Annotated in this window: 47 protein-coding genes (1 of these 47 running past the window's edge); 22 read left to right on the top strand and 25 right to left on the bottom strand. The window is 63.1% G+C overall.

Annotation, left to right across the window (positions count from 1 at the left end):
* The 5 genes from CH305_RS05330 to CH305_RS05310 form a co-directional block, all read right to left on the bottom strand.
* Positions 1–1,148: the 5' portion of a glycosyltransferase family 4 protein gene (locus tag CH305_RS05330; protein ID WP_143545251.1), read on the bottom strand. The gene continues 100 nt to the left of window position 1, outside the view; 1,148 of the gene's 1,248 nt are visible here — the first part of the coding sequence; its start codon is at positions 1,146–1,148; the stop codon falls past the left edge of the window.
* Positions 1,145–2,515: an O-antigen ligase family protein gene (locus CH305_RS05325; protein WP_094703034.1), complete on the bottom strand. Its 1,371-nt coding sequence runs from the start codon at positions 2,513–2,515 to the stop codon at positions 1,145–1,147. Before CH305_RS05325 ends, CH305_RS05330 begins: the two co-directional genes overlap by 4 nt.
* A 42-nt stretch (positions 2,516–2,557) precedes the next feature.
* A complete protein-coding gene (locus CH305_RS05320; protein WP_094608608.1) occupies positions 2,558–3,958 on the bottom strand; it encodes a polysaccharide biosynthesis tyrosine autokinase in 1,401 nt (466 codons plus the stop codon).
* A 214-nt stretch (positions 3,959–4,172) separates the two neighbouring features.
* Positions 4,173–5,036: a TylF/MycF/NovP-related O-methyltransferase gene (locus CH305_RS05315; RefSeq protein WP_094703033.1), complete on the bottom strand. Its 864-nt coding sequence runs from the start codon at positions 5,034–5,036 to the stop codon at positions 4,173–4,175.
* Positions 5,037–5,088: 52 nt separating this feature from the next.
* A complete protein-coding gene (locus tag CH305_RS05310) occupies positions 5,089–7,239 on the bottom strand; it encodes an acyltransferase family protein (protein ID WP_094703032.1) in 2,151 nt (716 codons plus the stop codon).
* A gap of 324 nt (positions 7,240–7,563) precedes the next feature.
* Between CH305_RS05310 and CH305_RS05305 the strand changes: the two genes are divergently transcribed.
* Entirely contained in the window at positions 7,564–8,268 is a 705-nt protein-coding gene (locus CH305_RS05305; protein ID WP_037173046.1) for a DapH/DapD/GlmU-related protein, read from the top strand.
* Complete coding sequence (locus CH305_RS05300; protein WP_094703031.1) at positions 8,265–9,206, top strand: glycosyltransferase family 2 protein; 942 nt, start codon at positions 8,265–8,267, stop codon at positions 9,204–9,206. Before CH305_RS05305 ends, CH305_RS05300 begins: the two co-directional genes overlap by 4 nt.
* Here CH305_RS05300 and CH305_RS05295 read toward each other — a convergent pair.
* On the bottom strand, positions 9,155–10,291 hold the full coding sequence (locus CH305_RS05295) for a glycosyltransferase (protein WP_094703030.1): 1,137 nt from the start codon (positions 10,289–10,291) through the stop codon (positions 9,155–9,157). The genes CH305_RS05300 and CH305_RS05295 overlap by 52 nt on opposite strands.
* Before the next feature lie 826 nt (positions 10,292–11,117).
* Here CH305_RS05295 and CH305_RS05290 point away from each other — a divergent pair.
* On the top strand, positions 11,118–12,737 hold the full coding sequence (locus tag CH305_RS05290; protein ID WP_094703029.1) for a polysaccharide biosynthesis tyrosine autokinase: 1,620 nt from the start codon (positions 11,118–11,120) through the stop codon (positions 12,735–12,737).
* Between the two features lie 17 nt (positions 12,738–12,754).
* On the opposite strand, the gene CH305_RS05285 is transcribed toward CH305_RS05290, so the two are convergent.
* Complete coding sequence (locus CH305_RS05285; RefSeq protein ID WP_094703028.1) at positions 12,755–12,946, bottom strand: hypothetical protein; 192 nt, start codon at positions 12,944–12,946, stop codon at positions 12,755–12,757.
* A 626-nt stretch (positions 12,947–13,572) separates the two neighbouring features.
* On the bottom strand, positions 13,573–15,348 hold the full coding sequence (locus CH305_RS05275; RefSeq protein ID WP_094703026.1) for a DUF4012 domain-containing protein: 1,776 nt from the start codon (positions 15,346–15,348) through the stop codon (positions 13,573–13,575).
* A gap of 205 nt (positions 15,349–15,553) precedes the next feature.
* Between CH305_RS05275 and CH305_RS05270 the strand changes: the two genes are divergently transcribed.
* Genes CH305_RS05270 through CH305_RS05260 form a run of 3 tightly spaced genes read left to right on the top strand, consistent with a single transcriptional unit; the run spans position 15,554 to position 26,994 of the window.
* Complete coding sequence (locus CH305_RS05270; protein ID WP_094703025.1) at positions 15,554–25,432, top strand: non-ribosomal peptide synthetase; 9,879 nt, start codon at positions 15,554–15,556, stop codon at positions 25,430–25,432.
* Positions 25,432–26,310 carry a cyclopropane mycolic acid synthase family methyltransferase gene (locus tag CH305_RS05265; RefSeq protein WP_094703024.1) on the top strand — a complete coding sequence of 293 codons (879 nt, stop codon included), beginning with the start codon at positions 25,432–25,434 and terminating at the stop codon, positions 26,308–26,310. Before CH305_RS05270 ends, CH305_RS05265 begins: the two co-directional genes overlap by 1 nt.
* A gap of 15 nt (positions 26,311–26,325) precedes the next feature.
* The gene (locus CH305_RS05260; protein WP_094703023.1) at positions 26,326–26,994 is read left to right on the top strand and encodes a hypothetical protein; all 669 of its coding nucleotides are present in this window, start codon (positions 26,326–26,328) and stop codon (positions 26,992–26,994) included.
* Position 26,995: 1 nt separating this feature from the next.
* On the opposite strand, the gene CH305_RS05255 is transcribed toward CH305_RS05260, so the two are convergent.
* Positions 26,996–27,295 carry a WXG100 family type VII secretion target gene (locus CH305_RS05255; RefSeq protein ID WP_179278195.1) on the bottom strand — a complete coding sequence of 100 codons (300 nt, stop codon included), beginning with the start codon at positions 27,293–27,295 and terminating at the stop codon, positions 26,996–26,998.
* Positions 27,296–27,383: 88 nt separating this feature from the next.
* Between CH305_RS05255 and CH305_RS05250 the strand changes: the two genes are divergently transcribed.
* The 3 genes from CH305_RS05250 (at position 27,384) to CH305_RS05240 (ending at position 34,142) form a co-directional block, all read left to right on the top strand.
* Complete coding sequence (locus CH305_RS05250; RefSeq protein WP_143545249.1) at positions 27,384–29,108, top strand: alpha/beta hydrolase; 1,725 nt, start codon at positions 27,384–27,386, stop codon at positions 29,106–29,108.
* A 65-nt stretch (positions 29,109–29,173) separates the two neighbouring features.
* Positions 29,174–29,677, top strand: a complete 504-nt coding sequence (locus tag CH305_RS05245; protein WP_179278194.1) for an LppA family lipoprotein — start codon at positions 29,174–29,176, stop codon at positions 29,675–29,677.
* Positions 29,678–29,786: 109 nt separating this feature from the next.
* On the top strand, positions 29,787–34,142 hold the full coding sequence (locus tag CH305_RS05240) for an Ig-like domain-containing protein (protein WP_094703019.1): 4,356 nt from the start codon (positions 29,787–29,789) through the stop codon (positions 34,140–34,142).
* Between the two features lie 217 nt (positions 34,143–34,359).
* Here the strand turns inward: CH305_RS05240 and CH305_RS05235 are convergent, their stop codons facing one another.
* Genes CH305_RS05235 through CH305_RS05210 form a run of 6 tightly spaced genes read right to left on the bottom strand, consistent with a single transcriptional unit; the run spans position 34,360 to position 37,949 of the window.
* Entirely contained in the window at positions 34,360–34,812 is a 453-nt protein-coding gene (locus tag CH305_RS05235) for a hypothetical protein (RefSeq protein WP_094703018.1), read from the bottom strand.
* Complete coding sequence (locus tag CH305_RS05230) at positions 34,764–35,381, bottom strand: hypothetical protein (RefSeq protein WP_143545248.1); 618 nt, start codon at positions 35,379–35,381, stop codon at positions 34,764–34,766. Before CH305_RS05230 ends, CH305_RS05235 begins: the two co-directional genes overlap by 49 nt.
* 48 nt (positions 35,382–35,429) lie before the next feature.
* Entirely contained in the window at positions 35,430–35,870 is a 441-nt protein-coding gene (locus tag CH305_RS05225) for a preprotein translocase (RefSeq protein WP_094703016.1), read from the bottom strand.
* A complete protein-coding gene (gene tatC / locus CH305_RS05220; RefSeq protein WP_256983551.1) occupies positions 35,858–36,691 on the bottom strand; it encodes a twin-arginine translocase subunit TatC in 834 nt (277 codons plus the stop codon). Before tatC ends, CH305_RS05225 begins: the two co-directional genes overlap by 13 nt.
* Positions 36,688–36,903 (bottom strand): twin-arginine translocase TatA/TatE family subunit, encoded by a 216-nt coding sequence (locus CH305_RS05215; protein WP_094703015.1) that lies wholly within the window; start codon positions 36,901–36,903, stop codon positions 36,688–36,690. Before CH305_RS05215 ends, tatC begins: the two co-directional genes overlap by 4 nt.
* Positions 36,904–36,935: 32 nt before the next feature.
* Positions 36,936–37,949, bottom strand: a complete 1,014-nt coding sequence (locus CH305_RS05210; protein WP_094703014.1) for a 3,4-dioxygenase subunit beta — start codon at positions 37,947–37,949, stop codon at positions 36,936–36,938.
* 176 nt (positions 37,950–38,125) lie between these two features.
* Here CH305_RS05210 and CH305_RS05205 point away from each other — a divergent pair, with 176 nt between their 5' ends.
* From CH305_RS05205 to CH305_RS05190, 4 genes are all read left to right on the top strand, one after another.
* On the top strand, positions 38,126–39,154 hold the full coding sequence (locus CH305_RS05205; protein WP_094703013.1) for an ABC transporter substrate-binding protein: 1,029 nt from the start codon (positions 38,126–38,128) through the stop codon (positions 39,152–39,154).
* 133 nt (positions 39,155–39,287) lie between these two features.
* Complete coding sequence (locus tag CH305_RS05200) at positions 39,288–40,310, top strand: GAF domain-containing protein (RefSeq protein ID WP_143545247.1); 1,023 nt, start codon at positions 39,288–39,290, stop codon at positions 40,308–40,310.
* Positions 40,311–40,501: 191 nt separating this feature from the next.
* Positions 40,502–40,948: a hypothetical protein gene (locus tag CH305_RS05195; protein ID WP_094703011.1), complete on the top strand. Its 447-nt coding sequence runs from the start codon at positions 40,502–40,504 to the stop codon at positions 40,946–40,948.
* On the top strand, positions 40,948–41,208 hold the full coding sequence (locus CH305_RS05190) for a hypothetical protein (protein WP_094703010.1): 261 nt from the start codon (positions 40,948–40,950) through the stop codon (positions 41,206–41,208). Before CH305_RS05195 ends, CH305_RS05190 begins: the two co-directional genes overlap by 1 nt.
* A 54-nt stretch (positions 41,209–41,262) precedes the next feature.
* Here CH305_RS05190 and CH305_RS29410 read toward each other — a convergent pair whose 3' ends face one another.
* Positions 41,263–41,397 (bottom strand): hypothetical protein, encoded by a 135-nt coding sequence (locus CH305_RS29410; RefSeq protein WP_256983550.1) that lies wholly within the window; start codon positions 41,395–41,397, stop codon positions 41,263–41,265.
* Positions 41,398–41,419: 22 nt separating this feature from the next.
* On the opposite strand from CH305_RS29410, the gene CH305_RS05185 reads away from it, so the two are divergent.
* Positions 41,420–42,085 (top strand): serine protease, encoded by a 666-nt coding sequence (locus tag CH305_RS05185; protein ID WP_179278192.1) that lies wholly within the window; start codon positions 41,420–41,422, stop codon positions 42,083–42,085.
* Between the two features lie 138 nt (positions 42,086–42,223).
* On the opposite strand, the gene CH305_RS05180 is transcribed toward CH305_RS05185, so the two are convergent.
* Entirely contained in the window at positions 42,224–43,105 is an 882-nt protein-coding gene (locus CH305_RS05180; protein WP_256983549.1) for a GGDEF domain-containing protein, read from the bottom strand.
* Positions 43,106–43,220: 115 nt separating this feature from the next.
* On the opposite strand from CH305_RS05180, the gene CH305_RS05175 reads away from it, so the two are divergent.
* From CH305_RS05175 to CH305_RS05165, 3 genes are all read left to right on the top strand, one after another.
* Positions 43,221–44,039: a phosphatase PAP2 family protein gene (locus CH305_RS05175; RefSeq protein WP_143545245.1), complete on the top strand. Its 819-nt coding sequence runs from the start codon at positions 43,221–43,223 to the stop codon at positions 44,037–44,039.
* 34 nt (positions 44,040–44,073) lie between these two features.
* A complete protein-coding gene (locus CH305_RS05170; protein ID WP_256983548.1) occupies positions 44,074–45,264 on the top strand; it encodes an MFS transporter in 1,191 nt (396 codons plus the stop codon).
* 102 nt (positions 45,265–45,366) lie between these two features.
* Positions 45,367–45,798 carry a hypothetical protein gene (locus CH305_RS05165; RefSeq protein WP_143545244.1) on the top strand — a complete coding sequence of 144 codons (432 nt, stop codon included), beginning with the start codon at positions 45,367–45,369 and terminating at the stop codon, positions 45,796–45,798.
* A gap of 137 nt (positions 45,799–45,935) precedes the next feature.
* Here the strand turns inward: CH305_RS05165 and CH305_RS05160 are convergent, their stop codons facing one another.
* The gene (locus CH305_RS05160; protein WP_094703005.1) at positions 45,936–46,799 is read right to left on the bottom strand and encodes a LysR family transcriptional regulator; all 864 of its coding nucleotides are present in this window, start codon (positions 46,797–46,799) and stop codon (positions 45,936–45,938) included.
* 5 nt (positions 46,800–46,804) lie between these two features.
* Between CH305_RS05160 and CH305_RS05155 the strand changes: the two genes are divergently transcribed.
* Positions 46,805–47,470, top strand: a complete 666-nt coding sequence (locus CH305_RS05155; RefSeq protein ID WP_094703004.1) for a hypothetical protein — start codon at positions 46,805–46,807, stop codon at positions 47,468–47,470.
* A gap of 127 nt (positions 47,471–47,597) precedes the next feature.
* Complete coding sequence (locus CH305_RS05150) at positions 47,598–47,915, top strand: hypothetical protein (RefSeq protein WP_143545243.1); 318 nt, start codon at positions 47,598–47,600, stop codon at positions 47,913–47,915.
* A 76-nt stretch (positions 47,916–47,991) separates the two neighbouring features.
* Here the strand turns inward: CH305_RS05150 and CH305_RS05145 are convergent, their stop codons facing one another.
* Both CH305_RS05145 and CH305_RS05140 read right to left on the bottom strand, forming a co-directional pair.
* Entirely contained in the window at positions 47,992–49,242 is a 1,251-nt protein-coding gene (locus tag CH305_RS05145) for a hypothetical protein (protein ID WP_256983546.1), read from the bottom strand.
* 81 nt (positions 49,243–49,323) lie between these two features.
* On the bottom strand, positions 49,324–50,070 hold the full coding sequence (locus CH305_RS05140; protein WP_094703001.1) for an ABC transporter permease: 747 nt from the start codon (positions 50,068–50,070) through the stop codon (positions 49,324–49,326).
* A 227-nt stretch (positions 50,071–50,297) separates the two neighbouring features.
* Between CH305_RS05140 and CH305_RS05135 the strand changes: the two genes are divergently transcribed.
* Entirely contained in the window at positions 50,298–51,266 is a 969-nt protein-coding gene (locus CH305_RS05135) for a diiron oxygenase (protein WP_094703000.1), read from the top strand.
* Positions 51,267–51,278: 12 nt separating this feature from the next.
* Here CH305_RS05135 and CH305_RS05130 read toward each other — a convergent pair whose 3' ends face one another.
* Positions 51,279–52,466, bottom strand: a complete 1,188-nt coding sequence (locus CH305_RS05130; protein WP_094702999.1) for a Fic family protein — start codon at positions 52,464–52,466, stop codon at positions 51,279–51,281.
* Between the two features lie 106 nt (positions 52,467–52,572).
* A complete protein-coding gene (locus CH305_RS05125; protein ID WP_094702998.1) occupies positions 52,573–53,304 on the bottom strand; it encodes a TetR/AcrR family transcriptional regulator in 732 nt (243 codons plus the stop codon).
* Between the two features lie 67 nt (positions 53,305–53,371).
* Between CH305_RS05125 and CH305_RS05120 the strand changes: the two genes are divergently transcribed.
* Complete coding sequence (locus CH305_RS05120) at positions 53,372–54,067, top strand: DsbA family protein (RefSeq protein ID WP_094703181.1); 696 nt, start codon at positions 53,372–53,374, stop codon at positions 54,065–54,067.
* Between the two features lie 22 nt (positions 54,068–54,089).
* On the opposite strand, the gene CH305_RS05115 is transcribed toward CH305_RS05120, so the two are convergent.
* Genes CH305_RS05115 through CH305_RS05105 form a run of 3 tightly spaced genes read right to left on the bottom strand, consistent with a single transcriptional unit; the run spans position 54,090 to position 56,226 of the window.
* Positions 54,090–54,635, bottom strand: a complete 546-nt coding sequence (locus CH305_RS05115) for a copper resistance CopC family protein (RefSeq protein ID WP_256983545.1) — start codon at positions 54,633–54,635, stop codon at positions 54,090–54,092.
* Positions 54,636–54,649: 14 nt separating this feature from the next.
* Entirely contained in the window at positions 54,650–55,006 is a 357-nt protein-coding gene (locus CH305_RS05110; protein ID WP_032376110.1) for a metalloregulator ArsR/SmtB family transcription factor, read from the bottom strand.
* Between the two features lie 14 nt (positions 55,007–55,020).
* Positions 55,021–56,226, bottom strand: coding sequence for an MFS transporter (locus CH305_RS05105; RefSeq protein ID WP_094702997.1), 1,206 nt, complete (start codon positions 56,224–56,226; stop codon positions 55,021–55,023).
* Positions 56,227–56,347: 121 nt separating this feature from the next.
* Between CH305_RS05105 and CH305_RS05100 the strand changes: the two genes are divergently transcribed.
* Positions 56,348–57,574 (top strand): GGDEF domain-containing protein, encoded by a 1,227-nt coding sequence (locus CH305_RS05100; RefSeq protein ID WP_179278189.1) that lies wholly within the window; start codon positions 56,348–56,350, stop codon positions 57,572–57,574.
* Positions 57,575–57,671: the final 97 nt, after the last annotated feature.

Genomic DNA, 57,671 nt, shown 5'->3' with positions numbered 1-57,671 from the left:
GTCGTGCTGATGCGCTTCATGGTCGACGCGCGAACGATGGCTTCCGCCATCATGTCCCGGGTGGTGGCCGAATCGGCCGGAAGCACTACCCCGGATGTACGGGAATCCTCGAGCACAGAACTTGCTCCGGTCCGCTCGAAACACACCACCGGTAGCCCACAGGCCGCCGCTTCGCCCACGACGCCGCTCGCGCCTTCCCGTCCTGAGGGATGCATCAACACATCCGACTGGACCATCATGTCCAATACCGCTGCGCGGTCGAGCGATCCATGAAAGGTCACTCGATCCTGCACGGCAAGCGTCTTTGCGCGTCGATGCAGATACGCCCCGTGGCTCGTGCTGTCGAAGCCCACGATATGGAGGTGGGCATGCTGCAACCTGCTCGACGCCAACGCCTCGATCGCCAACTCCTGGCGCTTGCGAGTGATGAGATGCCCGACGACCAGGACTACGATGCCGTCGTGCTCGGTCCGAACAGGCCGAGTAGTCGGGAGATCGACGACGACGTTGGGGAACCGTCGGCATCGGGTATCTGTTTGTGCGACAGTCGCTTCCATCGCTCCGTTTTGTGCAAGTACCAAGTTGCATCGACGAGCGATATGTTTTGCCGGGATCGAGGCCAGCTGATCGCGCGCCGTCTGCAGAAACCATTGCCTACGTGAGGCAGGTGAGGTGGGGGAGATGGCGAACACCTCGGCGACGCCGCCCGCGCCGATCGGGCCCCAGACCTTGTAGGTGCTCGGCGACATCCTGGTGATCGGCGTCGACAGAATCTCCGAGGCAAATGTGACGTGGTGTGCATAGACAACCGAGTACGTTCGATCGATCTCGCGGATGTGTTTGACGGCCAATCGAACCCACAGTTCGTGTTCGATACGGGTGAACCGTGGATAGTGCCATCGAAAGAACGGCGGAGCCAGGGGGATCTCGACGGTGACGATCTCGAGGTGCTGCTCGAGCTCGGCGGGGATCCGCCCGGAACACGCCTGGGCCGAACGACGCATCGTCATCAAGATTACCGTCGCGTCTACCGTTCGAGCATGCTCGAGTGTGGCGATGAGGAACTGCCAGCCGATACCGGGTTCGCTGGGCATATCCGGGTGAACAGTGAAGGAGGACAGCACTATCGCGTGTCTACGGTCGTTCACGCGATCACCGACACTCGGTGCCGTCGGCGTTGCCGAGGACGGCTGGGCCCGCGGCCGTCGGTCCCGCTCGGCGGGGAGCTCGACTCCTTTCGTCGCGCCGTAACCGTAAGGGCCATGAACACCCACGGAAACGCGAACCAGATCACGTTGGTCACCGACGTGCAGATGGCCAGTGCCACGAACAGGGGGAGGGCATGCTTCTTCTGCCGCACACCGAGAATCAGGCTCACCGCGAGCACGACGAAAAAGGCGAACCCGAAGAACCCGACATCGTAGATCAGCGTCAACCACATCGAACTCAGATATGCGGCACCGACGTTGGTGGGGTCGACCGGATTGAACTGTGAGAACGAGTTGAACCCGGTCCCGATCGCTGCGCTCCAGTCACGGGTGGCGATCTGGTCGATTGCCGTGTTCCACAGTTGCAGTCGATATGCCCCGGTGCCGCTTTCGGTATCGATGACGTGGACCACCCGCCACAGGAACGTGTCCGTGTCGCCCACGCGGTAGTAGACGTCGTGTAGATACGCGAGCCCGACCGTGAAAGCCAGCAATGAGCTGACGATGGTCACCGGGTAGGTTCTCGCACTTCTGCCCATCACACAGACGGCGATGATTGCGAGCGCGATCCACGCCGCGCGCGTGGAGGTGAGGACGAGTGCGACGGGGATGGGAGCGGCCAGCAGCAGCACCCGCGGGGTCACAACGGTTCGGTCGTCTGCGAAAAAGTAGATGACACCGATCCACCCGGCACACAGGCACCCCATGATGTTGTACTCGAAGGCGAGGCCGTCGACCCGGGTACTCGGGTCGATGAGGAAGCTCAGCACACTGAAAGCCGAGATCGTCGACAGGATTGCGGTACCCGAGCGCACCACAAATCCGTGGTCGAGTGCCACCTGCGTCATGGGCACCACCACGATCAGTGCCGTGATCAACTGCACCGCCATGCGCAGGCTTGCTGCGGTGTCGGGCGCGAACAACACACTGGAGGTGAGTCCCACGGCCACTACCCCTACCGAGCCGATGATCAAGCCCACTGCGAATGGAGATCGAGTTCTGGCCCCGGGTTCGCGATCCGCGTAGGCATGAAGCGCGACGAGGAACAACGGCGTTGCGAGGTATTCGGGTCGGAGGGTGAAACCGCCGACCGTGACCTGCAGGCCGTTGGCGCACAGCGCAAAAAAGTAGATGCTCCAAGCCCACCGGATACTTCGGATCGACAGTATCGCCGCGACGGCTGCCGCTGTCACGCAGACCGCAACGATGGCCACCAACGGCGCAGCCAACGCGACGAACACCGCCGCGGCGGCGAACGCGATCAGTCCGCACAATTCTGTCGTGGACGCACTGGGTCTACCACTCATCAATCGACCACCGATATGCGGACGCACGTCCCACGAATCCGATCAGTGCCGGTTGGTGCTGATGGTCGGTGGTGTTGGAACTCGGGCCGGGGTACGGCCCGACTCGAAGTCGTATCCGTAGCGGTACTCGGACTTCTTCGACGTCGGCACCACCGACATGACGACCCCGAGAAGTGGCGCGCCGATCGTCTCCAGATTGGCCGCGGCCCTACTCACCTCGTCGCGTCGAGTGAAACCGTAGCGAGTGACCAGGATCGTGCCGTCACACTGGGTGGCCAGTGTTGCGGCATCGGTGACCGGTAGCACCGGAGGGGAATCGACCACTACGTAATCGAATGCGCGCCTGAGCTCATGCAGGAGTGATTGCGCAGCAGCGCTTCCGAGCAGCTCGCTCGGGTTGGGTGGTGCGGGCCCCGCGCCCAGCGCCCACAGATTGTTGAATGTTGTGGTCTGAATGACCTCGTCCACCGTGGCCTCGTGCGCGAGGACCGAGCTGACTCCCACCGATCCGACGATGTCGAGATACTCCGAGATTCGTGGCCTTCGCAGATCGGCGTCCACCAGAACCACCCTGTTGCCCACCTCGGCCAGAGACAGTGCCAGATTGACGGCGGTGACCGATTTGCCCTCTCCAGCAATGGAACTAGTGATCAAGAGTAGGCGTGGGGGGTTGTCGACGGCGAGAAACTTCAGATTCATGCGTAGTTCCCGGTACGCCTCGGCAACGGGGGCAGTGGACCGGCCGAAATCGATGGCTGCGGTGTCGCGCACTTTCTTGGCGTACGGGATGGTGCCCACCAACACGCTGTCGGTCAGCTCCTGTAGTTCACCGACTTTCTTCACAGTGTTGTCGAGCCTGTCCCGAACGAGAGCTCCGGCGATGCCGACCAACAGCCCGATCGTCATGCCCAGAATCACGTTGCGCAGCTTCTTCGGTGTCACCGGTGCCGTAGGGGTCTCGGCGGCTTCGGCTACGGCTACGGACGCGGACGCAGTCCCACCGTCGGCTGGTGTCTCCAACTCGCTGACGAGTGCGGGGAATTGCTCTCCGAGTGCGTTGGCGATGTCGCGGGCCCGCAGCGGGGATGTATCGAGCACCGACGCGTCCAGCAGTACCGAATTGGGTGTGGACGTTGCCTCGATCTGCGCACTGAGTGCGTCCGCGCCGATGGGCAGGGATAACTGATCGACAACCCGCTGCGCCAGTGTGCGTCCGGTAAGAAGTTCGGCGTAGGAGACGACGCGCTGCTGCGAGGCCAGATTGCTCTGATAGACGTCACTGGCGGTGATAGCGGTGGTCGAGACGAAGAAGCGAGTGGTGGCCTGATAGGCAGGTGTGGACAGAAGCGAGAACAGCACGGCCGCAGTGGTTCCGACGATCGTCGTCGCCACGATGATCAGCCATCGAGCCTTGAGCGCAGCCGCATACTCGCGAATCAACACGCGGCTACCTCCTCGGCAGGGTGGATCTGTGCGGCATCACCGGTCGTTCGAATGTCATCGTCCATCAATCTACTGGCAGGGGATGGAATTGGGGGAGTATCCACTCGACCGAAGCCGTTACGCTCGCTAGCGACGAAAGCTACTGAGGCGAAACATTCTTCGTAACGGTTTGTCGAATCGAAACCTACCGCCGATAGGTGTTGAGCGGTGCGAATTAGATCGGTGCCCGACGCCAGAATGCTCCGGAACCGTCGATGTCGACAATTTCCTCGTCGATGGAATGGGCCAGTCGATAATCGCGCACCGCCTGCCCCGCTTGCGAGGAGTGGCTGCCGTAATCGTCGATGATGCAGAACCCCCCGGGGGAGAGTTTGGGGTACAGCGATTCCAGAGCCTGAATGGTCGATTCGTACATGTCGCCGTCCAGTCGCATCAGCGCCAGCGACTCGATGGGGGCGGTGGGAAGTGTGTCCTTGAACCACCCCACGAGGAACTGCACTCTGTCGTCCAGGAGGCCGTAACGCTCGAAGTTGTGCTGCACTGTCCGCGTTCCTACCGCGAGACCGCCGAGCTCGTGATTTCTGTCCCCCGCGTCCGCCGGAAATCTGGTGGGATCAGGTTGCGGCAGACCCTCGAACGAGTCTGCGACCCAGACTGTTCTGATTTCGTCACCCCAGGCAACGAGGTTCGCCTTCATGAAGATCGATGCCCCGCCCCGCCAGACCCCGGTTTCGATGAGATCGCCGGGGACGCTCTCGGACACGACGGTGGCGATACATTCTTCGATGTTGGTCATTCGAGCCAGGCCTATCATCGACTCGGCTCGCGACGGCCAGTCCAAGCCGACGGCGCGATGGTGCTCGTCGTATGGCTTCTTTATCGCTATCTCGATGTCGAACTTCGCCGCGGCTGCGGCGAATCTACTGGCCAGGCGTTTGGTGAGTGAGGGATTGCCCTGCCACCGGACTCCACCCAACACCGAGTCGTTGTCCTCGGCGAGGGCACCGGTCAGCGACCGTTTGACGATGTTCAGATACAACCGTCGAACCTCGTTCGAGTTTGTCTGATCGCTGATCATCGGCACACACTAGCAACGAAAGAGACGGTGCGCCTTGTGATGTGCTTGCCTCTCATGCCGGCAGCAGAGCTTGTCTGACGCGCGGTATCAAGTATTCGCCGTATTGCCGGGTGATATGCCCGGTATCCCAACTGATAACGATGCCTGACACGAACAATGGGCAGTTGTTGCGATAGCAAAACCATGACCGAGTATCGACGAACCTAGCGCCGGTCTGCTGGGCAGCCGCCTCGTCGGCACTGCGCTTGGCCAGCCAATTCTCCGAGACGGTGCTGATGCAGTTGGACGGCACCGCCAACCGTCCTGCGCACTCGGTAGCAGCTTTGACGAGTGGATTCGGGGTGAGGATGACGACGGCGGCCCCGCTGGGCGCAATCCGGTCGATGATCTCCGTTCGGGCAGTAGTCCAGGCTTGCTCGGAGCCCTCGTTGCCTACCATTGCCTGGATTCCATACTCCATGTCGATCATCACCACCATGCTGGGCTGGGCGGTATTGATCTGATCGACCATCTCGTCCCGGCTCGAATTGCATCGATCCGTCGACTCCTGATCCACCCCGATGGTCACGTCGGAGGCGATGAACGGGCAGTTGTTCAGGCCCATACCGTGCACCCGGAAACCGTTGGGCACCAATGCTCCGACGATGGAAGGTAACCACGAAGCGGAGAACGAATCACCGACGACGATTGCCGACTGCGGCGCATCCGCGGCTCCGAAATTGCAGGTGTCGAGGCTGAGCTCCGGCGGGTCCAGGCACCCGGCTTCCGGTGTCATCTCGATGGGTTTGCCGCTCTCGACATCGTCCAACGGCGGGCTCGTCGCCGGAAAGGCTTTGGCAGCGAGCGATTCTCGGATGGCTGTCTCGAGTGGATCCTGAGTTTGCCCGACGGACGCCGCGGCGAGCACGGGCTCAGGGCCGTCGTCGCGTAGAACGACAGACGGCTGATTGAATAGTGCGACCAGGAGAAAGACCATCACCACACCCATGGCACCGACGAGGACCCGCTGCCCATCGTTGCTGTCGCTCGCAGGTGCCCGGTGTCCACGCCGTCGGGAACGGGGCGCAAGAAAATTCGAGTCAAGCACGGCCTTCTCGACCAGGTGGTACGACGCGATGGACAACACTACGGTGCCCGCGACGACGGATACGTAGTACGTGAGCCCGACGTTCATGACGGTCAGGAGCAGCACAACCAGCGGCCAGTGCCACAGATACAGCGAATAGGATATGGCACCGATGTATACGACGGGTCGCAGCCGAAGGGGCCTTGTCACGGCGAGGCCGGTAGACCCGATTCCTGCGGCGATCACCAGGCAGGTCGCGATCACCGGAACAGCACCGTAGGGGGCCGGGATGGTGTACGTGACCTCGAAGGTGAATTGGGCGTAGAAGATTCCGATGAGACCGGCAACGGCCATGACAGACCTCAGCCAGACGGGTATGCGATGAAAAAGGGGAGCCGTGGCGGCCAGCAGCGCCCCGGCGGCCAACTGCCAGATCCGGCTGAAAGTGGAGAAGTACGCGGCTGTCGGACTCGCTACACTCTCGTCGATGGCCCAGAGGAACGACACGGCGATGGCGATGATGGCGAATCCGGCCACGAAAGGCCTCAACGGCAGGTTCTTTCGCCACCGGGTGGCGATGAATAGCAGCGCCACCATCAGTAGCGGCCACACCACGTAGAACTGTTCTTCTACGGCAAGGGACCAGTAATGCTGCAGGGGTGAATGCGGCAGCGCCGTCTGAAAGTAGTCGGTGCCGACAGAGATGAGATGCCAGTTCATCGCGAACGCTGCCGACCACCAGGTATCGACGACGATGGACTCGAACCGGCTGGTCAGCACCAGGACGTACGACGCAGTGAGGGTGGCACCCATGACCAACAGTGCCAACGGCAGGATGCGACGGGCCCGTCGACGATAGAAGTCTGCGATGGACACCCGCCCGTAGCGCAGACCTTCTCGCAGCAGCAGACTGGTGATGAGGAACCCCGAGATGACGAAGAACATGTCGACACCGACGTATCCACCCTCGGGCCAACGGAAGACGTGGTGCGTGATGGCCAGTGTTACCGCGATCATCCGCAAACCCTGGATGTCGAGCAGGAATCCGAAATCGTTGGACTTTCCGGGTGCAGCGGCAACTTTCGGTGGTGTCACAGTGGCCGACGTGGAGTCGGCTCTCCTCTCGAGCAGAGTCATCTACGATCCCCGATGTGATTGCGCGATACCGGAATACCCGGCCGATGTCGCGAATGATAGTCCCAATCGGTGCGCATTTTCGCGGTAAGAAATCGATCCATTTCGACGAATTGACGAATACTCGTCTCATTGCCTTTTCGGTGGTCGGGTGAATGCTCCCGTATCCATCCCGGTGATTGTTTGGGGGCTCATTCTTGGCGGTCGAGAACGGTTTCCATTGCGGTGCAGTATTGTTCGCCACGCGTAACGCCCATCGATCGGGATGCCGATCGATGGGCGGGGCGCTACCGTGAGCGCATCTGTTGCGACTCGAGGGAGTGCGTCATGCTGCACACGTTGATCGACAGGATCTATTGGCGACTGCGTCACCGGCATATGCCCGACGACATTCCAGCCGGAACATTGATGAGCTTCATCCTCGATCGAGTGGCGCAAGCTCTACGAGGCCAGATTCTGGGGTTGCCGTACGTAAAAGGGCCCGCGGTGCACTTCCGTGGTCGCGGTGTCAAGGTACGTAACGCGGCCAAGCTTCACGTCGGTACCGGCGTCGTGTTCGGCGACGGAGTTGCGATCGACGCGCACTCAGCACACGGCATCACGATCGGAGATCGCACCACGGTTGGCCGCGGATCGTCGATCAACGGATCCGGAGTGATCTCGGAGCCCGGCGTGGGCGTGGTGATCGGTGAAGGCGTGGCTGTGGGAATGTACAACGTGATCTGGGGGCAGGGCGGCATCACCATCGGGGACAACGCGATGATCGGGCCCCACGTATCGATCTTCAGCGAAGACCACGAGTTTGCCGATATGTCCGTGCCGATGAACCGTCAGGGATTCATCCGTAGCCCCACGGTGATCGGCGCGGACACCTGGATCGGCGCAGGCTCCGTCGTCACCCGGGGAGTGACCATCGGTGAGGGGGCAATCGTTGGCTCCGGGTCTGTGGTCACGAAAGATGTGGCTCCGTACACGATCGTGGGAGGGGTGCCGGCCAAGCTGATCAAGGCGAGGGAGCACACTGCCGGATGAGTCGGCCGGATGTCTCCGTTCTGATCGTCACCTACAACAGTTCGCACGTTATCGGTGATTGCCTGTCGGCGTTGGGTTCGGACCACGAGGTCATCGTCTACGACAACGCCTCGTCCGACGAGACCGTGACTCTGATCGAAGAGACTTTTCCGCATTGTTCAGTGACCGCCGGGGACCGGAACCTAGGCTTTGCGGGTGGAGTGAACAAAGCCGCCGCGCAGGCCACCGGCCGAAACATCATGCTGCTCAACCCCGATGCCGTCATCTCGGCCGCAGACGTCCGGATCCTCGCCGAGACCGTTGCATCCACGCATGGCGGAATCGTTGCTCCGCTCATTCGTACCGACGATGTGCGAGTGGCCGCGGCCGGCCGGATGCCCACCGCGTGGGCGATGGCCTCGCACTACTTCGGGCTCTCCAGGCTTGCCCGTGGCAGACGCGGATTGCAGGGCCACTACCTGCTGCCGTCCGACATCGGTGACGATCTCGTGGCCGTCGACTGGGTCACCGGTGCCTGTCTGATGGTCGACGCCGAGACCTGGCGTCGAGTCGGCGGACTGAGTGAACGCTGGTTCATGTACGCCGAGGACATCGAGTTCTGTTGGCGGGTAGGCCGCAGTGGTGGCGCGGTACTGATTCAGCCTCGAGCCCAGGCACGACACCTGGTGGGCAGCAGCAACAGCAACACCACGACCGAGACCAACTCCGCCTGGGTGCTCAACCTCTACGAGTTCTACCGCGCCGACCTGGCCCGGTCAGGACTGCAGCGGTTGTGGTGGGGCCTGGTGGTGGGTACCGGTCTCGCGTTTCGGGCACTGGTGTTCCAGGTGCAATCTCTGCGAAATCCCGCTGGTGGATATCGTCGTTCGGCCCGTGAATTCGCACATCACTCCCGCGCGATCTTCGGTTCGCTGACTACTTCGTCCGATGGCAGATGACTGCGTAACGCGCTGTCGTAATCGGCGCAGACCCGCTCCCACGTGTAGAGGTCGTGAGCGCGTTGGGTCGAGATGTTGCTGAACTTCTGCTGTAGTTCGGAGTCGTTGAGCAAGGTTTCGATACCGGCGGCGATGCTGTGCGGCGTCGGTTCGACGAAAAGTGCTCCTTCGCCGAGAACTTCGCGGTTGTAGACGGTGTCTCGAGCCACCACCGGTGCTCCGCAGGCCATGGCCTGCACCAGGGCAGGATTGGTGCCGCCCACACTGTGGCCGTGAAAATATGCACCGGCGTTCTCCCACAGTGAGTACAAGATGTCATCGTCGCTGAGATGCCCGTACCACCGCACGTTGGGCTTCTCCGCCGCGAGCGCGGCCACGCGGTTGTCGAATTCGCCGCCGTATCCGGATGAACCGACGATGACCACATTCCAACGGTCGCTGAGCTTCTCGGCCGCATCGAGAAAGGCAGTGATCGTGTTCTCGGGTACGAATCGCGCGACCATCAGCACATACTTACGTCGACCGAGCCCCTCGGGTGGGTCATCTCCGGTTCGAGGGTCACCACCGTACGGAATGAACACCCCCGTTCGGCCGGAGAGTTCCTCCCATCGAGCGCCCAATTCGCGGGAGTCGTAGATCAGAGTAGTCGCATGCTGCGCAGTCGCGCGGCCGCCGATGGCGAAGATCGTTTTCGCGATCCGCCCCCATTTCTCGCGTTCCCACTCGATACCGTCGACGTTGACCAACGTAGGAATGTTGCGGAGACGAAGGAACGGTAACCAGAAGCCGTTCGCAACGTTCATCACGAGTGCCACATCGGGTTTCGTTACCATTGCGTGAAGCGAGGACGTGGCACCGTAGGTGAGTGTGCTCGCGGATTTGCTGTCGAAACCGGGTGTGACGACCGACCGCACCCGCGGATCCATGTCTGTTGGATTGGAGCTCAGCGCAGCATGCCTGCCGTAGACCACCACGTTCCACCCGTGATCTGCCAGGTAGGGCGCGAGATGTCGAACCAGAGTCTCGAAACCACCGTAGAAACTCGGATATCCACGCGTTCCGATAATTGCAACCGTACGAGACATGAGTGGCCCCCACCGGAAAGTGATGCGCTGTGCGCTCGTCGACCTCCGTGCACGATCGATAAATGCGTTGTCGAACGCGATGTTATACAACAACTACCCTGTTGGCCCAGTAAGTAAATTATGTGAATAGTTCGGAGCACAAACGGTTTTCGGAAAAAGTCAGGACTTCATGAAATCGGACGTCGATGCAGGCTTGGGTCAGTAATATGCGCATAGACTCCGGGCAAGTCCCTGAATGCGAGGCTTCAGCAAATGGGTCGGTTTGTTACGGTCTCCGGTAAGTTTCGTGAAGTACCGATGCAGGGATGGCGCGAAGAGCGTGGGGTTCGCGACGAGTGAGCGTTTTGTGCCGAGGGCCAAGGCGTCGGCCGCGCCGATCGGCCCAGATCTGCGACTCACGCCGCGAGTGGTTCCGGAGTCGGGCTGCTGATCGGCACCGCACGGGCGTGTTGACCTCATCGTTCTGTCGTACCGCTGACCGGGTCGCTGTTCACGGTCGACCAAGTGCTCGAGGCGGACGGGTGTCGAGGATCACTTTAAGTGACGCGATGGGTGTGTTCTTGTCTATCGTCGCTGCACAGGCAAGCGTGATCGTAATGGGGAAACGGAGCCGAACAGCAAAGTTCGCGCGCGTGAATTGGGCTCGATTGCCCCGGTGATACGTCACAACGGGGAATTAGCTTAGTTGTGAACGCATATCGAACGAATGAATTGACGCGCGTCAACCCCGAGCTCATCCGGTGCACGGAAAGCAGCCAGCTATGTAACGATTGAGCCACGCAGTGACACGTTGCGAGCTGTACGAAACGAACGAGGAGCGCGAAGCATGGAGATACAGGATTATCTGAGAATCCTGAAGGCGCGATGGATCATCATCGCCGTCACCGTGGTCGTAGCGATCCTTGGGGCCCTGGGCGCGTCCTTGCTGACGACTCCGCTCTACGAGTCCAGCGCACGGATGTTCGTCTCCACGTCCGGTGGAACATCGGTTAACGAGGCATATCAGGGCAACCTGTTCTCTCAGCAACGTGTCGCTTCCTACTCCGAGTTGGTCACCAGCGAAGCGTTAGCCGCTCGAGTCCTCGACGTTCTCCCGCTCGGACTGACGCCGTCGCAGTTGGCTGCGAAGGTGAAGGCGTCGTCGACTCCCGATACCGTGCTGTTCGATATCACCGTCACCGATGCGTCGCCGGCGATTGCGCGCGACATTGCCAATGCAATGGCAACTGAGCTGACCAACCAGGTGCGCGAGCTCGAAACCCCTGAGGATGGGGGAACCCCGTCGGCCGGGGTGAAGACCTTCCAGCAGGCCGATGCGTCGTCGACGCCGGTCAGCCCCAAGACCAAGCGCAACCTCGCCTTGGGTGCCGCGGTGGGCCTGCTCCTCGGCATCGCACTGGCGGTGCTGCGTGACCGTCTGGACAACACGATCAAGAATCGTCGTGAGATCGAGTCGATCTCCGGCAAGGCACTGGTCGGCACCATCCCGTTCGACAAGGAACGCAAGGCGCATCCGGCCGTCGATTTCCAAGACCTCACCCAATCGGCCAGCGCCGAGGCATTCCGTGAGCTCCGCACCAACCTGCAATTCCTCGAAGTCGATCATCCGCCGCGCGTCATCGTTGTCACCAGTGCAATCCCGAGCGAGGGTAAGACGACCACTGCACTGAATTTGGCGATCTCGCTCGCCGAAGCCGGCCACCACGTCGTTCTCGTCGAGGGCGATCTGCGTCGTCCTCGCATCTCGAAGTACATGGGCCTCATCGGTTCGGTCGGTCTGAGCACCGTGCTTGCAGGGCAGGCGAAAGTGGACGAGGTGCTTCAGCCGACCCAGTACGAGGGTCTGCAAGCCATGGCGTCCGGTCCGATCCCGCCGAACCCGTCCGAGCTACTGGGTTCGGAAGCGTCTCGCGCCTTGCTGGTGGAACTGCGCTCCAAGTTCGACTACGTCATTGTCGATGGTGCGCCGTTGTTGCCGGTGACCGACTCGGCCGTCCTGACCACCCATGCCGATGGTGCCCTCTTGGTCACCCGCTACGGGCATACCAAGAGCAACGAATTGTCCAGGTCCATCGGCAATTTGGAAACAATCGGAGCGCACGTCCTCGGTGTGGTGCTGGCATTGACGCCCTCGAAGAAGGGCGACATGTACAGCTACTCGTACAACTACACCGCCGATACCAACCTGCCTAAGCAGGTGACACCGCCGGTCCCTGCGCCGGCACCTCAGGCACCCGTTGCCCCACTTACGCCGGTGTCCCCTCCCACTCCCGCACTGGTGCCTGCTCCGCCGACACGACAGACATCCCCTCGGTCTGCTTCCGCGTCTCCTGCTGCCGGCCCGCGTACAGCAGAGGCAACCCGGGAACCCGAGACCCACCCTCGATCCCAGCGGCCGGAGACTCTGCCCAGAAACGGCACTGAAAACCCGAGACTGCGTAAGTAGCCAGCGGCGGGCCGGACTCACTTCGATCGTGAGGAGTCCGGCTTCGGCCGTCCGCTCGTGCCGATGACAATTCCTGCGAGGGTCATCGCCGCAAGAATGACTGGTGTCTCGACGTGAGGAACCTGCGCGGCGATGGCGATCGCGAAGAGTATTTGAACAACGGCGGTGAGCTTGTCGTTGATGCTTGGTTCGGGCTTCTTTTTGCTCATGAGCAACTCCTGACTGGTCGAATGCTGAACTGACAAGCCGAAGCTACACCCTCATGGCAACGCCAAAATGCCTGCGTGGCAGGGCATTTAGGTTCTTATGCCCCGTTTCGTGGGGCCATAATTGGTGTTATGGGCGGGTGTTGAAACAGGTGGCCGCCACGTCCTGAACCCCTGGTGCGGGCGCTCGAACTCGAGTCCCCGCCGGTACGGACGGGCGCCAATTCGTCGTCGAGCTATCTATTTCGTCGATCGATGAGTGCCCGATAGCGGGGCATAAGATGTGTCGAATACCTGCGATGCAGCCGTCGAAGGAGTCGTCCTGCGGAGTACTTCCGGGTTGGAAAATCATCCAACTGAATGACGGTCCGCACAGAATCCCGGCCGTGGCCCGTGGTTTCGAGGAGCAACGGGTCGCGCTAGAACCGACCCTCGTATTCGGTGAGGACGAACAGCGCAACTGCGGCAAGTATGAGCACCGCCAACATGATCCAAAGGACTGGATGTGTCTGTTCTGGGGGCCGTATCTCGTCACTACGTCTTTTTCCGATCACGGAACGAAACTTTAGGTCAGTCTTCGGGCAACTGCACTACCCTCGCGTCGACTGTGACAAAGACGCCGGGAATCTTCAGCACTGGGGAACGTCGATGCTCACCGTCGGCTGATCCACCAGGGGTTGTACGGGCACCGTCGCCTCGCCTGGAGCCGAAGGCTCCTCGAGTTCCCACGTCACAGTCTGCGACTTACCCGGCGGAATGGTGAGATACGCAGCCTGCACCGGCCGGCCCAGCTCGGTGCCTGCCTGGATGGAGAATCCCGTGATGCCATTGACCTTCATGGACGTGATCTTCGCGCCCTGTGTGCCGTACAGGTAGACGATCGATTCGTTGGTTCCGTACTCCACCGTCGGCTGGAATGTGCTCGCCACGTAGGGCGTCAGGCCCGTCGGATCCACGTTGTTGGTGAGCGTGGCCGTCACCGTCGACTTGCGGGTACCTGCCGTGCAGGATTCAGCCGAATACGTGATGTCGCGTGTCAGGTAGTAATCGAGTTTGTTGCCGCCGGCGTTGTTGACCACCACATTGGCGTACGGCGCTGGGCTGTCCGGCAATACGTGACCCACTTTGGTGCCGGCCAGAATTGCCTGCTCGGCCGGGTCTGCACTCCACACCGAGATGCGGCCCTCGCTGCCGGCGCGGCCCACCGCGTCGAGCAAAGACCTGGTGGGTGCCGCGCCCGTGGTCATCTTCTGCACCACCGCCGCGGCGATCTCCTGCAGATACGCCTTACGGGCCAACTGGTCGTCGCCGAACCTGGAATACGCCGTGCTGAGGGTGATCTCGACGACGTTCTCAGCAGTGATCTGCTCGCCGTCGGCCAACGTGACCGGGCCGGTGGCACCGAGGATGTAGCTCAATGCAATCGGGTCGGTGGCAATAGCGCCGTTGAGCACCTCACCCGTCTGTTCCGTCCACATGGACGACCAGATCTGGCCGGCATACGGAAAGTGCGGGCTCGCATTCGAGTTACGGAAGTCGATCGTGGTGTTTCGTGGAGCCCACAGAGCGTTGTATTCGGGGCCCAGATCGATGGGCTGTTTCGCAAACTCGAGTTCGTTGTTGCTGCCGAGGGTATCGACACGGGCCGTACCGTTCTCGGCCCGAATGATGCCGTAGCCACCGAGCAATCCGCCGGTGCCCCGAGCCTCCGCATTGGTCTGGAATGCGAGGAAGTAACTGCGCGGGCCGTTGTCGCCGAGCATCGACGGCAGCAGTTCACTGGCAATCCGGGTGTTGGTGAGCAGATTCGCGAGTTCGTGAGTCTGATCGATCAATGACGTGCGAGCCTCGTCCACCACACCGAGGAAGGCGGGCTCGTCCACCTGCTGGGCACGCTCACTGAGCTCGTCGGCCGCGGCGGAGGTCTGCTGCAGCACCGGTTGCGCGTCCCGTAGGGCCGCGGTGTCCACCTTGCCGCCGCCCTCGACGAGGCTGCTCGGGTTCAGGCTGGCACCCGCTGCCGACGCGGGGGAAAGCACATCCACGGCCAATCCCTGCACCACATCGCTGATCTGCGCTACCGATTTCAAGGGACTACCGAGATAAGGAACGGCTTTGGCGATGGAAAACGGGATGGACGTCGTCGCCGAGACCGCATCGTTCGCAGATTCGGAGGCACGAGCCGCTGCTGCCTCGGCTCCGGCCGAATCGCCGTCGAGCAACGCGTCCTTGGCTTGAGTGGCCGCGTCGCGCGTGGCGGTCAGACTCGACTGCGCGGAATAGGACTCGTAACCAAGCCAGACTACAAAAGCAATGACAATGACCAGAAATACGCCCACCGTGATGAGAATCGGCCGCTTTCTACCCGATTTCCGACCTCGGGTATCGGTGGAACTGGTTGCCATCGTCGGTGGCCTCTCGGTCGAGGAAATGTATTCGCGTGCACAGCCTAAAGGGGAGTGGACAATCTGGCGTACCTGTCGTCCGATCCAGGTAGAGCATTCACAGCCGGTCGACTAGTTTGTAATGGGCGATGAAAGATCGACGTCGATAAGCGGCGCGCCGGCCGAATCGAAGCCGTCAGGGCGCGTCCGTTGAGGAGGTCGGGGAGTGTCGCCAGAGGCGGACGAGCGGTTCGAGGATGGCCGCTTCCCCCTGTCGGCTGCTCAGATGAATATCTACCTCGCTCAGCAGCTGGCACCGGACGTGCCGTTCACCATTGCGCAATACGTCGAGATCCGCGGCGATATCGATCCGGCCGTGTTGATTCGTGCCACGGACATCGCCTGCCGACGGCTCGAATCGCCTGCAGTGCGGATCGGCGTGGACGACGGTCACCCGTACCAGTGGTCGGACCTGCGAGTGCCGTACGCCATGATCTACCGCGACTTCACCGACCGCGACCATCCCATCGAGGATGCCCAGCGCTACATGGACGAGCAGTACCGACAGCCCGTGGATCTGGTTCGCGACCAACTGATTGCCTCCGAGATCATCCAGGTAGGCCCGTGCCACTACTACTGGTACAGCCGGGCGCACCACATCGTGATGGACGGCCTCGGCGCAATCTCGGTGCAGGAGCGCACCGCTGCGGTCTACACCGCGTTGATCTCGGGCACCGAGATTCCGAAGACTCGTGCCATCGGAGTGCGGGAGATCTACGACTACGAGGCCGCGTACCCCGACTCCTCCCGCTACGAGACCGACCGTCAGTACTGGCTGGGCCGACTCGACGGCCACCTCGAGGCCCCCAGGCTGGCCGGTAGCCCGAGTGAACCGGCCGCTCCCAGCGGAGTGACGGTGAGTGTCGGTGCCGTGTTGAACGCGGATCTCACCGAAGCCGTTGCCGCAGTGGCACATCGGTACAACTCCTCCGACGTTCCCGTTGTGCTCGCCACGTTCGCGCTCTATCTCGCGCGCATGACCGACACCGAAGACGTCATGCTCAGCTTGCCGGTATCGGGCCGAGCGACCACAAAACTGCGGGAATCGTCGGGCATGATGTCCAACGTCGTGCCGCTGCGTATCGGTGTCGAACCGGGCGTCACCGTCGAAGAACTCCTTCGACGGATTCAGGTGGAACTCACCGGCGCACTGCGCCATCAGAGGTTCCGCGTCGAGGACATGCAGCGGGCAACGGGCGACGGCACCGGCAGTGCCGCCGCCGGACGCGGAGTGTTCGGTCCGACGGTCAACATCATGATGTACAACAGCACAATTCGGCTCGGCGACGTCATCGGCGAATACCGCGTGCTCTCCAGCGGACCCATCGACGACATGATGGTCAACGTCTACCCCGGTGTCGCCGGCACGAGTACCCGCGTCGACTTCCTCGGTAACCCGGCGCTGTACACCACCGATGAGCTCGCAGCGCACCATCGACGCTTCCTGGCTCTCCTCGGCGAGGTGGTTCATGCACCCGAGGGACTCGCTGTGTCCGAGTTGGAGCTGATCGACGCCGAGGAAGAGGTGATCGGCGCATCTGCCACCGCAACCGCCGCGCTGCTGCCCTCGCTGTTGACGGCCGGTGCCGTGGTGCGTGCCACCGGAGTCGATCAATCCAGTGACGACTTCACCAGGGTTGCGGAACATATTGCTGCGCAGTTGGTCTCGATCGGTGCAGGCCCGGACAGGCGCATTGCCGTAGCAATCGAGCGCTCCTATGAATCGGTGCTGGCGTCGTGGGCAGTCTCGATGTCGGGCGGATCGTTCGTTCCACTCGACCCGACCGAGCCTGCCGAGCGGCTGGCTGCAGTACTCGCCGAGGCGAACGTCGAGTTCGGTGTCACCACCGGGGCTGTGCTGGAACAACTTCCGAGCACGATCCATTGGTTCGACATCGAGGACCTACTCGACGCAGACCCGATCGCGTTCTCGCCGCCCACCCTGCACGTCGACAACGAGGCCTACGTCATCCACACCTCGGGGTCGACCGGGAAACCCAAGGCCGTCAGCGTCACTCACCGCGGACTCGCGCAACTCGCCGCCAACGTCGTCGACCGGTACGGCGTCACTCCCGACTCGCGGGTGCTGCACGCGGCCTCGCCGGTCTTCGACGCGTCCATCCAGGAGATCCTTGCCGCATTCGCTGCGGGTGCCACCCTGGTGATCGCCCCGGCAGACGTCTACGCCGGTCCTGCCCTCGCCCACGTGTTGGACCGCGAGAAGATCACGCATCTGATCACCTCGCCGACGGTGCTGGCCACTCTCGATACCGACGACCTCAGCTCCATCGACGTGTTCGACGTCGGGGGAGAGGAATGCCCTCCTGCGTTGCGCGACAGGTTCGTCGCGGCCGATGCGGCGATGCTCAACGCCTACGGGCCGACCGAGACGACGGTGTTGGCCACGCTGTCCGAGCCTATGCAGGCTGCCGAACGAGTGACCATCGGTGCTCCGCTGCCGGGTGTCCGCGGGCTGGTGCTCGACGCGCACCTGCGGCCCACGCCCTGTGGAGGTGTCGGCGAGCTCTATCTCGGCGGCGATGGACTCGCCCGCGGGTACAGCGGGCAGGCGGGCGTGACCTCGACGCGGTTCGTCGCAGACCCGGGGGTACCCGGAGCTCGGATGTACCGCACCGGAGACATCGTCCGCAGGTCGTACGACGGTTCCACGATGGAGTACCTCGGCCGCAGTGATCAGCAGATCCAACTGCACGGGCGTCGTCTCGAACTCGGCGAGGTGGAGGCCGCGGCAACGACGTGTGCGGGAGTGACCGCCGCTGTGGCCGTCGTTCGCGACGACCGACTCGTCCTGTACGTCACCGGAGTCTCGGCGGGGCTGGACGGTCATCTCCGAAACCGCCTGCCCGCCTGGATGGTTCCCGGCACCGTTGTTGTTCTGGACGCACTACCCATCACTTCGAGCGGCAAGGTGGACCGTCGTGCGTTGCCGGCCCCCATCGCATCGGTCACCACCGACTACGTTGCGCCGCAAACGGACACCGAACGCACCGTCACGAAAGCATTCGCCGACGTCCTCGGTGTCGAGGATGTGGGGCGTGAGCACTCCTTCTTCGAGCTCGGCGGTGACTCGCTCAGTGCCACCCGAGTTCTCGCTCGCCTCGGGTCCTCGATCTCGTTGACCGCGTTGTTTGCCGACCCCACGGTTCGCGCCGTCGCGGCGGCTATCGACTCGTCCGCGACGCGCGAGGTGTCGCTCGAGCTACTCGATACCGTGCTGCCCGAACGTGTCCCGCTGTCGTACGCGCAACAGCGGCTGTGGTTCCTCAACCAGTTCGATCCTGCATCACCCGCGTACAACATGCCGGTGGCCGTTCGAGTGGGAGCTGGGGACGATCCGTCGATGGTTCTGACGGCTCTCCGCGACGTCATCGAACGACACGAAGCCCTGCGCACGTACTACCCGTCCGACGGCGACGGGCCGCGGCAGGTGGTGCGGCCTACCGATACCGTCCTGGCCGAGGTGCCCGAGCGCACTGTGTCCGAGCGGGATCTGGACTCTGCTGTCGCAGCGGCCGCGGCCGAGGGGTTCGATGTGTCGGCCGAAGTACCCATCCGTGCAACTCTTCTGAGCGTGGAAGAATCCGGCGACACCGTCGTCGTCGTGGTGGTGCACCACATCTCGATGGACGGGTGGTCGGTCGACCCACTCGTGCGCGACTTCGCCTTCGCCCACGCCTCTCGTGGAGCAGGTCACGCGCCCACATGGCCACGTCTGCGTGCGCAGTACGGCGAGTACGCGGTGTGGAACCGGGTAATGGTGGATTCGGTTGCCGACAAACAGCTCTCGTTCTGGGCTTCAGTCTTGAGTGATTCGGTTCTGGGTGATGCCGACACCGCAGCTGCGGAGCTACCAGCGGACTTCCCCCGGCCATCGGTGCAATCGATGATGACGGACTCGGTCCCCTTCGAGATCGGATCGGAACTGCACGCGGGTATTCGTGAGCTGGCCCGATCGACGAACTCGACCACGTTCATGGTTGTCCATGCCGCCGTGGCTGCGGCCCTGAGTCGGTTCGGTACCTCGAACCGGGTGGTGGTCGGGTCTCCGACTGCCGGGCGAGGTCACGAAGCCCTCGACGAGATGGTGGGGATGTTCGTCGGAACCCTGCCTCTCGCAGTCACTGTGGACCCGTCGGCAAGTTTCGCGTCCTTGCTCGATGCAGTCCGCACCGCAGACCTCGATGCATTCTCACATTCCGACGTCCCGTTCGAGCGCATCGTCGACACCCTGACGACCGATCGATCCCTCGACCGGCATCCGCTGTTCCAGGTGATGCTGGCATTCGACAACGCGCCGCACCGATCGGTCGAGGACCTGCCCGTCTCGGTACTGGAGTTACCCACTCGCACCTCGGAGTTCGATCTCACGCTCGTGCTGGCCGAGGACTACGGTGATTCGGCGGTCCTCGCCGGCCAGATCGAGTACGCGTTGGACCTGTACGAGCGGGCTACCGTCGAACACTTCGCCTCGGTGATTCTGAGCATCCTGAGCGCGGCGGTGGCGAACCCCGCTGTGGTCGTCGGCGACCTGGCCCTTGCCGAGACGCCGGCACTGCCTTCCTCGCCGGCCGACGGAACGCTGCTCGACGTGTTGTGCCGTGACACAGCTGTTTCCGGCGACACTGTTGCTATCGACGGCCTGGAATCGGTGACGTACGCCGAGCTCGATCGTCGCTCGAATCGGATTGCACGCCTATTGATTTCACACGGCGTCGGACCGGAAACTCTTGTTGCTCTGTCCCTCGAACGCTCGGCCGAGTACATCGTTGAGCTGTGGGGCGTGGTGAAGGCTGGCGGCGCATTCGTGCCCGTGGACCCGCGTTACCCGGCGGCTCGGCGAGAACAGATGTTGGAGCACATCGAGATCGGGTTCGGCGGCATCGAGCCACCTGTGCACTGGCTCGACGAGACTCAGACCCAGGACTTCAGCGATCTGCCCCTGACCGACGCGGACCGGTTGGCATCGCTGAAGCCCGAGCACCCCGCCTACGTGATCCATACGTCGGGTTCGACGGGAACGCCCAAGCCCGTGATGGTGACGCACCGGGGTGTGCACGCTCTCGCGCAGCAGGTGATCCCGCGGTACGGCGTGACATCGAGTTCGCGCGTGCTGCATGGATACTCGGTGAACTTCGACGCCGCTGTACTCGAGCTGGTCCTTGCCTTCGGGGCCGGGGCAACCATGGTGATCGCGCCGCCCGACCTACTCGGCGGGGACGAGATGTCGGCTTTCCTCACTGCGCATCGCGTCACGCACTACCTGTCCACACCTGCGGTGTTGGCTACCGTGCCGCCGACCCCTGGGATCGAGACCGTCGCGGTCGGCGGAGACGTGCTGGGCACCGGTGTTGTGGACGACTGGTCGGCGGGACGGTCGATGCTGAACGCCTACGGTCCCAGTGAGGCGACGGTGGTGTCCACGCTGGCCGAGTCACTTCGCGCCGGTGAGTCGGTCACCATCGGTCGGCCGTTGGCGCACGTGGGAGCGTTCGTACTCGACGACCGGTTGCACTCGGTGCCGGTCGTTGGCGTCGGGGAGCTGTACCTCGCAGGCTCGGGTGTGGCTCGCGGCTACCACGCGGACCCGGCGTCGACCGCCGCGCGCTTCGTCGCGGCACCCGGCGGCACGCGGATGTACCGGACCGGTGACCTCGTTCGGCAGCAACCCTCGGGCATGTTCGACTACCGCGGGCGCCGGGACGACCAGGTCCAGATCAACGGTGTGCGCATCGAACTGGGGGAGATCGAGAGTGCACTGACGGCGCACCCCGACGTCAGCGGAGTAGTAACCGCTGTGCGTGAGAACAGAATTCACGCTTGGGTCGTGGGTCTCGATCCGCAGGACGCTGCCCATTGGCTACTGGACAGACTGCCGTTGTCGATGCAGCCGGCCGCTATCACCCGGATCGACGGTATTCCGCTGACCGGCAACGGCAAAGTGGATCTCGCAGCCTTGTACTCGGAGACGCTGCACTCGGACACGCTGCATGGCGGCGATCCCGCGGCGGTGCGCACCTTGGCGCAGGAGGTGGTGCTCGGAATCTTCGCCGACCTGCTGGGCATCGACGATCCTGCCGTCGACGCCAATTTCTTCGTCCTCGGCGGGGACTCTCTCGTCGCGACGCGTGCTGCCACCCGCATCAGTGCGGCGCTCGGCACCCACGTACCGGTGCGGACCATCTTCGAGTCGCCCACTGCGGCACAGCTCGCGTCCGCGATCGAGTTGCTGTCCGAGAACTACACACCGCTACCGGCTCTGGTCCACGATCCGGACGCGCGATCCTACCCCGGCCTTGCCCCGGCCGAGCGACGAATCTGGCTGCAGAATCGATACGACCCGGCCTCGGCCGCATACAACATCGCCTTCGAGGTGCCGCTTCCGGCAGACCTGGACCTCGATGTTCTGCGAGCCGCGATAGCGGATGTGCTGGAACGGCATACACCGCTGCGGACGGTGTATCCGTCGGCTACGGACGGTCCCGTCACCGTTGTTCTCGACCCGCAGATCGTGCTGTCGACGTTGGACGATGCTCATGCAGTGAACGATGCGTCGCCCCTGCACGGCTTCGACCTGACCCTCGAAGCGCCGCTGCGACTGGGCTTGGTGGATCGAGGCGGCGAGCGGATGCTGTCCGTCGTCGCGCACCACATCGCGATCGATGGCCTTTCGCTCCGTCCACTGGCCCGAGACGTCGAGATTGCCCTGCTGGCTCGAATGTCGGGATCCGTAACGGAATTCGGCCCTCTCGCAATCGACTATTCGGATTATCGAGTGTGGCAGCGGGATGTGCTCGACGCCGTGGCGTCGGATCAGCTCGAGTTCTGGCGTCGCATCCTGGCCGGCGTGCCGGAGTTCCTCGACCTGCCGACCGGAACCCCTGATCCCTCGGCCCATGCGACTGCCGTGGAGTTCTCCGTCGGCCCGGACACCCTCACGCGGCTGCGTTCGCTCGCGCATCGGTTGGGCGCAACGGTGTTCGTCGTGGTCCACGCGGCGCTGGCCGCCGTGCTCGCCGAATCCAGTGGAACCCAGGACATCGCCATCGGAACCCCGGTGGCGGGCCGATCCGACCCGGCGCTCGACCACCTTGTCGGCATGTTCGTCGGGACCGTTGTACTCAGGACAGAGGTCGATCCGTCGACGACGTTCGAGGATTTCGTGACCGTGGTCCGCGACCGGGATCTCGATGCCTTCGCGCACTCGGACGTCCCGTTCGAGTGGGTGGTGGACGCGGTGCAACCCACTCGCGCCGTCGATACTCATCCGCTGTTCCAGGTACTTCTTGCGTTCGGTGATACGGCAACTCCGACAATCGAACTGGGGTCGTCGTCGATCACCCCGCGTCGGGTGGACATCACGGCGACACAGTTCGACCTGGAGGTCTTGGTCGACGAGTCCGAGGCCGGACTGATCGGCCATCTCGGGTACTCACCCGCACGGTTCTCACGATCGGTGATTCTCGGACTCGCCGAGCGCCTGGCCGAGGTGTTGACGATGGTCTCCACGCAGCCGAACTTTCGGCTCGGCAGTGCAGAATTCGGGCACGCCCCGTCGGCCGTTGCTTCCCACCGCGGCAGCACATCCGAATGCACTCTGGGGGCGGTGTTCGAGCAGGCCGTGACCAGCTGGCCGGACAATACCGCGGTGATCCACGGGTCACGATCGTTGACCTACCGTGAGGTGGACCGACAGTCGAATGCACTGGCAGACAGTCTGATACGCGCAGGCGCTCGGCCCGGCGCCCTGGTGGCGATTGCCTATCCCCGATCCGTCGAGTACCTCGTCGCGATGTGGGCCGTGGCCAAGACCGGTGCCGGCTTCCTGTCCATCGACCCTTCCCAACCCGTTGCCCGGGTGCAGGAGATCCTCGATCGCGCAGCCCCGGTGACGGGAATCTCGGCTGCCGACTTCCATTCCATCGGTGGCGACTGGGTGAGCGTCACCGGCGACGAGCTCGACCGTGTCGATGTTCGTGCAGCACCGCTGGACAGCGTGGCCTACGTCGTCTACACCTCCGGTTCGACCGGGGTGCCCAAGGGCGTGCGGGTGACGCACCGCGGCATCGCGAATTTGGTTCAGAGCCAACTAGATCTCTTTGGGGTGGAGCCGGAATCGCGAGTGCTCCAGTTCGCATCCCCGAGTTTCGATGCGTCGATCTTCGAGACACTGATGGCCGTCGGTGCGGGAGCCAGCGTGGTGATCGTTCCGACCGAGGTGCATGGAGGGCGCGAGCTCGAAGCGCTCATCGATCGACACCAGGTGACCCACGCCTGCCTCACGCCGACCGTGCTGCAGGTGACCGACGCAAAGGCCGTGCCGTCGCTTCGGGTGGTCGTGATGGCGGGCGAAGCCGCCAATTCTGCTCTGCTGCAGCGATGGTCACGTCATCGCTCGGTGTTCAACGCCTACGGTCCCACCGAGGGAACCGTCATGAGCACCTGCACCGACCAGCGTGACTGGGGCTCGGCAGAGGCAGCGGGTCCGGTGACCATCGGTGGGCCGATTCGCGGCTACGACGCCGTGGTCCTCGATGCCCGTCTCCGCCCGGTGGGAAACAACGTCGTCGGGGAGCTGTACCTGGGCGGATCCGGTCTTGCCGAAGGATATGTGGGGCAGAGCGGAACGACGGCAAATAGCTTCGTCGCCAATCCGTTCGGGGACGGACGGCTCTACCGAACCGGCGATCTTGTGCGCTGGGTTGTTCAGAGCAGCGGTCGCGAACTGGAATATCTCGGCCGGGTGGATTCGCAGGTCAAGATTCGTGGTCATCGCGTCGAACTGTCCGAAGTGGAAGCGGCGCTGCTGCGACACCGGAATGTACTTCAGGCCAGCGTGATCGGACATGCGCACTCGCTCGCTGCCTACGTGGTGGGAGGCGTCGAACCGCGGGAGGCTCGCGAGTTCCTGGCCAGGACGCTCCCGGCGTACATGGTGCCGAGTACCGTGACCGTCGTCGCCGCACTGCCGATGACGTTGTCGGGCAAAGTCGATGTGAGCGCACTGCCCGAGCCCTCGGTGATGTCGACCGAACGACGTGCCCCGGGGTCCGAAAACGAAGTGTTGGTGCACGACGTGTTCTCCGACGTACTGCAGGTGGCCGGCGAGGACATCGGTGTGGATGACAACTTCTTCGATCTCGGCGGGCACTCCCTCTCGGCGGTGCAGGTGATGGATGCGCTGGGGGACCGGCTGGGACGTCGGCTGCCCATCAGCCTGCTGCTGGTGCACCCCACGATCTCGGCTCTGGCAACGCAACTCGACGTGGGCGAGCACGGTGTCGACAGTGCCTTCGATGTGGTGCTACCGCTGCGAACCGAGGGCGTGGGCGCACCGCTGTTCTGTGTGCACCCGGCCATCGGAATCGCATGGAGTTACTTCTCGCTGCTCGGGGAGACCGACCGTCCGCTGTACGGCTTGCAGGTGCCGGGCATCGCCGACTGTGAAGCGCCGCCGTCCTCGATCGAGGAGTTCGCCGAGAGATACGTACGCGAGATCCGAGGTGTTCAGGCGCACGGTCCCTATCACCTGGTCGGGTGGTCGCTCGGCGGCGTGATCGCGCATGCGGTTGCCACGCAACTGCAGTCGGAGGGTGAGGACGTCGCACTGCTCTCGCTCGTCGACGCGCAGCTCTCGGCACCTGACGGTGCCACGGAGTTCGGCATCGACGATCTCGCTCGTCAGCTCGGGGTCGAGGGTGACTCGTTCGAGACCATCGTGGATCGATTGCGCGAGAACAGAAGCGAACTGGCGTTTCTGACCGTGGATCATCTGCGGCGAATGTATCGTCCCGTCGCGGCGGCTCCCACCTGGGTGGCGTCGTACGCGCCGGCGGTGTTCGCGGGTCCGGTGCACTACTTCGCCGCCCGCGACTCACACGGTGCGGAGCACTGGACGGGATTTGTGGACGGCCGGATTTCGGTTCACCGGGTGGATGTAGAACACGAAAACATGCTGGGCGAGTTCGGTGCCCGTGCACTAGGCCGAGTGATCGGCACCGATGCTGTGGGGAAAGGTGTGGCGTGATGAGCGAACAACTGGAGCCGTACGTCGATGACGTGCGTGCACATTACGACCTGTCGGACGAGTTCTTCGCTCTGTTCCTCGATCCGAGTATGACGTACAGCTGCGCCTACTTCGAGCGTGAGGATATGACGCTGGAGGAGGCGCAGACGGCCAAGATCGACCTTGCCCTCGGCAAGCTCGACCTGAAGCCGGGGATGACATTGCTCGACATCGGCTGCGGTTGGGGAGCTCTCGCCAAGCGGGCGGTCGAGAAGTACGACGTCAACGTCATCGGTCTGACGTTGAGCCGGAACCAGTACGAGCACGGACGCACCGTTGTTGCCGGCCTGTCGACCGACCGCACCGTCGACATCCGGTTGCAGGGGTGGGAAGAATTCGACGAGCCCGTCGACCGCATCGTCAGTATCGGCGCGTTCGAGCATTTTCGGCGCAACCGATACTCGGCGTTCTTCGCCAAGTGCCGCTCGGTACTGGCGAACGACGGGCGAATGTTGTTGCACACCATCGTCATCACGCCGCCCGATCCGGCGTCCGGTGCGGGTGGACTCACACGCGAGGACGCGCATTTCTCACGCTTCATTCTGCGCGACATCTTCCCCGGCGGTCAGTTGACACTCGTCAAGGTGATCAAGTCCAAGGCGGCCGACGCCGGGTTCGAGTTGCTGCGGGAACACCCCCTGAGGCTGCACTACGCGAGGACCCTCGACACGTGGGCCGAGAAGTTGATCGCGTCCCGGGACGAGGCCATTGCCGTGTCCTCGGAGGCGACCTACGACAAGTACGTGCAGTACCTCACCGGCTCGTCGGCGCGATTCAAGATTTCACGCATCGACGTTGTGCAATTCACGCTGGCCGCTGCAGACATACCTTCGAACTGACGAGGAATGCCCACAATGAAGAATGCCCGGCTCAGTGTTGTCAGTGGACTGTTCGCCGCCGCGGTAATGGCCGTCAGCGCGATGGCCCCCGGAACCGCTGCCGCAGCACCTCTTCCGGTCGTGGGGCCCGGCAGTGGTTTCGTCACCACCGGGGGCATCGACGATCTCACCGCATGCTCCATCGCGGCCGTCGGATACGACGACGCCGGTCGACTCGTTGCTCTCACCGCAGGGCACTGCATTCTGCGCACGGGTCTGCCCGTCACGCTCGTCGGATCGCCTGCCGCCCCGGTCGGCACTACGGCCGTCGGGCATTGGGGACCCGACTACGGCGTCATCGTCCTCGATCCCACCAAGGTCACGCCGGTGTCGAGTCTGGGCGGAATCACCGTGACGGACATCGGCATCGGATCGGTGGGACAGCCGGTCTGCAAGAGCGGGCTCGGCAGCGGACTGACGTGCGGCACCATCGTCGACACTCGGGGCAGCGACCTCATGTCCGACGCCGTCACCGTCTGGGCCGACTCCGGAGCTCCGCTAGTGGCCGGAACTACGCTGATCGGAATCGCCAGCCATGCCTCGGGCGTTCCGCTGCTCAGTCCCACCGCGTACGCTTCCGCGTCGGAATCGCTGCATTTGCTGAGTGCATCGGGGGCTCCGGGTGCGGGCTTCCGCCCGGTGTAGTTCAGCCGGTACCGCGAATCTGCGCTTCTGTTCGAGCCTCGGCCTCGGCGTATTCGCGTGCAGATGCCTGCAGTTTTCGAGCAAGATCTTTCACGTCGGTCGACAGTGTCGCGTCGGCTGCATCCCACGCAGACAGCAGGGCCGAGAACGCTTCGCCTGCTGCTCCCGGCCAACACGCTGCACCCGCCGACATATCGTGTGCCACCACGGCCAGATCGTCGGACGCCATCTCGATTGCGAGGTCGGTTCTACTTGCAACGTCGAGAAGCACCGCGACACCGACTTCCAGACGATCCCCCATCACATTCCTCCCCCGAGGCTGTTGGTGCCTGTCACTACGGTGAACGTAACACCCGGTCGGGAGGGCAGTGGGCTGGTACCTTGACCGCGTGGTTGACATCGGGGGAATCAACGACTGGGACACGGCGGGGCTCGAGCGGCTCAGCAGCTCGCTCACCAGCAGAATCAGCACACTGATCGATCTGGGCGATCAGGTCGATCGCCTCGAGCTCATCGACGGCTGGGTGGGGGAGGCAAGTGAGGTGGCCCGTCGGGCATTCGACGCGGTCGTCGATCACCTGACCGACTCCGCCGCGCAAGTCGGAGCGATCAAGCGGCTGACCGACGACACCGAAGATTCTGTCGTGGCGCTGAAGCGTGCGCTCGCCGATGTGTCGTCGCTGGCCTTCGCCAATGACTTCGCCGTGTGCAACGACAACACGCTCTGGGACAGATGGGCTTTCGAGCGACCGCCGAATCAGACCGACGCCGAAGCCGCGGACCGTCAGCGGATGAAAGTCGAACTCCTCGACCGTGTCGGCGAAATCGTCCGTCGCGGAACAGAAATCGAGGAGAACGCAGCTGCGATCATGACCGAAGCTGCTCGAAACCTGATCAGCGACAACGACAGTACCGACGTGCGCGAGGCGGCGGGGATCGGTAGCGATCAGGGAGCGACGAAAGCCCCGCAGCCGCCGGCCGAGGGACATCCCGCCGCGAACAATCAATGGTGGAACTCGCTCACCGACGATCAACGCGACTACGTACGAGAAGAGCGGCCCCACTGGATCGGTGACCTCGACGGCATTCCGGCGGCCGATCGGTCGAGCGCCAACCTCGCTCAGTTGGATCTCGATCGCAGCTCCGTCGACGGTCAGGTCAACGAGGCGCAGGCTCGATTCGATCAGACCGGCAGTGCGATGGACGGACAGCGACTGGAACTTGCGCTCGACAAACGAACGTCGCTCGATGCCGTCGAACGTCTGATGTTCGAGAAGGGAACGGATGGGAGCTTCGTGCTGGGCGCGGACGGACAGCGCGTTCCGGTTCCGGATCGGCACCTGCTGTCCTTCGACGCCTCGCCGGAGCGGACGCTGGCGACCGCCGTCGTCGTGGTCGGTGACGTGGACACCGCAGATCACGTATCCGTACACACACCAGGCTTCACCAGCACCGTCCACAAGGGGCTCGGCAGCCTGGTGAACGATGCGGCGAACATTCGTGACCTCTCGCAATGGCAACTCGATCACTACAGTCCCGACGCCGCCGGACAGACCGTCGCATCGGTCGCCTACATGGGATACGAGGCCCCGCAGAAGGTCGGGGTGTTGTCCGACGACATGGCTCAGACCGGAGGCAGCAGGCTTGCGTCGTTCCTCGACGGCATCGACGCATCACGTTCGGACGATCCGCATCTGACCGCCGTCGGGCACTCCTATGGCTCTCTCACAACAGGATTCGCGCTGCAGGACGGTGCCGGCGTGGACGACGCGGTGTTCATGGGATCGCCCGGTGTCGGCACCGACAACCTGGGTGCGCTGAACATCACCGGTGACGCGTACACGCTCGCGTCCGGCGGAGACGGTGTTGCGGCCCTGGCGGCATTCGGCGGTGATCCACGCGAGATCGCCGGAGTGCACGATCTGTCGACTCGCGCCGCCGACGTGGTGATGCCCGACGGCACCGACGTCGCGCTCATGTCCACCGATCGATTCACCGGCCCGATCATCGAACGGATGGGAAGTCACAGCGACTACTACAAGGTGGATACCACGAGTCAGTTCAATCAAGCAGCCGTGATCGCGGGCATTCCCGATGTGGCAGTGGCCCGATGACACGACCGAGAAATGCGTGCACGGCTACAGCAGCAATACTGGCCGCCGTGTTCCTGGGGGGATGCATGAGCAACACACCGGAGCCGTACGAGGGGGAGCATCGTCCGCGTGAGAAGGCGGACTCGGAAATCGTTGCCGAGCAGACAGCTTTGCGGTTCGAGGAGCTGAAGCAGCGAGTGGGTCGGCAGAGCACGGTTGAGCCCGCATTCGAGCGGATGCAGGAAGACATCAAGGAGGCGATCTCGGCGCTGGTGCCGGGGCTGGAATGGTCGACCACCCGCACACGCGGCGAATCACCCTGCGATGAGCCGTATTCCAATACGCCCGGCTTGAATGTAACTCTCGTGCCGTTCAGTTCCGATGCGCCGATCCCGGCTGATCGGTGGCGGGCCGTGCTCGAGGCGGTCAATTCCATCGCCGTCGCCAATGGGTTCGACGGTGTCGGTCAGGGGCGTGACGGCGGGACACGGCGCTCGGTGAGTCTGCGCGACCCCGACGGCGGACAGATACTGCTGGGTGCAGGCGGACGCACCGCGCTGATGATCACGACGGGTTGCTACCTACGGTAGTTCGACGGATCGGTAGGTCATCTATTCGGTGGATAGCGCAAACGATCGGGGAGAGCCAGCATTGTCCGAGGTCCGCGCACCGGCGGATATTTGCCGCTAGGGGAATGCCATGTCCGCTTCGAGTCCTCGCAAGTCACGTCGGACCAAAGGACGTCATAGGGTCGCCCGGCCGGAACCGACCACCGTGCAATGGCTTCGGGTTGGAGCCCTGACGGTAGGCGTCGGTGCGGCCTTGGTGACGGGCCAAGGTGCCGCCGTCGCATCACCGAGCACAGCAGTTGTGGACTCGGTCAATCTCGACGAAGAGGAAGAGGGCGCAGCGATCGGCCCGGACGAGTTGGTGGACGGGGACTCCGGCAGCTCATCGACCGTCGTGGAGGAGTCAGAGGCACCGGCTGTCGATGATCCTGTCTCGGATCCGCCACTACAGCCGACGACCGCTGCAGCAACGACCGAACCGGCGGTTCCGGCCCCGCTGACCGAAGATCCGGAAAAGGATCGAGCTGAAGATCTGATCGACGGTGATGACGGCCAGTCCTCGTCTTCGACAGGAGACGGCTCCATCGAGGGGACCGTGTCGAACTCAGCGCCCAACGTCGACTCGGGCACCAGCGCGCCGCCCACAACTACGCAGGTAAAGCCCACGTTGGAGCCGCCTATCACAGCGGTGGTGCCGAATAAAACCAAGTCGACAGCAACCGCAACCGCCGGGACGCCGCCCTCTTCCGGTATCGACGCTCAGGTCGCGGTCAACTTTTCGTCAGGGTCGCAACAGAACGTAATCGATGCTGCAGTGTCGGTGCACACAAGGACTGCGCCGCAAACGCTGTCGGTCTATGCAGATATAGCCCCGCAGACACAGGAACCGACGCTGCAGCGAAACCTATTGACACTGCTCGGTTTGATGCCATCGAATGGAACGACCCCCAGTACTCCGACAGGAGCCTCGCCATACTTCGCATTGGTGTGGGGACTCACGAGGCGTTTCCAATCGACCTTCTTCAATCAATCCCCCTACGCGTCACCGATCGTCACCGGGTCCCCGAGCAATGGGACCGTGTCTGGCAGCATCGGAGCCGGCGACCCTGACGGTGATCCGCTTCAGTACGCACTTGCGGTTGCACCCTCCAGGGGAACGATTCAGCTGAATGCAGACGGAACCTACGTCTACACGGCGAATCCAGCGCTAACGGCGTCAGGTGGCACAGACACATTCACCGTGGCAGTGGCTGAAACGAACGCATCCGAACACATCCATGGACCGTCGGGGTTCCTCAACCGCATCCTCAGCGCATGGTCCGGCGGGCGAATACCGCTCAACGATGGTAGTACGACGCGTGTGGTTGTGCCGGTGTCTATCACCTCGGCCGACGGCACTCCGATAGTGGCGACGCCGGCCTTCAGCTACACCGTCGACCCGAACACTGCTGTCGTGATCGGACGAGTGAACGTAGTCGATCCCAACACTGATCCACTTCGATTCACCGTTGTCTCGGCCGTCGACCCAACGAAGGGTGTTTTGTCCGTCAACGCAGCCACCGGTCAATTCGTCTTCACGCCGACTGCCCAAGCGCGTCACGCCGCCTATGCGACGACGGCGGAGGACGCCACGGGATTCACGGTGTCCGTGACAGACGGCAAGGGCTTCGATGCCAGCGTCGTCGTCAGACTCCCTATCGTTGCCAAACAGGTTTCCCAGGCATCATCGATACAGCTTTCCGAGTTGGCTCAGCTCGTGGCAACAGGGCAGATCGACGTGGTCGAGAACTCCGATGGCGAAATACGCACTATCGAGGGTAAATTCATCGATGCAAGCGTGAAAGACGCGGCCGACGCAGCTGCGACACTCAACCGTGTCGCCGCGTTGATAGGAGCACCGTCGCAGTTTGCGGATACGGCGCACATTACTTCGAAGACTGTGCAGCAAGTGAGGCGTGACGGCACAGCCTTCGCTGAGACGTACTACTACGTCAGCCCGACACAGAACGGTATTCGCGTGATCGGATCCCAGATTGTGTTGGTGACCAATGCATCCGGCGACGTTACCGGTCTGTATAGCACCTACGACAACGACTTGACCGCAGTTGACACCGCCGCGGCGGAAAGTATTGACGAGGTGTCCGAAGCCATTGCCGCAGTGAAGGCAGCAATCGCTGCCAAGTCATCCGGAGCGGCATCGAGCGTTTCTTCGATCTCGTTCACCGCTGAGAAGGTGATTGTCCCTGATACCAACACGGGGAGGCTGACTCTCGCGTGGCAAGTAACAGCAGTCGACACGAAAACCATTGGCCTGGGTGCGGTGTCGACGTACTTCGTCAGCGCGAACGGAGCGAGCAGCGGAACCGTAATCGACGAGGATGTGGAATTCGAAGGTGCCAGCGCCATCCGGCAGGGGAACTGGGGCGGAACGAGTTTCAACTACAACATCAAGACAGAAGGAAGCACTCTCGTTTACGAGGGCGTGGACCCAATCAGCGGGCAGATCGTGCGGGTATACAGGGCGACGCGGGATGATGCCGAAGACGCGGTGCTCGTGAAGACGCAGACCGGTTCGCCCGATGGCGCGGCGCTCACCGCACTGCGGTATGTCCAATATGTCTCGAATCATTATCGAAACGTACTGGGATTCGAAATCCCATCGGGGAGGAACAATGCAGACGGCGGTGCATACGGGCACGCAACCGATGTATATATAGTTCCGAAAATCGAGATAATAGCTGGCGCTGGAACGAATTTGGCGTCGAGCGACATGATTTTCGGATACGGCAGTGAGGCGGCTCGCGACATAGTTGCTCACGAATACACGCACATCGTCGAAAAGATGATTGTGGGCGACGGCAAGGGCCTCGACTACAACCCCGAGGGTTACGCGATGAAGGAGGCGTACGCCGACCTGATGGGCAACCTCATCGAGAACAAGCCGATGAGCAATCGTGGTCGGTTCGATTTCGGTGAGGATATGCTTGTCTGCGATTCCGTCCCGGACGACCAGAAGGCTCTGTCCCAATGTGCGTTCAGGAACAACCTGGTTCCGGGCGCCGTCAAGAGCGAGGGTAACGACTTTCACTACCACTACGACGATTTTGATGGATCGAAAGGAAATGAGCGCGACGACAAGCCCGGCGGTGGATATCGAGCGTATAACAACAGCACGATCTTCAGCTCCGCGGTATCCGCTGCAATGGCCGACGATCGAACCCAGGGCGTCACCAGCGTGGAATGGCAACGGGTTGTGCTTCATTCGCTGTACAAGCTCAGTGTCACCTCAGGCTTCACAGACGCCCGCTCGGCGATCATCGGTTCCGCGAAAGCACAGGGTTTCAGCGTGGACGAGATCCAAGCACTGCAGAAGGGGTTCGACGACGTAGGAATCGTTGCGACCAACTACCGCATCGGTGCGTCGGTGTCGACGAGCTTGGGTGCGTCCGGAGCACCCATCGACATCGTGACTTCTGCGGACGGAAAGAAATCCTTCGTCATCGATGGCACGAATGCCTTGTACGTCGTAGACACGACTGCTGCACCGAAGCCCGACGTAGTCAAGGTCGAACTGTCTTCATCTGCGACGGACATCGCAGTGAACGCTGCGGGTACTCGCGCGTACGTAGCCAACGGGTCGGCCGGAACGGTGACCGTCGTCGACTACTCAACCGGCGTTCCGATTAGGACGACGGTAAACGTCGGTGGCCAGGCATCCCGCATTTCCACCAGTGATGATGGTCGGCGCACAATCGTCGTCGACTCATCCAACGGCACAGCGATAGTCCTCGACTTCGATGGCGTCACAACGTCGGTCAGCGCTCCGATCAATATCGGAACGAGCCCGGCGGCTGTCGCGATCAGCGCGACCGGATCCAAAGCCATCATTGGAAATTACCAGTCCAGAACGGTGACCATCATCAACGAAGGCGGGACTCAACCGACGCAGACAGTGGCGGTCAGTGGATCACCTCGGTCGGTCGTCATCAGCGCGAACGGAACGCGCGCAATGGTTTACAACGCCAATGGTTCCGTGGACGTCATCGATTTGATCTCCGAAACATTGGAACCCATCAGGATCACCGACACGTTCGATTCCTACGATCAAGTCGGTTTCATGGCAATCAGCGCGGACGGGACGAGAGGCTGGATCACGAATCACTCGACCAGCAATACCGTGGCCTATGTGGATCTTGAGGCAGCGCAACCCGCAGTTTCCTACATCAACATCAATGACTACGCGCACTCGATCGCGACGACCGCAGATGGAAAACGGGCCTTCGTGGTCACCCACGGCAAGCTGTACGTCATCGATGTGTCCAAGCACTTGAACGACCCCTCACGCAGTACCCCCTACGCCAGCAACATCGACATCAACAACAACGCAAGCGATTACCAGCAAGTGACTGCCAGCCGGAACGGCTCGTACATTGTCGCCACGAACATCAGCGGAGACGTGGCGGTGTTGTACGGAACCGCATTCTGACGGGACGAGGGGAACGCGGTTTGGCGAGCTGATGTCCGCTGGGGCAGTCGAGACCGCAGTTATTCCGCGCATCACTTCGAGGGATGCGATTTTGAACCGTCGAACAGCTCGGTGTGCGCTCGCAGGAATGGGAACGGACTCTCGCCCTATCCGTCGCCTTGATCGTTGCGTCGAGTTGTTCCTACCCCGCGCGTCATCACTTACGCCCTGAGGCCGGCTACACCCGGTCCACGCCTGGCTTATGCGTCGGATCGATGAGGAACAGGCTACTGCCGTCCAATCCGTCTCTGCGGTGGATGTTTCCGCGCAGTCCGGCTTCGACCAGACGGACGGCGATGTCGTAGATCTCGTCGAGTCGCTCGTCGGTGAGGTCTGGTCGCACTGCAAGATCGATGTCGTCACCGATGTGCCGCATCACTGCCTGGAACGACGGGCTCACTGAGCTGTAGAGCTCCTCGCACTGGGCCACCAGGGCGTCGGACATCACGTAGTCGTCCGCCGCGCCCAGCAGTGGCGTCACACCGAAATCCTCGAGCAGGTTGATCAGCTGCACCCCACTGCGTCCGGCTGCCGTCGACCGATCCGACAGCACACCCGTTTCCACTTCCTTCGTGGTGAAGATCAGTGTGGCCTCGGCGCTGGGATCGAGTAGACCCAGATCGGCACGCATCGCCTTGAGCAACAACGAATGCATTCTGATGATGTACGCGTGCTCGCTCTGCAGGCGTTCGTAGGCGGGCCGGCAATTCCGGTCTCGGGTGCCAGCGGGGTCAACACTCGGCGATCGATGCCCGTCGACAACTCCAGCGCCAAGGGATGAACGCGCCGGCGAGCCACCACCAGTGCTGCGCTCAGTGCGAGGTTCAACTGGTCGTAGGCCTTGTTCAGCGCCCGAGTCGCAGCGGCGAGATCGCCTACCGGCGTCGAGATCACCGCTGCGGAAATCTCCTCGGCCACAACACGATCCACATTGGACAGGGCGAAGAGCAGCTCTTGATAGCGTGCGGTCACCTGATCGCGATTCCACGAGTCGTTGTCACTCGACTGGCGCACCTGACGATCGACAGCATTGTGCAAGGCCGCCACCTCGCGGGAGATGACGTCCTCGTTCGCGCCGACCCGACGCACGCTCAACGCAGCCCACGCGGCACCGACAGCGGCGATCACCACGACGATGAAGGTCCACAACGCAATTGCGGACACACCCGACTCCGAAGCAGCCAAGACGCTGGTAGTCATCGCTACATCATGCCGGACTGTGTTACTCAACGTCCTTCTTTCGCCGTTCTAACCTGCAGTGCGACATTCGCCGACGACCTGCGCCGCGATGCGACGTGGGTCGTTTTCGGGCAGGGAAGTGATGAGGATTCGGCGTGGATGCGATGCGGGCCCGGTGATCAGATATTTCTGACCGGGTCGCACTCGGCCGGCCTCTACGAGGACCTCGCCGGGCCACTCGGTATTCGGGTCGATGTCGGTCTCGCGTAGTGCGTCGGCGACGATGCGTCGCGGGTCGTACTGGCGCACGTCCATCGTCTCCCAATGGCTGCGGCGCAGCGGAACGCCCATCTCGTCCTCCGCTGCACTGCGAGTGGTGTCGACGAACTGTCGAACTGAGCGCACGGCCCGTCCGAGTTGTTGGGCGTAACCGGGGAGGCGTGAGGGGCCGAGAACGAACCCGGCGATGATCGCGACCAGGAACAGTTTTTCGAAGGTCAATCCGAACATGATGTGAGCTCCGGTTTCGAGGGTGTGAGGGCGCGCCTGGCAGCTCGCCTGTCGTGTACCTCGGTGATCACAATGGCCGCACCGAACAGGGTCGCCATCGGTAACGCGACCAGGAACATGGACAGGACGTCGGCAGCGGGAGTGACCAGCGCGCTGAACAACGCAATGGTGACGACACTGAGCCGCCAGCTGCTGCGCAGTCTGTGTGCGGAGAGGATGCCGAGGCAGTTGAGCATCACCAGCACTGCCGGAAGGACGAAGGCGATACCGGTCGCCAACACGATCTTCATGACGAAATCCACGTAGTACGAGGCGTTCAGGATGGTGCTGTCCTCGTCGGAGGAGAAGCCGGCAAGGACGCTGACCATGCGCGGGAAGATGGTGAATCCGAACATGCACCCGGCCACGAACAGTGGGGCCGCGGCGGCGGAGAAGCCGTACACGTACTTCTTCTCGCGACGCGTCAAACCGGGAGTGAGGTAGGCGAACAGCTCACGCAACCAGACCGGACTCGACACGATGACGCCTGCGAACAGCGCGATCCTCAGTTCGAGATCGAAAGCGCCGGTGACAGTTTCGAAGTTGAGACTGGCTTCGCGCGAGAGGGCGAGTTCCTCGACGGGTGCGCGAAGGATGTCGAGAATCTGGTCGGAGAGGGCGAATCCGATCGCTATGCCGACAAGCAGGGACACCGCCGCGCGGATCGCACGGCGACGTGCCTCGCGCATATGCCCTGCCAGGGGCATGGTGCCCCGCGGAGCGGTAGCCCGCGTGGCAGTGCCCCGTGCAGTAGTGCCCCGCGCGGCGGTGGCCGTGATCACGACGCGTGTCGGTACGGAACTGTGGCGGACGAAGCGTCGGCAACCGCGTCATCGCGGGGTGACGCGTTCTTGTCCTCGCGCACTTCGTCTTTGAGGATGCGCAGCGATTGGCCGACGCCCTTGGCGAGTGACGGGAGTTTGGTGGAGCCGAACACGAGCAGCAGGATGGCGAGAACGATGAGGGCGTGCCATCCGGTCAGGTTGTGCAACATGGTATTTCCTTCGGTGATGTGGGGAGAGGGGATCAGTTGGTGGGTGCGGTGCCGTCGGCCGGTGGGCCGCCTGCAGGGGGAGTGCCGCCGCCCATCGGAGGCTGACCGCCACCTCCGGCAGGTGCTCCGCCGCCGCCTGCGGCGGGTTCGGTGGTGGTGTCGATGGCCACGGCCAAGGATCCGACGTAGCCGGATGTGGGGTCGCCCGAGAACGTCCCCATCTCGAGGTCGTAGCCGTCGCCGAAAACGTTGTCGTTGTCGAGGCTGCCGAGCTGGGCCAGGTTGTTCGCGGAGCTCGGGTAGGTGTCGAGCTGGTAGATCGCGTCGAGCATGTCCTGAGGGAATGCGACCTGCGAGGTGGCAATAGCGTTGTCCGCGTTGGTTGCCGACGCCGCGTCGGGATAGACCTCGAAGTGCATGTGGGTCCATCGACCGGAATAGCAGCCGGGGACGATGGTCTCGAACGTCACCGTGCCGTCGGCACCGGCAGCTTGAATACCGCGCAGATACGTCTCGTCTTCGACGCCCTCGGAGTACATCGAATACAGGCCGGCGGCATCGCACTGCCACACGTACACGGCCGCACCCTCGAACGGCCGATTGTCGTTCGCCATATCGGTGAGTGTGAAGGTGAACGACATTGGCGTTCCCTCGACTGTGGTTCCGCCGTCGAGGCTGGAGGTGATGTCGTTGCGCACGATCCCTGATTCTTCGAGAACATTGACGCCGTTGGTGCCGTCGGCCGGGTAGGGGCCGTTGGTCTCCTGAGGGATTTCGCTCGTTGCGCTCGTTGCGCTCGCGGTGGCCGTAGTGGTGGAAGTGGTTGTGCTGGTTGCACTTGCGCCGTTCGACGTCGTCGAGCAGGCGGCCAGTGCAACCGCTCCGGCCCCCGCGCCGACGATGCTGAGCACGCGGCGGCGAGTGATCAGGGTGGTGATGTCGAACCCGGCACCCTGATCGACCACCTCTTCGGTGGGGCGATCGAGCAGCCGTCCCTGGTAGGTCGGTCCGGCAGAAGTGTTGGTGGGCTCTGGAATTGGGGTCATCGTCTGGTCTCCTGAGATGGCATCGGTTCTTTTCGGTAATGCCAATACTCTGGGATGTTCCGGTGAGAACCCTGGACTCTCACTGCGAGGTTCCTGTGAGCCCCGGGCGGTCGGTTTTACCAACGGGGATAGCTAAGGCTAACCTATAAGTCCGATCACCGACATACAGGACATTCATGACTCATCGCGCAACTACTCGATTCGCTGCCGTGCTCACCGCCGCGTTGGCCGGGTCCATCGCACTCGCGGGCTGCAGCTCTTCAGATACCGTCGAGACTCCTACCGCAGCGTCATCCACCGGCTCGTTCCCGCTGACGGTGCAACACATGTACGGCGAGACCACCCTCGACGCTGTGCCTCAACGGGTAGCGACCTGGGGCTTCGGCACAACGGACGCGGTACTCGCGCTCGGCGTCGTGCCGGTGGCCATGCCCGCGGCCGAATACGGCGGCGGCGACGATCTGATCTACCCGTGGATCTCCGACGCGATCGACGCGAGCGGCGGTCCGGCGCCGACTCTGCTCGACAACGTCACCAACGCCTTGACGGTCGAGAAGGTGCTCGCCGCCGATCCTGATGTGCTGCTGGCCCCGCACTCCGGCCTGACGCAAGCCGAATACGACGCAGTGACACACGCTGGAATCCCCGTCATCGCCCCGCCCGAAGAGCTGTGGTCGACGCCGTGGCGCGATGTCATCACTACCACCGGAGATGTTCTCGGCGTTCCGGATCGGGCCCGCGATCTGGTGTCCGATCTGGACCGGCAGGTGAGCGAGGCAGGTGCGCAGCATCCCGAATTCGACGGCCGATCGATCGCATACGTGTCCGAGGCTGCCGATGTGTACTACCTGCTGCTGCCGTCCGATCCTCGGGTGGAGCTGCTCGAGAATCTCGGCTTCGTCTCGCCTGCATCGGTGACCGACCTCGCGACCGACGACGCCACGTACTCGACCACCGTCTCGGCCGAGAACATCTCGAAAATCGACGCTGATGTGGTGTTCACTCAGGTCGACACACACGACGCCCTGCAGCAGTTCGTCGATTCGCCTGTGTCACGCCAGATTCCGGCTGTTGCCGCGGGTGCAGTCGCTGGATTCGTCGGCCAGGAAGCTGGAGCTGCAGTAGGCCCGACGGCACTGTCGATTCCGCATTTCCTCCCGACACTGGTCGACGGACTGGCCGCCGCGGTGAACACCCAGGGCTGAGTCCTGCCGAGGAGCGGGATAGTTCACGCAGACTTCTGCCGGCCTTACATACCGAGCGGTCTTCGGTGTGGTTTGCTGGGATGGAGGGCGGTAGTAGGTGCTGGGCTCGAATTTCTATGAGGAGGCGGATCGAATGTCTGCGCCGCAGTGGTTGCTCGTGGAAGTGCTCGACGATGGCCATCCGTTCGTCGTTGCGGTTGGGGAAACCCCCAGGAAGCGTGTAGCTTTGGGTTCTTTTATTCGGTCCGACGATCGATCGTCTGCGCTCTCCGCGGTACGCGAGGTACGCGCGACGAACCGCGCGGTGACGTCGTCGTCGCGAGGTAGATCGGTGGTGGCGGAGCCGATCGCGGATGACGTGTCCGGTCTTGTGCACGGGGTGTGGTTGCGGGTCGGCTACGGTTCGCCCGATACTTCGCGTAGGCCATCCGCCTGGGCTTTCACGTGGGATCTGGCTACGGGTAGGGGTCGGCGCAGCGCGATCGCCAGCGAAGACCAATCGTGGTCGTCGCTGGGTGTGCAGCAGACCTATTCGTTCGCCGAGGGTTTGGACAAGCTCGACCTCGGGTCGGACACGGTCGGCGTTCTGGCCGACGTGGTTGCCGGTGTTCCGGGGCGGGTTCTGCAGGTTCGAGGTGTGGAGCGGCGTCCGGACGGCGATGATCGTGCGTTGCAGATCGTCGCCCGTTTCGGACGACCTGGCGGTAGTGGCGCACCTTGTCGCGGAATTGTTCGAGGTGTTTCAGTCGATTTGGGTTCTGCGACCGATGTTTCGGAAAGCTCCTCGACCGGTGCGAGTGTTGCGGAGGCCGTGGCGAGGTCGCTGCGCCGACCTGGTGAGTATCGAGCGGTGCTCGATCCCGAAACCATGGTGTTGTTGCACTGGGATGGCGATGCGCCGGAACTTGTTCAGTGGCAGCGGACCGGTCTCGACGCGGATGGGGCATTCGTTCATCCAGACGATGTCGAGGTGGTTCGTTCTGCTGCACGCGCTGTGGACGAGGGGCCACGCGATGAAGTTTCGTCGGTGCGTCTTCGCGCCCGGGACGGACTGTACAAGGAGGTGCCGGCGACTGTTCACAACGTGAGTCTGGCCGACGCCGTCGACGCGATTCTGTTGGTCTTCCACGATCGGGTCGCAGAGCAAGCGCGCTGACGGTGGCGTGCGGTGCCCCAGCCGTTGCGGCCTCCGGTGAGTTTTGTTAGCTTTTACTCACGCTTTAAGCGTCTGAGGTTCGACCTTGTCGGTGTCGGGTGGACCTCCACGTCACTCCCTCGGTGTGCACTCCACTGTCGAGGGGGGCGTCGATTCTTGTTGCATCCATCCATGTACAGAATGGAAGATACGTGAAGATTCAGACCCGACTGGCATCTGCCGCGATCATCGGCACCGTCGCACTTTCAGCTGCCACTGCGGCGGCAGGAACAGCTGTCGCGCAACCGATTACGCAGGCTCCGATAGTCGCTCCACAATCGCCGACCGACACGATCGACCCAGCGGCGCTACCACCGGAACTGCAGGCACAGATTGCCCGTGAAATCGACAATCTCAATACGTCGACGGCACCCGAGGGGTCCGAGGAATGGGGATTCTTGGCCGTAGCAGCTGCGCGTGCGATCGTCGCGGGCGCACGGACTGCCGGTCCCGCGGTCTACAACGCGCTCGCATCCGCTGTCCGCAGTGGGTACAGCTCATTCAACGGTTGGTGCGTCCGGAATCCTTTCCTGTGCGCAATTCCTGGAGGGCTCGGCACAGCGGCCCTGTACGACGCACTCAAGGGCATCATCAACTGATGACCGACTCACCAGCTCCCGAACTCGGTGTGACTCGGACGTTCGCCGGCGGCATCGTCGCCGCCGGAATAGTGGCGGTGACGCAGCTTTTCGTCGGCCACGAAACCTCGCTGTACACGATCATTTTCGGCCTGCTGGCGATCGTGTTCGGCTTTCTGGCCTACTGGGCCTGGGCGAAGGACAGCACCACCTTCTTCGGCATCGTGTGGGGGTTGTTCACTATCGGTACTGCAGTTGTGTTCGTGGCCGGTGTTCTGTAGCCGAGTTGCCGTCGCGGCTACATTTCTTGCCGCGACGGCACTGAGCTCGGTGTATCAACCCGCCTCGGCTGCACCGGTACCGGAGATGTCGATCTGGAATGCCGATGCAACGATTCCCGACTCGTGGTCTTCCTCTACTGCCCGAGGTGACAGTTTCGTCGGTACGCATCCATCGGTGTCGACACGCACGATAATCGGCACCGATGATCGCGTGCGTACGCCCAGTCCGTCGTCTTTCCCCTCCAGGACAACGGCATTCGTGGTGGCAACGGACGCTGCGGGACAACAGCGGTCGTGTACCGGTTTCCTTTACGGCCCGCGCTCTCTCGCTACGTCGGCACACTGCCTACTCAGTGAGTCGGGGTGGAACAGCGACTTCGAGATCTTTCCTGCCGTGGACGGCGGTGCCTCGCCGTTCGGTCGGTGCGGCTGGGTGAAAGCCAGCGTGCATCCGCAGTTCTCGGCGGACAGGTCGACCCGCTTCGATCTCGGTGCCCTGCAGCTCGATTGCTCTGTCGGTGACCCCATCGGCTGGCTGAGGCCAGGGTCGTCCTTGGATCCTCTGCCCGTTGGCGAGGGTCTTGCATCGACCGGTTACCCGCTCGACAAGTTCCCTTCCTTCATGTGGACGGCTCGCGGATCGGTGACGTCGGTGTCAGAAGATACCGTCGCTTACGACCTGGACACAGCGGAAGGGCAGAGTGGTTCACCTGTGGTCGCCAACTCCGACCCGACAACAGCGATCGCAGTACACAGCAGCGGATTTGCAGCATTCAACGCTGGCACGTCCTTGGTCCCCGCGCAGTCGGAAAGGCTCCTACGCTGGTCTGAAACCCTCCCCGCTGCCGAGGCCGTCACTCCGTTCGGGTCCAGCTGAATCCGGTCTTGGCACACCAGTACCGACAACGGTCCTGGAGCGCTCGGACGCCGTGTCGATGCGCCATGAGGCGTCGAACAGAGCGGAGATGTCGGCACCGGTGACCTGCCAAAAGTTTCACGAAGTACTCGCACCGTCTCAGCGAGGTGCGTCGGTGACCATTCGATTGCGGCCGGCGCGCTTCGCCTGAAACATCAGTGCGTCGGCTCTGTCGAGTGTGTTGCGAAGACCTTCGTTCGGTCGCTGGAGTGTGTATCCGGCGGAGAACGTCACACCCGACGGCGTGGTGGCGGCTGCAAGAGCCTCGAGTGATCGAAGAGCGCCCCGACGATCGCAGTTGCGCAGAGTGATCACGAATTCCTCTCCGCCCCAACGTGCTACGAGTCCATCGACGCCGATGCACTCACGGGCCGCCGACGCGAAGTCGCGGAGCAACGCGTCGCCGGCTGCGTGGCCGAAGTTGTCGTTGAACTGTTTGAAATGGTCCAGATCGAGAACCGCGACGACGGTATCGACCGAATCGCCGTCGACTACGGACACCGCGTAGTCCGACCAACCGCGACGATTGAGTGCCCCGGTCAGTTGGTCTGTTCGGGACGCACGCAGGATGCCGTCCTCGACTTCCTTTCGTTCGGTGATATCGAGAGCGGCAGCGAGCGTCCACTCGGCATCGAACGGGCCGGTGAAAGGAACCAGAGTCAGAAGAACCCAGCGGGTCTCGTCGTTCGGTCGAACGAACCTCACCTCGAGCTTCACGGATTTGTCCGCGGCCGACCCGGCGGCCATCAGATCCTCGACGCTGCCGTGGAGCGCGAAGTCATCCGGGTGAGTGTGCACCGTCGCGGATCGACCCAACAGTTCCGAGGAGGACAAGCCGACGAGTTCGCAGTAGGCGGCATTGACGTCGACGAACAATCCATCGGCGTCGGAGAGAGCCTGCGCCACGGGGCTGGAGGCGAACATGCGCCGGTACCAGTGATCCTCCACGACGCAACGACCTGCTTTCTCCCCTTCCTGCATCGGGAGTCTAGTCGAGGTCGGGTCGGGCCCAGCGGGACTTGCGTCCCGGAACCGTGCGGGCATCGGAGGTTCGCTCTCAGCGGTTCTTCAGGATCACCCCAGCACACTGATTCGCGTGCTCCTCACCTCATCGATGTCTGCCGTACACGCAACGGCCACCGAAGTGTTCACCGAAGCGGCCACCACCGACGTCGAGGTGGTGGGACTGGCGATTGCTGTCGCTCTCGTCGCTGTCGGTTCGGTCCTCCGCATGCGTAGCGACAAAGTCGGCGCGACGATCTTCAGCGCACTCGGCTACGCCTTCGCAGTGATGGTTCTTGCCGTCGCAGTGCACACCGACGGTTGGCTGACCGGTGCCGACGCGCCTGTCACCGCATGGTTCGTCGATCACCGATCGCCCCTGTTCGACGACCTCGCCGTCGCCGTCACGACGGCAGGCGGCCCCGCCGAGACTGCCGCGTTGGGTCTCGTCGTCGCGGTGATCCTGGTGTGGAGAACGAAACGATACGGCCCGGCACTGGTGATGCTGCTGACCGTGGCCTCGGCGTCGATGATGTGCACTGCACTCAAATCGATCGTCGGACGCGAGCGGCCCCCGCAGTCGATTCAGTTGATGCTCGAAACCGATTTCTCCTTCCCGTCGGGGCACGTCACCGGGACCGCTGCCCTGTCGCTGATGCTCGCCCTCATTGCCGGAATGCGGCGGTCGACGGCGGTGCGAACGCTGTTCCTCGGTATTGCTGTCGCGCTCACCGTTGCCGTTGCGTGCACGCGCATGTATCTCGGTGTCCACTGGCTCACCGATGTCTGCGCCGGCGCTCTCCTCGCGGCGGGTGCAGCCACCGTCGGCGGCTACGTACTTCATCGTCTCGACTCCGGCGGCGTCGCAGAGTCGACGCCACCTCGACTGCTGATGAACAGGATCTCGCTATGACGTCGGCACTGACCGCCGCGGCCGACAGTAGATCGTGACGGCCGCGGCAAACGACCTCACAGCCTCCCCTCGCCGGCGCATACTGCCGCTGTATGCGGCGGGCTTCGTCACAGCGTTCGGCGCGCACGGTATCGCGGCGAACTTGGGTGCGCAGACCGGGGACCTTCGAAGTTCACTGCTCTATCTGGGACTGCTGCTGGCCCTCTACGACGGAGCCGAGGTAGTTCTCAAACCCGTCTTCGGTTCGCTCGCGGACAGAATCGGTGCTCGTCCGGTGCTGATCGGCGGTCTGGTGGCGTTCGCTGCCGCGTCGGCTGTGTTCGTGGTGGTGGACGACCCGGGTTGGTTGTGGACGGCCCGACTCGGGCAGGGGGCGGGAGCATCGGCGTTCTCACCTGCTGCCAGCGCGCTGGTCTCCAGAATGTCACCGAAAGCCAAGCAGGGTAGAGCATTCGGTAGCTACGGATTCTTCAAGAGCATCGGATACACCCTCGGCCCGTTGCTCGGTGGCGTCATCGTGTGGGTAGGTGGGCTGTCGTTGTTGTTTGCGGTGATGGCGGCCCTCGCTGTGGTGGTCGCGGTGTGGGCGGCATGCGTCGTGCCGTCGGTGCCCCCGCTTCCACGCACCCGCCAGACCCTCGTGGATCTGGCTCGGCGATTGTCGGAAGGGGTGTTCCTACGGCCGACAATCGCGCTCGCTGCCGCGACTGCCGCCCTGTCGGTGGGGGTGGGGTTCCTGCCCGTGTCCGGGGCCGCCGCCGGGCTCGGGCCGGTGACCACGGGAGCCGCGGTGTCGGTTCTCGCGGGGTGCGCCGCGCTTGTCCAACCGTGGGCGGGACGGGCGATGGACGCCGGTCGGCTACCGCCCCGTGTCGGTATCGGCGTGGGGTTGCTGATCACGGCAGCCGGGCTGGGGTGCGCGATGATTCCGGGACTACCCGGTGTTGTGCTCGCTGCCGTGGGAATCGGAATCGGCACAGGGTTGATCACTCCACTGGCCTTCGCCACGCTTGCCGCGTCCACGCCCGAGGAACGCATCGGGCAGACGATGGGTGCCGCCGAACTCGGACGCGAGCTGGGCGATGCGGGCGGACCCCTGCTGGTCGCCTCGGCGGGCGCGGCCCTGACCCTGACCGCCGGATATGCGTTCCTGGCCGTGTTGATTGCTATCGCGCCCATCGCCGTAGGCCGGGGCGACCGGACCTCCCCGAAGCATCGACGTTGAGTGCCGCTCGAACAAAGTGGCACGAATGTACGACTTTTGGGAACCGTTTGCCGTCGAGCGCCGTCGAAGTAGTGGGGTAGCCGGCGGACGATGGGGTTTTCGATGATGACGAAGTGGCGAGAAGTGACGAGCGCCGAGTGCCAAGAAGATTTCGACGATCTACTCGACGTGTGTGTCGAGATCGCCGCCGAACGAATCAGCGAGAGGTGGGGACTAGAACCGGTGGCCGTCGTCAATCACATCTCGCTCGGTCAACGGGTTATTCCTTCGGAGGGGCAGGCGGATGCGTCGTCGACCATGCCGGTTCATCAGCAACTCCTCGGTCGGCTACGGGCGAAGTCCGACGATCTTCGCTCGTACGCCATCGTGTCCGACGCGACCGTCGAGGGAGCGTCGGACACTCATCTCGAGGTTCTGCTCGAGCACCGCGAGTACGCGATACGCATTCTCGTTCCCTACCTCATGCCGGATGCGAAGACATTCGATCTCGGTCCGATGAAAGCGGCTGTGGGGCAGCGTCTTCTGTGGGGATGACTACGACGGTGGCGATGGTGGAGCCCAGTAGGTGCCCCCGTCAGGGCGCCGAGTACCGAGGTCGCTCCGGGGGTAGGTGTTGCAGCCGCTGTGTGCTGAGTCGTGTACCAGATGGTCGTTACCACATATCGATGTGGCTATATCCCGGGTAGCCATCCGCTGGCTACAGCGGCGCGTTGCACGATCTCGGCGTAGCCGGTTCCTTGCATGGCGGTGAGGCCGAGCCTCTCCTCCAGCGCGGGCCCGTCGGAGATCGATTTCCACTGCAGGATGGGATCCGGTTCGATCGCCGATCGTGGCCGCAACGACACCAGATCGGGGTTGGTCTGCAGGAGATGCTGGAACAAGATGTGGCGGCTGGTGTCGGCGACCACGAGGTCGGGTGCCCAACCGGCCGCATGCAGGGCGGTGAGGAGTGAGCTTGCGTAGAGCGGGGCCTTCGCGGTGTCGAACCACAGAAGTCGTTGAGTGACGAGCTGCGACCAGGTGACGGTGGGGCCGGCGGCGAACGGGTGGTGTTTGCCCACCACGACGCCGAGCTCCTCGCGCCACACCTGCGCGGCGACCAGCCGGTCGTTGTCGAGCGGCAACCGCGCGAGCCCGAAGCTGAGCTCTCCGTGCTCGAGCAGCGTGGCCTGTCGCGTCGAGCCGGCCGAGCGCAGTTCGATGCTGGCCGAGGTTCCCATTGCATCCCGTGCCTGCCGCTCGAGCGCTCGTTCCACCAACTCGATGACGTGCGACGGAACGCCCGAACACACCCCGATCGACCAGTTGTGTTCTGCTCGCACAGCATTGGCAACTGCCGCTCTGAACTGGGTGGGAATGGTCTCCACGCCGTCGAGGAAGATTCTGCCGGCAGGCGTCAGGGTCATCCCGCCGGCCGAGCGGGCGAACAATTCGACGCCGACGCGCGCTTCGAGCTTGCGCAGCTGATTGCTCAGACTCGGCTGGGCGATACGCAGTTCCTTGGCTGCCGCAGACACGCTGCCCTCACGGACCACGGTGAGTGGGGATCGCGATCTGGGTTCCGGAGACGGTGGCGAATCGCCAGTCGTTGCGCAGCAGCCTGATCAGAATCCAGCGACTGAGCCTGCCCGCGGGTATCCGCCGTGAGTTCGCGATCGGGGGACTCAGCGTGACCGCGGCGTGGTCGGTCGGTGGCCTGTATCTCGCGCTCGGCGGCACCATCGCGAAGGAACTTCTGCACGTCAACAATCATCTGGTGGCCGGTCTGGTGATCCTGGCCGTTCAGGGCGTCGGCGGGGTCAGCCAACTGATCTGGAATCTCACCAGGCCCGCGGCCACCATTCGCTCGTCGGCACTGGTTGGATCTGCTGCGCTGATCGTGGGCCTCGTCCTTGCCTCGATCGGACTTGCCACGTCCACCTCGGTGACCTTCTTCGCCGGAGCCATCGCCACCGGTGTCGGCTTCGGCCTCGCCTTCATGGCAGGAACGCGCCGGGTGACCCAAGCGGCACCCGATGCCCAGCGCGGCGAGGTGTTGGCCGCGTATTTCGTGATCGCGTACATCGCGATCTCCGTGCCCGCCATCATCGCGGGGTTGGTGTCGACACACCTCGGCATCACCGAGACCTTCTACTGGTTCGCCGGCATCACCTCGCTGATCGCGGCGGTGGTCTTCGTGTCCAGTGCCCGCGAGCACAATCCCTGATTCAAAAGTGGATGCATCGGCGCATCGCGACCAGGGGATTGGCACTCTCGGTTGCCGAGTGCCAAAATAGTGGAGCGTATTTCGCGCACCGAACCCCAGCTCAGCCTGCCTGAGGAAGGAGAGAACCGTGACTGTCACCTCCCCGAATTTCGATGCCCACGATATGGACGACGACATGTCGCCGAAGTGGTGGAACCGACGCATCCGTACCCGCGCTCAGGTGACCGAGATCGCCGTGATGTTCGGCGCGCTGTCGATCGTCTCGTTCTGGGCCGCCGGGCTCGGCATCGCCGCCGGGATCATCGCCGTCGCCGCCGCGCTGTGGGCCGACCGCACCCCCGACCTCACCGGGGAGCGCGCCGAACGTACCGACACGGCGTTGGCCATCGGCACCGGATTTCTCGGCATCATCGTCGGCGTGGGCTTCCTTGCGATGGTGTTGTAGAGCGACTTCGTCGCATGCGAACGGAACCTCGTAGCCCACTACGAGGTTTCATTCACGACCAGAGCACGTGGTCGTGTCACTGCAAGGCGGCTGCGAGATCCGTGAGCGCAGCAGTCTCCGCGGCGGGGTCGGGGTTGCTCGAGCGGACTGCGGTGAGCACGATGTCGATGCGCGTGTCGAGTGCCGTCCACCCCGCGGCGTCGAGCGACTGCAACACGGGTTGATCGTCGTCCCAGGTGGTTTCGAGGTCCTTTGCAGCGGTTTTGGCCTCGTCCTGCTGACCGGACCGTACGGAAGCGGCCGTGTCGTCGACGATCGAGCGGAGCTCGGTGACGCGCTGAGGCGGGAACTTCGCGATCGCCTCTCCAGGTGCCAGATCTGTCAGGTCACCACCGGAACCCTCCGCCTCGCTCGTCGGAGTGGTGTGTGGCTGCGCGGACGCCCACGACAGGAGCCCCGCGGTGGCTACCGCGACTGCCGCGAAGTAGACCAGCATCGTGCGCTCGCGGCGTGTGTCGGTGGCAACCGGTTCGGGCTCGACGCGATGGTTCCCGATCACGTCTCGTTTCGTTCTCGTCAGGTACAGCACCGTAGCCAGGATCGCGATCAGGAACACGACGCTGGTGAAGAACGTGCCGAGACCGAGACCGTGTTCGGTTCTCGATTGCGCGAACCAGTCGCCGAGATTCGCGCCCAGCGGACGGGTGAGGATGTAGGCCAACCAGAACGCCAACACCGCGTTCGCGCCGAACCGCCATCCGACGACGACCGCCACGATCAGGCCGGTGGGCAGAAGTACCGACGTGCCCGGGCCCCATCCGGTGATGCTCAGCGTCCAGTCTCCTGCCGCGGTACCGAGCGCGAAGGTCACCAGAATCGCCAGCCAGTAGAACAGCTCTCGGGGCACCGTCACGATGCTGTGGATCGACAGAGTCCGCTCCCGCACGAACCACACCCCGAACACCACCGCCAACAACGCGGCGAACACCGACATGCTCACCGCCAACGGAACACCGCGACTGTCGGTGAGGATGTCGGTGTACAGCGTTCCCGTGACGCTGAGCACCACCACCGTGAGCCAGTACACGGCCGGTACGTACTTCGTCAGCCGAATCTGAACAGCAAGCACTGCAACGAGAATCACGGTGAACAGCGCCGCCGTCGCGGTCAGTCCGACACCGAGCGTCATGTTCACCCAGTCCGCGACACTCTCCCCGACCGTCGTGCAGAGGATCTTCACGACCCAGAACCAGACCGTGATTTCGGGGACCTTGCTCAGCGCCCGGCGGTGGACCGTCAGGTGCTCGGAATCGGTGAGATCACTCATGAGCCGGGACCGTACCCGGGTGTTGCTGAAGGTCCCCTGAGGATCACGCTCCATGCATGCCGGCTCCGCCGAACAACCCGTTCACGGGCTCCGGTGAACGGATCCGCGCGCGACGAGTTCTACGGTCAGCGCGACGGCCACGGTCTGTGCAAGCAGCAGTCCGGTGAGCACCAGGATTTGTACGGCCCCTGCCTGCAGGGCCGAACCACTGGCCAGCAGGACGCCCACGAACGCGCCCGGCAGAGTCACCAGCCCCACTGTTCGCGTTTGGTCCAGGCCTGGCAGCAATGCGTCGTTCGCGGTGGGACGTACCACCTCCACGCGTGCGTCACGTTCGGTCATCCCCAGGCTGAGTGCTGCCTCCACTTCGCCGTGCCGGTCGGTCAACGCGGCCAGTGCGCGTCGTGCGGACAGCGATGTTGCGGTCATCGTCCCGCCCAGGATGATTCCGCCGACCGGCACGATCGAAATTCCCTGCGCTGGAACGACACCGGTGATCAGGCACAAGGGGACAACGATACCGATCCCCACTGCCAGGGGAACCACGAGCCAGATACCCGACCTACCGGACTCCGAACGCCGGATCGACGTGAAGGCCGCAGCCCCGAACATCACCAGCAGCACCAGTAACGACGACCATAGATGCTCGAGCGCCGCGGCAAGAACAAGCGAGATCGCCGTCAATTGAACGAACCCGCGCAGAGCAGCAGCGGGAGCGGTGATCATTCGCCCGATCGAGGAGACCCGATAGACGATCGCAGCGAGCGCCACCATCACGAGGCAGAGAAACACGAGTGGCAGACCAGGCTCGGCCAGAGATGAATTCACTGTCCAAGTATGTGGCTTGACCCTGCGCACGGAGATGAGCCGACAGCGAGAAGAACTGCTGCAATCGCCGGTCCTACAGCCTCTACGTCAGCAGTCGCCGATTCGGTGAACTGTTCGTTCTCCGGACAATTCCTCAAGTACCTGCGACGGTCCGTTGCACTAACCGGGTTTATGTGTGACGCTGTGTTGCGTACACATTCTGTTCGGACGCAGGCGGAAGGACCACCATGACTGCAGTCGACGACTCACGAACGCACTACCGAGACACCTTGCATGCGCTGTCGACGGCATCGGTGCATCAGCACTTCGACGCCTTCCTCGACATTCCGTGGGACGAGCCCGAATACGCGATCGTTCCCAACGATCCGCGCTGGGTGCTGCCCGACGCGGACCCGCTCGGTCACACCGACTGGTACAAGTCACTTCCCCTGGACCGGCAGATCCACATCGGCATGTATCGCCAGGCCAGCATGGTCAAGGTGGGATTGCAGTTCGAGCAGATCCTCATCAGCGGCCTCATGCACTACGCCCTGACGTTGCCCAACGACTCACCCGAATTTCGGTACTCGACGCACGAGGCCACCGAAGAGTGCCACCACACCCAGATGTTCCAGGAACTGGTGAACCGCATCGGCATCGACGTGCCGGGCGGGCCCGCGTGGTTCCGCAAGATCGTGCCGGTGCTCGCACTGTTCGCCAGCCGATTGGCGCCGTTCGGATTCTTCGTCGGCGTCCTCGCGGGAGAAGAGCCGATCGACCACATGCAGAAGGGCGTTCTGCGTGCCGGGAGCGTCGGACACCCACTGGTCCAGCGCGTGATGCAGATTCACATCGCCGAGGAAGCCCGCCACATCGGCTTCGCGCATCAGTTCCTGCAGTACAAGGCTCCCCGCCTCGGCCCATTCGAGAAGGCATCGATCTCGATCCTGACGCCGGTCATCATGCGACTGCTGTGCGACGTCATCATGAAACCGAGCAAGCAGATGCGACGCGACCTCGACATCCCCGACGAGGTAGTGGACGCCGTGTGGTGGAACAGTGACTCATCACGAAAGATATTGCGCGACACCTTCGGTGACGTACGCATGCTTGCCGGCGAACTGGGACTGATGAACCGAGTCTCGAAGCGAGTGTGGCGGGCTCTCGGTATCGACGGACGGCCGTCGCGCTACCGCAGTGAGCCGTCGTTCGGCTGAGTTGCCGAGACTCTACTCGGGGATCGAGCGTTTTCCGATGGTGATGCTGAGCGCATCGAGCTCGGCCAATACTGCGGTGGCAGCCCATATCTGGTTGCGCTTGCCTGCTGTCAGTACCTCGAGTACACCGGCCTCGGTCAGCCGAGCGAGAGCGCGATAGGTGCTCGCATCGGTGGTGCGGGTGATCCGGCTGGCTGTGTCCGCGTTCAATATCGGGGAACCGAGCAAGGCGTCGATGATCTGTGCGTCCGCAGAATTGGCACGGGGACGGGCGATCGCGCGCCAATGTTCGGGAAGTTCTGCCAAGGCATGGGCGGATTCCTCTGCAGCGCGGCTGGACACGGTTGCCGCGTGCGCGACGTACTCCACGAATCCATCTGCATCACCGGCGCGGTAGTCGGTCAGTCTGTCGAAATAGCGCCCTGTGTCCGCGAGCATCACCGACGCCACAGGGACGGTCACCCGTGTGGTCAACCCGCGCCGACGCAGGATTGCGCTGATCAGAGCGCGGCCGATGCGGCCATTGCCATCGGTGAACGGGTGGATGGACTCGAACTGGGCGTGTGCGATCGCAGCCTGAGCGAGTATGGGCAGATCCGTTCGATTGGCAAAGGCGAGCAGATCCGTCATCGATTCGTGGACGAGCTCTGGCGGCGGTGGCACGTACAGTGCGTCGATCGGGGTGTAATCACTGCCCCCGATCCAGTTCTGGACGTCGCGAACGATTCCCGAGTCGCGTGCGGTGTAGAAATCCGGTGCCATCAACAGCTTGTGGGCGGTCATCAGGTCGTCACCGGTGATCGGACCTTCACTGGCGGCGTCGACCATGGCCGCCAAGGCATGCACCGCGGCGAGCTGAGATTGCGCCTCGGCGTTGGATTTACCTCCGGCGAATGCCTTGCCGAACGCTCGCCAGCCGGCGTCGATGTGCTCGATCTTCGACGACGCCACCGACTCGCTCCGGAGAAGAAAGTCGGACAAGGGTGCCAGGTGCTCGCCGAAACCCGCCTCCAGACGTGCGACAGCAATGACCGCTTCTTCGTGAGCCCGAGCAACCGAGCCGGACAGATCGCAGTGCGCTTCGCAGATCATGGGTGGGATGGACACGTCGATGTGGTCCAGCATGCGATCGGCGCGCGAACCGTGACGTCGACTCGGCTGCCAGTTTCGCGATTCGACGCGATGTGGAGACCAGAGCACTGCACCCCCGATCGTCAGAAAACGCGACTAGTCCGGCCTCAAATATACTTTGATACTTCGAAAGTAGTCTATGTGCCCAATGGTCGCGTGTTCCCACTCGTTCGGGCTACCGCAGTGAGGCGTCGTTCGGCTGGGTGTCTTCGACGACGCTTTCGAGAGGGACCTGGGGAATGGCGATACCGCGGGAGGCTCCGAGTCCCTTGACCTGGAGCCAGATGGTGTCGGCCAGGAACGTGGCGAAATGGTCCAGGCCGGTGCGTGATTCGGTTTGCCCGCTCCAACTGCGCACCGCGCCCATGCAGCCGGAGACCAGTCCGGCCACCCACGGCCGTACCAGCGACCAGTCCTCGGGCGAGAGATCCGCGTGCACGATCGCGAGGAACGCGGCAACGCTCACTTCCAGCTGCTCGGCCAACATCGCGTTGGTTTCTTCGAGGGGAGTGGGCGATTCGGCACTGACATCCTGTTCGACGAAACGCGTCCACGCGGGGTGTTCGGCAACCCATCGCACGTAGGTGTTCACCACGCGATGCACCACATCGCGTGGGGTGCCGGTCAACTCGAACGAGGTGACCAGCGCGGCCGTCAACTGGTCGCAGATGGCCCGCTGAATGGCGGTGTCCAGGTCGGTGCGATCTCGAAAATGACGGTACAGCCCGGTGCGATGGACCCCGGCTTCCGCGGAAATCTGAGCGGTGGTGAGCCGTTCACCGGGTGCGATATCGCGGGCCAGCACCGTCATGGCGGCCGCGATGATGTGGCGTCGACGATCGGTGTTGTGCTGTTCCCAACGCCGCTTGCGGCCGTCGGACTTGGGGCGTGACCCACCGTCGCTCATGCTGCATGTTCTCACGTCCGCACTGGCCGGGAGTGCAATGCCTCGGCACCGCTCCTACGCTGGCACCATGACCGACCACGCACAGAACCCGCCCCACGCGCACGAGACGACACCCGCTCCGAAGCTGACCTACGTGTTCGATGCGTACTGCGGTTGGTGCTACGGCTTCGAGGCTGCATTCGGCGACTTCGCGCGATCGCGTGCAGACTCCGCGGCGATCGAGGTGATCTCCGGTGGACTGTTCGTCGGTAATCGTGTCGGGCCTATCGGCGCGTTCACGGGACTTCACGCCGCCAACGAACGAATCACCGCATTGACGGGCGCACAGTTCGGCCCGGCCTTCCGCGACCTCGTCGACGACGGAGAATTCGTCCTGGATTCGACCGACGCCGCGCGTGGATTCGCGGCTGTGCGCGCCCAGGCACCGCATCGCAGTGTCGAGATCGCCGAGGCGCTCCAGAGCGCCTTCTATCTCGAGGGCGCGAGCCTGTCCGATGCCCGAACGTATCGCGCCGTGGCGGACCGGGTGGGTCTCGACGGCGGGCGAGCAGAAGCGGAAGCCTTCACCGATGCGTCGTCGGCAGCAGCCGAAGCGGACTTCGCGCGAGCGAGCAACTGGGGAGTGCGCGGCTTTCCGACCGTCGTGCTCGAAGTCCCCGGACGCGCACCGGTTGCCATCGGAAGCGCCACGAGCACAGCGGACGAATTGCGCGCCGAGCTCGACGGCTATCTCGGTGCTTCCAGCCAGTTGAATCGACCCTGACACCAGAGGGTTTCGCGGATCGTCACGGGGTGCGCTTGCGCAGCGCGAACAGCACACCCGCTGCGCCGACCACGGCCACTACCGCGCCGATCGTCCAGAGCGGGAAGCCGTTGTCTTCGACCACCTCGGTGTCCTGAGGTGCGGCCTGCGCGGCCTCGTTGGTGAAGTCCAGGTCCGTGGCCGGCGGTGTTGCCGCCGCCGGGGAAGCCTGGGTGAGCTGGAACGGGACACTGCCGGTGATCGGATGCCCGTCGCCCGAGACCACCCGATAGCCGATGGTGTACTCGCCTGCCGCGCCGAGGCCGTCGAGATCGACCGTCACCGTGCTGCCGTCGACAGCGGGATCCGATGCTGCCCAATCGATCCCGTCGGGCGCGATGACGGTGACGGTGGCGAAGTTCGACTGCACCGCTTGATTGAACGTCAAGGTCACCTCGTCCGGCGCGGCGTCGAGCGCAGCGTTCTCGGCAGGATTGCTCGACTGGAGAGCTGCGTGCGCGGACGCGGGACCGATCGACAGTGCCGTCGCGGCGAGAACAGTGGCTGCAATGACGGCCAGGCGTTTCATCGAGTGCTTCCTTGCTATTCGTGTGGAGGTTCGCCGGTTACCTTGTGGTCGGCGAAATTGAGGCCCTCCCGCACGAGACGGGCGAGGTGGCCGTCTGCCAACCGGTAGATGACGTTGCGGCCCTCGCGTCGGGTCTCGACGAGTCCGGTGAATCGGAGTTTGGCCAGATGCTGGCTGACGGCGGTACGCGAGGTTCCGGTGGCTGTGGTGAGTGCGCTGACGTCCGCGGGGCCGCGGTCGAGCAGCCACAGGATGTGGAGTCGGGTGGGATCGGACAGCATCCGAAAGGTGTCGCTCGCAGTAGCCAGGCGGGCGGAGTCGGGTTGAACGGCATGGTCGAGACTGATGCGCGGTTCCTTCTTCGGTGGCATCGAACGTCTTCTCCCTAAGCGGAGACGACGACCGGATCACGGGAGCGACTCCACAGGCGTGCTGCGGACAGTCCCGCAAGTGTAGCCAAGCCGGTGAGCACCGCCGCTGCGGTGAACTGTCCGAATTGCGCCCCCACCCATCCCGCGACCGGATACGTGATCAGAAACGCCGCATGAGACAGCGAGAACTGCGCGGTGAAGATCGACGTTCGAGTTCTCTCGTCGGATTCACGACGCAGAATTCTCGCCGACGGCGTGTTGATCATCGAGGTTCCGATGCCCAGTATCGACCACGTCGTAGCGAGAGCAATCCAGGCCGTCGGTCCTCCGCTCAGGGTCGAGACTGCCGTTGCTGCGGCGGTTCCCGCGACGGCTACTGCGGCACCGGTGAGCATGAGGCGGTGATCGTCGATGGATCTGAGGACTCGCGGAATGCACAGTGCGGCGACCATCGAGCCGGCACCGTAGAAACCGAGCGCGATGGCCAGTGAGCTGCTACCACCTCCGAACAGATCGCGAACGTAGACCACGGAGTTGACGGTCACCAGTGCCGTCGCTGCGGCAACGACCGTGTTCAATGCCATCAAGCCCTGCAGTTCATGGCTTTTCGCGAACGTCGTGATGCCGTCGGTCGGCCTGTTGCGCTTGGCCGCAACGTGTTTCGGTAGACGAGTCCCGATCACCATCACCGCGGAGACGACGAAGCCCAGTGCCGTCCCGGCGAACAGGGCGTGAAAGCTGATCACCGTCAACAGTGCCGCCGCGATCATTGGGCTCACCAGGGATTCGAGGTCGTAGGCGAGCCGGGACAGCGTCAGTGCGCGGGTGTACTGCACAGTGTCGGGAACAACCGATGGGATGACGGCCTGGAAGGTGGGCGTGAAGGTCGCCGACGCCGCCTGCAGAACGAAGATCAGGACGTAGATCTGCCACACCTGATCGATGAAGGGTAATGCCACCGCTGTGAGTGCCCGCACGGCATCCGCGGTGACGAGTACGAGCTTGCGGGGGAGTGTGTTCGTCAGAGACGAAACAATGGGTGCGACGAAGACATACGCGATCATCTTGATCGCCAGCGCGGTGCCGAGGACCGCTCCGGCGGAGCTGCCGGCGATGTCGTAGGCGAGTAGGCCCAGGGCCACCGTCAGCAGTCCGGTGCCGATCAACGCGACGACCTGCGCCGTGAAGAGACGTCGGAATGTGAGGTTGGCGAGAAGCATGGGTTCAACCTACACATATGTGCGCACTTGCGCACTCATGGGCCTGTTGGGTGCTTCTTGCACGCCAAGTGCGAATACTTTCGGTACCGTTGCGAGGTCGGCGTCGTAAATGGGGTGGTTCATGACCGTCACGCGTAATTCATCGAACGAGGTGATGCGCCGCGCCGTCGATCAGTTGCCGTCGATGATCGGCTATTGGGACTCCGATCTCCGCAACGTCTTTGCCAACAAGGTGTACGCGGACTACTTCGGCATCGAGCCGTCGGTTCTGGTCGGTAAGCACATCAGCGAACTGCTCGGCGAGACGCTGTATCAACTGAACTTGCCGTACATCACCGCCGTGCTCGGGGGTGAACAGCAGCAGTTCGATCGGACGCTCATCGACGTCAACGGTGCTGTGCGCGTTACCCAGGCCACCTATGTCCCCGACATAGTCGACGGCACCGTCGTCGGATTCACCGCGTTGGTCGTCGACGTCAGTGCCCGCGCCGAGATCGAACGGGAGCGCGATCGCGCGATACGACTGTTTCGAATCACGATGGAGAACGCTCCGATCGGCAAAGCTGTGATGACCCGCGACGGACGATGGCTCCAGGTGAACAAAGCTCTGTGCGAACTACTCGGCTACACCGCAGAAGAACTGCAGCACAAAACTTTTCGTGACATCACCCATCCCGACGACATTCCCCTCGCCGACGAACATCTGAAGGGATTGGCCGACGGGACTCTGACGAACGTGGCGTCGGAGAAGCGATACATCCGCAAGGACGGTGCCACCATCTGGGTGCAGCGCAACGCGACCGTGGTGCGCGACGACGAATCCGGCGACGTGATCATCGCGCAGATCCAGGACATCACCGCACGCAAGGCCGCCGAAGCGCGACTCGAACGACAGGCGTTGATCGACGACCTCACCTCGCTGGGAAATCGTCGACGACTGATGACCGAGCTGAACAGTCTCAGAGACATGTCCAGCGATCGGCCGGTCGGGATGCTCTTCGTGGACGTCGACGCGTTCAAATCCATCAACGATAAATTCGGGCACGCAGTGGGCGATCGCGTGCTCGCCGCTATCGGACGTCGCATCCTCGACAACGTGCGTGCGGACGATGTGGCCTGCCGCATCGGTGGAGACGAATTCGTCGCCCTGCTGCACACGGCCCGATCGGCCGAAGGAGTCGAACGCCTCGCAGACCGAGTCCGCGGCCTCCTCGCCGGTCCCTACGACATCGACGGCACCGACATCCCGGTTTCGGTGAGTGTCGGATGGAGTTGGGAACCGACCACCGACCCGGACCAACTGCTGCGAATCGCAGACGAACGAATGTACTTGTCCAAGCGCGCCTGAGATCCGGATCAATGTGGGTGCCAGTCGGTCAGGGCGGTGCAACAGAGTCGCATTCATCCGCCGGCGGGGTGCGGGTGCGGCGGGGTGCGGGGTGGGG

Source organism: Rhodococcus sp. 15-649-2-2, assembly GCF_002258645.1.
GTDB lineage: Bacteria > Actinomycetota > Actinomycetes > Mycobacteriales > Mycobacteriaceae > Rhodococcoides.
This window is presented reverse-complemented; position numbering and strand designations above follow the sequence as displayed.

Coding starts and splice junctions, on each gene's coding strand:
- CH305_RS05325 (WP_094703034.1), bottom strand. CDS start 2,515: ATGAGTGGTAGACCCAGTGCGTCCACGACAGAATTGTGCGGACTGATC.
- CH305_RS05315 (WP_094703033.1), bottom strand. CDS start 5,036: ATGATCAGCGATCAGACAAACTCGAACGAGGTTCGACGGTTGTATCTG.
- CH305_RS05310 (WP_094703032.1), bottom strand. CDS start 7,239: ATGACTCTGCTCGAGAGGAGAGCCGACTCCACGTCGGCCACTGTGACA.
- CH305_RS05305 (WP_037173046.1), top strand. CDS start 7,564: ATGCTGCACACGTTGATCGACAGGATCTATTGGCGACTGCGTCACCGG.
- CH305_RS05300 (WP_094703031.1), top strand. CDS start 8,265: ATGAGTCGGCCGGATGTCTCCGTTCTGATCGTCACCTACAACAGTTCG.
- CH305_RS05295 (WP_094703030.1), bottom strand. CDS start 10,291: ATGTCTCGTACGGTTGCAATTATCGGAACGCGTGGATATCCGAGTTTC.
- CH305_RS05290 (WP_094703029.1), top strand. CDS start 11,118: ATGGAGATACAGGATTATCTGAGAATCCTGAAGGCGCGATGGATCATC.
- CH305_RS05285 (WP_094703028.1), bottom strand. CDS start 12,946: ATGAGCAAAAAGAAGCCCGAACCAAGCATCAACGACAAGCTCACCGCC.
- CH305_RS05275 (WP_094703026.1), bottom strand. CDS start 15,348: ATGGCAACCAGTTCCACCGATACCCGAGGTCGGAAATCGGGTAGAAAG.
- CH305_RS05265 (WP_094703024.1), top strand. CDS start 25,432: ATGAGCGAACAACTGGAGCCGTACGTCGATGACGTGCGTGCACATTAC.
- CH305_RS05260 (WP_094703023.1), top strand. CDS start 26,326: ATGAAGAATGCCCGGCTCAGTGTTGTCAGTGGACTGTTCGCCGCCGCG.
- CH305_RS05255 (WP_179278195.1), bottom strand. CDS start 27,295: ATGGGGGATCGTCTGGAAGTCGGTGTCGCGGTGCTTCTCGACGTTGCA.
- CH305_RS05245 (WP_179278194.1), top strand. CDS start 29,174: ATGAGCAACACACCGGAGCCGTACGAGGGGGAGCATCGTCCGCGTGAG.
- CH305_RS05240 (WP_094703019.1), top strand. CDS start 29,787: ATGTCCGCTTCGAGTCCTCGCAAGTCACGTCGGACCAAAGGACGTCAT.
- CH305_RS05235 (WP_094703018.1), bottom strand. CDS start 34,812: ATGCGTGCCGATCTGGGTCTACTCGATCCCAGCGCCGAGGCCACACTG.
- CH305_RS05230 (WP_143545248.1), bottom strand. CDS start 35,381: ATGACTACCAGCGTCTTGGCTGCTTCGGAGTCGGGTGTGTCCGCAATT.
- CH305_RS05225 (WP_094703016.1), bottom strand. CDS start 35,870: ATGTTCGGATTGACCTTCGAAAAACTGTTCCTGGTCGCGATCATCGCC.
- CH305_RS05215 (WP_094703015.1), bottom strand. CDS start 36,903: ATGTTGCACAACCTGACCGGATGGCACGCCCTCATCGTTCTCGCCATC.
- CH305_RS05210 (WP_094703014.1), bottom strand. CDS start 37,949: ATGACCCCAATTCCAGAGCCCACCAACACTTCTGCCGGACCGACCTAC.
- CH305_RS05205 (WP_094703013.1), top strand. CDS start 38,126: ATGACTCATCGCGCAACTACTCGATTCGCTGCCGTGCTCACCGCCGCG.
- CH305_RS05200 (WP_143545247.1), top strand. CDS start 39,288: ATGTCTGCGCCGCAGTGGTTGCTCGTGGAAGTGCTCGACGATGGCCAT.
- CH305_RS05190 (WP_094703010.1), top strand. CDS start 40,948: ATGACCGACTCACCAGCTCCCGAACTCGGTGTGACTCGGACGTTCGCC.
- CH305_RS05180 (WP_256983549.1), bottom strand. CDS start 43,105: ATGCAGGAAGGGGAGAAAGCAGGTCGTTGCGTCGTGGAGGATCACTGG.
- CH305_RS05165 (WP_143545244.1), top strand. CDS start 45,367: ATGATGACGAAGTGGCGAGAAGTGACGAGCGCCGAGTGCCAAGAAGAT.
- CH305_RS05145 (WP_256983546.1), bottom strand. CDS start 49,242: ATGAGTGATCTCACCGATTCCGAGCACCTGACGGTCCACCGCCGGGCG.
- CH305_RS05135 (WP_094703000.1), top strand. CDS start 50,298: ATGACTGCAGTCGACGACTCACGAACGCACTACCGAGACACCTTGCAT.
- CH305_RS05125 (WP_094702998.1), bottom strand. CDS start 53,304: ATGAGCGACGGTGGGTCACGCCCCAAGTCCGACGGCCGCAAGCGGCGT.
- CH305_RS05120 (WP_094703181.1), top strand. CDS start 53,372: ATGACCGACCACGCACAGAACCCGCCCCACGCGCACGAGACGACACCC.
- CH305_RS05115 (WP_256983545.1), bottom strand. CDS start 54,635: ATGAAACGCCTGGCCGTCATTGCAGCCACTGTTCTCGCCGCGACGGCA.
- CH305_RS05110 (WP_032376110.1), bottom strand. CDS start 55,006: ATGCCACCGAAGAAGGAACCGCGCATCAGTCTCGACCATGCCGTTCAA.
- CH305_RS05105 (WP_094702997.1), bottom strand. CDS start 56,226: ATGCTTCTCGCCAACCTCACATTCCGACGTCTCTTCACGGCGCAGGTC.
- CH305_RS05100 (WP_179278189.1), top strand. CDS start 56,348: ATGACCGTCACGCGTAATTCATCGAACGAGGTGATGCGCCGCGCCGTC.